This is a genomic window from Nocardiopsis sp. ATB16-24 (assembly GCF_030271535.1).
Taxonomy (GTDB): Bacteria; Actinomycetota; Actinomycetes; order Streptosporangiales; family Streptosporangiaceae; genus Nocardiopsis.
The window spans coordinates 115,344-171,045 of the sequence record NZ_JASCXJ010000004.1 but is presented as its reverse complement, the minus strand read 5'-3'; the positions used below and the strand labels follow the sequence as shown (position 1 = coordinate 171,045).

Here is a 55,702-nt window from a genome sequence, read left to right as displayed (position 1 = left end):
TTCCACCAACTGTTGACCCTGGAGGAACTCCAGGTCGGCGAGGTGGACATCGAGGAGTTACTGACCAAGGCCGAGAGGATCCTGGACGACTTCGACGGCAGCGTCGACGCCGTCGTCGGCTACTGGGACTTCCCTGTCACCCTGCTCGTACCCATCCTGTGCTCCCGCCGCGGACTCCCCTCCTCCTCCCTGGAGTCCTTCGTCAGGTGTGAGCACAAGTACTGGAGCAGGCTGCTGCAAAGCGAGGTCATCGACGAGTACCCGCCCTTCGCGCTCGTGGACCTGAACGAGGACCACCCCTCTCCCCCCAAGAACGTCGACTACCCCATGTGGCTCAAGCCGGTGAAGTCGGCCTCCTCCGAACTCGCCTACCGCGTCGACGACGACGAGACCTTCCACGCGGCCGTGGCACGCCTGCGCCAAGGCGTCGACCGCATCGGACGCCCCTTCGAGCAGATCCTGGCTCGCGTCGACCTGCCCGAGGAGGTCTCCTCCGTGGGCGGAAGCACGGCCCTGGCGGAGGCGGCCCTGCACGGGGTCCAGGTCGCGGTCGAAGGTTACGTGTACAAGGGCGAGGTCGTGGTCTACGGAGTCCTGGACTCGGTCGACTACCCCGGCAGCTCGGTGTTCCTGCGCCACCAGTACCCCTCGGAGCTTCCCGAGGAGGTGTGCCGGCGCATGCGTGAGGTGGCGGTCGAGACCATCGGGCACATGGGCATCGACAACGCCACCTTCAGCATCGAGTTCTTCCACGACCCGGTCGAGGACGGTCTCAACGTCCTGGAGATCAACACCCGCCACTCCCAGTCCCACGCCGAGCTCTTCGAGATGGTGGACGGCATCTCCAACCACGAACGCATGCTGCGGCTGGCCTTCGGGCAGGACCCGGCCCTGCCCTCCGACGCCCGCGGTGAGTTCCGGGTGGCGGCGGAGTGGTACTACCGGCGCTTCGACGACGGCGTGGTCCGACGCGTCCCCACTGCGGAGGAGGTGGCGGGACTGGAGGAGTCCCTGCCCGGCGTGAAGATCACGATCGTTCCCCGGGAGGGTGAGCGGCTCTCCCGGCTCCAGGCCCAGGACAGCTACAGCTACGAACTCGCCAAGATCGTCATCGGCGCCGAGGACGAGACCGAGATGAGGGCCAAGTACGAGCGCTGCGTGGAAGCACTCAAGTTCGAGTTCGAGGAGGTCGACGGCCCCTCCGACAAGCTCACCGAACACTAGAGGAGGAGCCGGTCCATGCACGTGGTCAAGAACCTGCCGCACACGGTCCACACCGAGGAACACGTGTGGATCCCCATGTCGGACGGCGTGCGCCTGGCCGCCCGGGTGTGGCGGGCGACCTCTTCCGACGTGACCCCGGTCCCCGCGGTCCTGGAGTACATCCCCTATCGCAGACGCGACCTGACCGCCGTACGCGACTCCATGCACCACCCCTACATCGCCGGTCACGGCTACGCCTGCGTCCGCGTGGACCTGCGCGGGACGGGCGACTCCGAGGGCGTGCTCACCGACGAGTACCTCGAACGCGAGCAGCTGGACGCCGAGGAGATCCTGGCCTGGCTGGCCGAGCAGCCCTGGTGCGACGGACAGACCAGCATGATGGGGTTGTCCTGGGGAGGGTTCGCCGCGCTCCAGGTGGCCGCGAGGCAGCCCCCCAGCCTCGGCACGATCATCATCAGCTCCTTCACCGACGACCGTTACGGCGACGACTTCCACTACATGGGCGGTTGCCTGCTCTCGGACAACCTCGCCGAGGCGGGAACGATGTTCTCGGCCGCGACCTGCCCGCCCGACCCCGCGACGGTCGGCGACGCCTGGCGCCAGATGTGGCGTGAACGGCTGGAGGCCACCGAACCCTGGGTGCTGGAGTGGCTGCGCCACCAACGGCGCGACGACTACTGGCGGCACGCGTCGGTGTCGGAGGACTACTCGAAGGTGCGCTGCCCCGTCCTGGCCTCCAGCGGCTGGGCGGACGGCTACTCCAACGCGGTCTTCCGTCTCCTGGAGAGCCTGGAGGCGCCCGCCCAGGGACTCATCGGCCCTTGGTCGCACCGCTATCCCCACATGGGCGCCCCGGGCCCGGCGATCGGCTACCTCCAGGAGGTCGTGCGCTGGCTCGACCACTGGCTCAAGGGCGTGGACAACGGCGTCGACGCCGGCCCGTCGTTGTGGGCGTGGATGCAGGACAGCGTTCCGCCCTCCACCGCCTACAAGGAGCGCCCGGGCCGGTGGGTACGCGAACAGGAGTGGCCCTCCCCCGGGGTGGAGTACACCGCCCACCCGCTGGCCAAGTACCGGATCGGCGGTCCGGGAGAGGACGTGCGCGCCGAGTCGCTGACCTTGCAGTCACCGCTGACGGTGGGTCAGTTCGCGGGCAAGTGGGCGTCCTACAACGCTCCCCCGGACCTGCCCTACGACCAGCGTGAGGAGGACGGCGGCTCCCTGGTCTTCGACAGCGACGTGCTGGCCGAGGACGTGGAGATCCTGGGCGCCCCGGAGGTGGAGCTGGACGTGTCGGTCACCGAACCGGTGGCCATGGTCGCGGCGCGTCTGGTCGACGTCGCGCCCGACGGCAGCGCCACCCGCGTGACCTACGGCCTGCTCAACCTCACCCACCGTGACGGGCACGAACACCCCCGGGAGGTGGAGCCGGGCGAACGGTGCAGGGTCAGGGTGACGCTGAACGGCGTCGCGCAGGTCTTCCCCGCCGGCCACCGGATCCGCCTGTCGTTGTCCACCTCCTACTGGCCACTGGCCTGGCCCCCGCCGCGTCCGGTCCTGATGACCGTGCACCCGGAGAACAGCAGGCTGCTGCTTCCGGTACGCCCGGTCCCCGAGGGCGAGGACCCCGATCCGCGCCCCTTCGAGGAACCGGAGGCCGCCCCGGAGATCTCCACCACGCGGAGGGAGAGCCCCGAGCACCGCTGGACCGTCCATCGCGACCTGGTGGACACCCACTCGTCCCTGGAGATCGTCAAGGACGGCGGGATCCTGCACTTCGACGACATCGACCTGGACGTGGGGCGGCGCGCCTACGAGCTCTACGAGTCCGTGGCCGGCGACTTCACGTCGGCGCGGGGTCGGTCCTCGTGGACGATGCGCTTCGCCCGGGACGGGTGGAGCACCCGGACCGAGACCCACACGGTGCTGGAGTGCTCCGAGACCGACTTCCGGGTGTACGCGACGCTCGACGCCTACGAGGGAGAGGAACGGATCTTCTCCCGGGAATGGAGCAGGACCCTGCCGCGCGACCACCTGTGACGGGCGGCCGAGGACCAGGCCGGGGCGGGTCGTGGGGAGACCCGCCCCGGCGCCAGGACTTTTCAGACATGTGGTGGAACGACCGAGGGAGAACGGTTCCGATGCCCGGACAACGGCGACAGACGCAGGCGCAGGCGGACCAGGCGCACGGAGCGCGCCGCCTGGACGCGTCGGAGACGGTGCGCGTATTGACCTCGGTCCTGTTGCCCCAGGTGGCGCGGGGGGCGATCGTACGCCGCCCCGCGATGAGCGGGCTGTTGGCCGCCCTGGACGCCGACCGCAAGGCGACGGAGGTCCTGCGAAAGATGCGCGAGCGTCACGGCGACGACCCGCTTCCACTGCGTCTGGCGGGGCGGCGGGCCGCGTTGGTGCTGTCCGAACAGGACGTGGGCCGGCTGCTGGAGCAGACCCCCGAACCGTTCTCCCCCGGGGGGCGGGAGAAGACCGGGGCGCTGGCGCACTTCCAACCCCACGGCGTCCTGATCTCCGACCACGAGAACCGACCGCGGCGGCGCGCGGCCAACGAGACCGCCCTGGTCCCCGGTCAGACGATCCACCCCGACGGGGACGTCCTCGCCGCACACGCCGACGAGGAGGCGCTCGCCCTGGCGCTGGCACTGCGTGGAGGAGAGGAGCTGGACTGGTCGCGGTTCTCCCGTTCCTTCCACGCGATGGCCCGACGCGTGGTCTTCGGCTCCTTCGCCGCGGACGACTACCGTATGACCGCTCTGCTGGGCACACTGCGTGCGCACGCGAACTGGTCGTACCTGGCCCCCGCCCGGCGTGCGACCGCGGACGAGTTCCTCGACCGGGTCCGTGCGGCCGTCGAACGCGCGGAACCGGGCACCCTCGCCGCACGCCTGACGGCGGGAACGTGCCCCCACACCGGACGGTCCGGGGACGGCTCCGGCCTACGTCCGGAGGACCAGGTGGCGCACTGGCTGTTCGCCTTCGACGCCGCCGCCATCGCCGCCTTCCGCTCCCTGGCGTTGTTGACCTCGCTCAGCCCAAAGGCGTACGCGGTACGCGAGGAGATCGAGGACCGTGAGGGACTCGACCTGCCGCTTCTGCGCGCGACGGTACGCGAGTCGGTGCGGCTGTGGCCGACCACCCTCATGGTGATCCGGGAGAGCACGCGTCGGACCTCCTGGCGGGAGGAGGTCTTCGAGGCGGGCACCGCCTTCCTGATCCTGAGCTCCTACTTCCACCGGGACCCCTCCCGGCTTCCGTACGCCGACACGTTCGAACCCGAGATCTGGCTCGATGGACGCGCCGAACGCGAACCGGGGCTGGTGCCCTTCAGCCATGGTCCCGCCGTATGCGCGGGGATCGACTCGGTACCGCTGATGATCTCCCTCTTCCTACGCACCCTGGTCCGGGGAGGCGAACCGACCCGTGTGGACGCGGGCGGTCCACTGCCCGCGTCGGGGCTGCCCAGGTCGCTGAACCACTTCACGCTGCGTTTCTCGCTTTGAACAGGGGTTGCGCGAATCGTCCGAGGAGGGCAGATGAGCATCGTCGAACAGATGCTGGAGACACACCCCGCCCGTCGGGGCCTGGCGGTCGACCAGAGACTGCGCGCCTGCATCGAGGCGTGCGGAACGTGCGCACAGGCCTGCACCCTGTGCGCGGACGCCTGTCTGGGCGAACCGGAGGTGGCCGACCTGGTCGGGTGCGTGCGGTCCAACCTGAACTGCGCGCAACTGTGCGAGGCCACCCAGCGGGTCCTCTCCCACCGGACCGAGGGGGACGAGGACCTGGTCAGGGCCTTGTTGAAGGCCTGCGCGGAGGCCTGCCGCATGTGCGGCGAGGAATGCGAGCGGCACGCCGAACGACATGAGCACTGCTGGGTGTGCGCCGAGGCGTGCCGCCGGTGCGAGAGCGCCTGCCGCGAACTGCTCGCGGCCCTGTGAGGAGCCGACACCGCCGAAGGAAAGGGGGCGGCCATGGAGTGGCCGACGCTCGGCTGGTTGATCGGGGTCCTGGCGGCCATCGCCATCCCGATCGCGGTGATCTTCATCGTGCTGTGGATCATCCGCCGGGAGACCATCCGCAAACAGGCGGCCGTACGCTCGCCGGAGTACTGGAAGGAACGGCCCGACGGCAGGCGCTACCCGACCGGGTGGGACAAGGCCCCCGGAACGGGCACCGTCCGCCCCGGTGAGGGCACCGCGGGCGACCCCTCCTCGGGCGGCGACCGGAAGCCACCGCCCGAAGGCGGGGATCCGCCTCCCTCCACGGGGAGTTCCCCGGGCGAGGATTGGAAGCCGCCACCGGAGGGCGGAGACCCGCCCCTACGCTGAACGTCCGGAAGGGGAGGCCCGTTCGGGGGACGGGCCTCCCCCTCTCGTCGCGGTGCTCGTGGAGAGCCTCGACGAGTACCGGTCACGTCATGACGAGAGCGCCGGACCGTGTCGGTCCGGCGCTCCCTCGGGCTGTGACTACTCCGGCCCGAAATCCTCTCGGCGCAGGTTCTCCCTCTTCATCGCGTCCTGCAACTCGGCCTCCAGCTCCTCCCGGGTGTCGGGTTCGCGCGCGTCGTCGCTGTGGTCGCTGGAGACGACCTGGTCGGTGTCAGTGGTCTTGGGCCTGGACTCCTCAGGAACACTCATTCTCGGTCTCCTCACTCTCGGATGCCTGGCCCACCCCCTACCCGGCGTCACCAGCGGGCACACGCCACAGGAGTCCCATCGGGAGTCCCGTCTGGAACAGTGCCACGCCGCCGTGGGAGAGGGGGTCGGGAAGGGACCATGGCCGCGCCGGACCGTCCGGCGAACACACGGTCGCGGGCGGGTTCGTCGGGGTTCGGTGACCGAAACGGACGCCCACTCCCGCTGTGACCTGACGACAGTGGCCCCGGCGTCACTGTCGACCGCCTGCGGTGACGCTGCGAGCAAGATCACCCCAGGTCAGACCCCTTGTGCAGCATCGGCAACATTTCCGGTCCCCTCCAGCGGCCGGCCGAAACCGGCCTGCCACTGAGGTGGCGGAGAAGGTGGGGCCGTCCCCGCGTGCGCGGGGAGCACGGTTCTCGGCACTTTCAGAACCGAGTGAAGATGGGACCATCCCCGCGTGCGCGGGGAGCACAGTCCACGACCTGCGACTTTACCAACGGGAAGCACCCGTTTTTCCAACTTCTTGAAAGTCAGACATCGACGCCACCGACGCCATAACACCCCAAACTCCTCAATCGATACGAACTCCCCTACTCCTCCCCCGGAAATCCGAGCTCGTCGAAGAATGTCACGGTCCGCCACATCGGACACCACCGTCAAGCCAGCGAACCCCTCCCCTTTCGTCCGTCGACTTCGAAGCCGCCCACATCCTTTCCACCCCCTTGGCACTCCCCTCCCATATCGGGGCAAGGGGAGTGATGGCCGCAGAGTTCCTGAAAGGGCGGGGAGGACATGCCGCAGCACACAGCCGAGGTCCGCACGTTGAAGGTGCCCGGTGCCCGGATCCACCACGAGGTGCGGGGGACGGGGCCGGTACTGCTGATGATCCCGGGGGGTCCGCAGGACGCGGGGGTCTTCGCCGGGGTCGTGGAGCATCTGGCCGACCGCTACACGACCGTGGCCTACGACCCCCGGGGTAATTCGCGCAGCACACTGGACGAAGAGCCACGGGACCAACGGGTGGACGTCCACGCCGACGACGCCGCACGCCTGATCGCCGCCTTGGACGCGGGTCCCGCCTACGTGTTCGGCAACAGCGCGGGCGCGCAGATCGGTCTCGACCTGGCGGCCCGCCACGCCGGTTCCGTGCGGACACTGGTGGCGCACGAGCCGCCCTGTCTGATGCTGCTGGACGACCCTTCCGAGGCGTTGGCCGGAGACCAGGACGTCCACGACACCTATCTGCGCGAGGGCGTGGGGGCGGCGATGGGCAAGTTCCTGGCCTTGAACGGTCTGGACGGTGATGGTCAGGAGGGCCTTGGTGGTGACGAGGACACCGAGACCCTCGAAAGGGTGAGCGGCAACTTCGCCTACTTCCTCGCCCACGGCCTGATGCCGCTGTCGCTGTACGAACCCGACGTGGAGGCCCTGCGCGGGGGCGGGGTCCCGGTGGTGGTCGGCCTGGGCGAGGAGTCGGCGGGCCATCCCATCCATGACATGGGGGTCGCGTTGTCCCGACGGTTGGGGACGGAGCCCGTTCCCTTCCCCGGTGACCACGTGGGCTTTGGAACGCACCCCCGCGCCTTCGCCGACACTCTGCATCGCGCGTTGGGCCCGCGCTGAGCGGGTCGCCTCGCCCCTACCCGCGTCGGGGCAGGATGGCGGGGAGTTCGAAGTGCCGGAAGAGGGAGGTGTCGAAGAACATCCCCACGTGGACGACCCCGCTTCCGTCCGGGGTGAGGTCCAGGACCTGGATTCCGAACGCCCGGTGCACGCCGTCCTCGGCGCGCATGTACACCGCGTAGGCGGGTTGCCCGTTGGCGGCGGTCGGGACCAGCGCCATGTCCCCCGGCCCATGGGCCGGGCACTGGGAGTCGATGAGGCGGCCGATGTGCTCGGCACCGCGCACCCAGGTGGCGAAGGGCGGCATCTCGAACACGGCGTCGGCGGTGAAGAGCGAGGTGATCGCCGGGATGTCGTAGGACTCGAAGGCCTCGACGTAGCGCGCGAGGGTCTCGCGCTCCTCCGGCCGGGGTTCGGCCACCTCCTCCTCACTGGGGGCGGCCCTGTTCAGTTGCGCGCGGGCCCGTTGGAGCAGACTGTTGACCGCCTGCACCGAGGTGTCCAGGGTGTCGGCGACCTCGGCCGCGCTGAACCGCAGCACGTCGCGCAGGATCAGTACCGCCCGCTGTCGGGGTTGGAGGTACTGGAGCGCCGCGACCAGTGCCAGGCGCACGCTGTCCCGCGTCGCCACGACGGTGCCCGGATCGTCGGTGCCCACCAGCGTGTCGGGGACCGGTTCCAGCCAGGGCAGCTCCGGCCGGTCGACCAGTTCGCCCTCGGGCTCGGAGGTGGGTCCGCCGAGCCCGGTGGGCAGGGGCCTGCGCCGCCTCTTCTCCAGTGCGGTCAGGCAGGCCGTGGTGGCGATCCGATGGAGCCAGGTGCGCAGACTGGAACGGCCCTCGAAGCGGTCGTAGGCCTTCCAGGCGCGCAGATAGGTCTCCTGTACCAGGTCCTCGGCGTCGTGCACCGAGCCCAGCATGCGGTAGCAGTGCGCGAACAGCTCCCGGCGATAGGGGTCGGCGAGCCTCGCGAAGTCCTGGTCGGATGTGTGTTCCACCACGACCGTCACGTTACGCCTCCTGTATGACAGAACACACGTTTCCGCACGGGTCGGTGAACCACGCGACGGTCGGCTCGCCGCGCGAGATCCCCTTCTCGTCCTGTGCGAACCCCTCGTAGCGCAGCGTCTCCACGCCACGGCGGCCGAGTTCGTCCACCGTGGCGTCGATGTCGTCCACGGGCAGGTTCAGCACGGTGAATCCGGCGGGCTCGTGGTCGGGCTTGGGGTAGATGAGGACGTTCCGCCCCTCCCCGAGGTCGATGCGGAGCAGGCCGTGCTCCTCCATCCCCTCGACCGGGCCGACCGCGAGTCCCAACGTCCCGCCGTAGAACGCGCGGGCCCGGTCGGTGTCGGTGACGGCGAAGGAGCCGAAGGCCCTGGTGGTGTCGAACATGGGATCCTCGCTCACTCCGTGCTCTTCATCTCGGCACGGTGCTTCTCACTGAGTTGGATGATCTGGACGTAGTTGCCGTCGGGGTCGATGGCCGTGCCGAACAGGCTGCCCTCGCGGTCCTCCAGCGGCGCCGGCCATGGTGTGTCGCGCTCGTCCATGCGGGCGGCGACGGCGCGGGCGTCCTCCACGTCGAAGTTGAGGATCATCCGAGCGGGGTCGCCCGCCTTGGGGCCGACGTCCTGGCGGCGGTCGATGAGCAGGTGGAAGGCGCCGAAGCGCAGGACCCGGTAGCCGTCCATCTCGCTGTGCTCCTGGGGTTCCAGGACGGCGACGTACCAGTCGCGCAGCCGGTCGGGGTCGGTCGTGGCGAGCAGCATGCTGTCGAGGTTGGGCAGGCTCATGATCCTCATCCTTCTTCCGGTTCGGCGGAGGCCGTGCGAACGGTTTCGGGACCGTTCACAGGGACAGACCCGTCGGTGGTCTCGGACTCATCGGGTGTGCGGGGTCGTTCTCCTTCCTCTTCGCGTGGTCCGGTCGGTGACACGGGGCGTAGCAGGGCCAGGGCGAGGACTCCGAACACGGTCATCGCCACCAGGCCGATTCCTCCGGCCAGGTTCAGTCCGGCGGTGAACGCCTCACGCGCCGAGTCCAGGAGTTCCCGGGCCGTCCCGGCGGGCAGCTCCTCGGCGACGGAGACGGCCGCGGGCAGGGTCTGTCCCGCCTCCTGGGGCACCCCCGGGGCGAGAACGACGCCGGCGCGGTAGACGACGGGCAGGAGGGCGCCCAGGGACAGCGCGACACTGAGCGGGTCCAGTCGCCCCGACCCGGAAGAGCGGTACTCGGGCAGGAGCAGGGGCCCGCACACCATCAGCAGCGCCATCACCGGCACGCCGAGCAGGAATACCGACCCCCACCAGAACCACTGTAGGAACAGCCCTCCCACGACCGGGCCGATGGTGGTACCGCCCATGAAGCAGCTCGTCCAGACCGAGATGGCCACGGCGCGCTGCCGGGGGTCGGTGAACATGTTGCTGATCAGGGCCAGGGTGGAGGGCATGAGGGTGGCCCCGGCCACTCCCATGAGGGCGCGGGTGGCGATGAGCGCCTCGGCGCTGGTGGAGAACGCCGCGGCGACCGAGGCCAGGCCGAAGACGGCGGCACCGATCATCAGCAGGCGTCTGCGGCCGACGCGGTCGCCCAGGGTGCCCATGGTGATGAGGAAGCCCGCGATCATGAAGCCGTAGACGTCCATGATCCACAGGAGTTGTCCGCCGGTGTGCCGCAGGTCCGCGGCCAGGTGGGGCAGGGCCAGGTAGAGCACGCTCATGTCCAGGGAGAGCAGCAGGGTGGGCAGGGCGAGCACCCCGAGTCCGAGCCACTCCCGTCTTCCCGCGCGGGTCGCCTGCTCGGTGTCCATCACGATCTCCTTCATCCGCCGGTTCCGCGCGAGGCGCTTCGTTCATATGTACGGACTCGCTCGGCGTCCGGAACTCATCGGGCGGAGCGGGAAGTACGGACGACCCCCGACGCTCGCGTCGGCTGACAGCGCCGCCCACCCCTGTCCTGGGGCAGGAGGCCGAGCTCTGGAAGGACATGTACGAGGCCATGGTGTTGCCGGTCGTCCGCCTGACCGACGCCGTGGTCGGCGGGATGCGCGAACGCGGCTGGGGGCGGACATCACGAGCAGCTCCTCCTGGCCGATCGCGCCGATCCCGAACCTGGGTGTTTCCAACACCCTGCGGGCCTCGCTGCACTCCTGGTCCAAGACGGTGTCCAACGAGGTCGCCGCGGACGGGGTCGCCTCGAACGTGATCGTGCCCGGTCGGATCTCCACTCCGCGCACGGACGTGCTGGATCTGGCCCGCTCCGAGCGGGAGGGCCGTCCGGTGCGGGAGGTCGAGGCCGACATCCTCGCCGGTATCCCCGCCCGGCGGTACGGCAGGCCGGAGGAGTACGGGGCGGTGGCCGCGTTCCTGGCCGGTCGGCAGGCCGCCTACGTCACCGGATCGGTGGTGCGGGTGGACGGCGGCCGGATTCCCACGGTCTGAGACCACGCCCGGCCGGCACTCCCCCGCCCCGGGCCTTCTCCGTGCCGACCCTCCGGTCGACGCGCGGTGGTCGACGTCACCGGCGGCACAGGATTCCACCGCGCGTCTTCATGGACATCCGCACCGGTCCGTTCCACTCTGAGGCAATGAGCCCGACACACCGTCTCCACAAGCTCGACAAGAGGATCTACGACTGGGCGACCAGGACGCGGTCCCCCCTTCTGGACCCCCACACGCCCAAGTTCGTCCAGGCCACCGACAACATGGCTCCCTGGTTCCTGGTGTCGGCCACCCTGGCCGCCACCGGAGGTCCCCGCCTGCGGCGTACGGCCTTGCGCGCCATCCTGGCGGCCGGGACCGCCAACGCCGTCTCGGCCGTGGTCAAGAAGCTCTCCGACCGGGGTCGGCCGGACTCGTCCGCCGTTCCCCTCGCCCGCCGCCCCTACCGCTCCTACCCCAGCACGTCCTTCCCCTCGGGCCACACCGCCGCCGCCGCGGCCTACGCGGGCGGGATCATGGCCGACGCGCCCAAGCCCCTGGCCGCGCTCGTGGCCACCTTGGCGGGAACGGTGGCGATCTCGCGGGTGCACAGCGGTGTGCACTACCCCGGGGACGTGCTCGCCGGGTTGGCCATCGGTGCCGGCACCGCGCTCGTGGCCAGGGCGATGGTGCCGCCCCGCCCCGAGCTGACCTTCGGCGCGCGTACCGTCCCCGACGGGGTGAGCGACGTCGACCGTGAGGGCGAGGGGGTGACGGTGGTGGTCAACCCGCAGTCCGCTGCGGGGACGGTGGCGCCCCTGCCCGCCGCCGACGTCACGAGTCGGGTGGCCCGCGCCCTGCCCAAGGCGCGGATCCTTCCGTTGTCGGCGCAGGACGACATCGCCGAGACGATGGACCGGGCGGCGCGCACCTGCCGGGTGTTGGCCGTGGCCGGCGGCGACGGCACCGTCAACGCCGGGGCGAAGGCGGCCCTGGCCCACGACCGGCCGTTACTGGTCCTGCCGGACGGCACTCTCAACAACTTCGCGCGCACGCTGGGGCTGACCTCGGTGGACGTCGCGCTGCGGGCGTTCGACAACGGCAGGTTGGCCCGGGTGGACGTGGGAGAGGTGGACGGCCGGGTCTTCCTCAACACCGCCTCGTTCGGTTCCTACCCGCGCATGGTGGAGCGGCGTGACCGGTGGGCGGAGCGGATCGGCAAGTGGCCCGCGTTCGCGTTGGCCCTGTGGCGGGACCTGTTGGAGGTGAGTCCGACCACGGCGTTGGTGGACGGCGAGCCGACCCGGGTGTGGTGGGCTTTCGTGGGCAACTGTCGGTACCGCACGCACGCGCGGGTCCCCGCGCTGCGTGAGCGGCTGGACGACGGTCGACTGGACGTACGGGTGCTCAGCGCCAGGGAGCCCTTCCCCCGCGTCCGCGCTCTGGGCGACGTGCTCCTGGGCAGGCTCTCGCCCGACAAAGGCTACACGGAGCGGTTGACCACCGAGATGTCGTTGACCATTCCGGAGGAGCCGAGGTTGCTCGCCGTGGACGGAGAGGTGGCGGAGGGGTCGGCGAGGGTCGTCTTCACCAAACGACCCGCGGCCCTGCGGGTGTTCGTGCCCGCTGTGGACCCCGAGTAGCGCCCCTCCTCACCGGCGGCACCTCGGGGAGTGGTGCTCGCCGTCGTGGCCCATCATCATGCTGATTCCGGCTCCCAGCAGCCAGACGTCCTTGGCCAGGCTCAGGCCCTGTTCGGAGGGGCGCACGCTGTTGGGAAGACGCATGCCGGGGGTGCGCAGGTACATGCCGAGCAGGCTGGAGGCGAACGCGGTCAGCCCGGCGCCCACGAGTCGGCTGGGGACGATGGGGAGCAGCAGGGCGGTGCCCAGCGCGATCTCGGCCCCCGACAGCATCTTGGTGAAGGTGACGGGATCGACGTCCTTGAGGAAGGGATAGGCCCCCACGGCCATACCGTGCATCCCCTGGGCGGCCTCCTCGTCGACACCGCGTTTGCCCAGGCCCGAGTTGAGGATGAAGGCTCCCATCGCGATACGCGCGGGCATGTCGCGCTTGCTGAGAGAAAGGTGCATGGTCACTCCCTGACGTGGTCGGGTCTGCGTCGTTCCCGAGGGTCGGCCCTGTCGGGTACCGCACGCGCCGTCACGGCCGACTTTCGGTCACCACGGGACACGGAAATGCTACAGACCGCAGCATGGGAAGGCGGGATGCGACCCGCCGGGGTCCGCGTTCGCCGGGTTCTCCGGCACGACGGTCGACCGCCCCCGCCGTGGTCTCACGGAACGCCCGACCGGGTGGCGAGCCGCTCGACGACGGCGACCAGCCCACGCCAGGCCTGTTCGTCGTCGGCGCCGCCGCCGTGGTGCGCGCCGAACCGGCCGACGAACTCCACGAGGTCCTGCAACTCCGCACGCAGCCGGTACAGGTCCATCAGGGCGGGGTCGGGGCGGTGGCCGCGGACCCGGGCGTAGTGGTCCAGCTCGGCGGGGTCGCCGGTGACCGACCACAGGTCGCGCTCGGGCGCGGCCATGCCCACGGTGTCCCAGTCGACCAGCAGCGGGCGGTCCCCGAGCCACAGCAGGTTGCCGGGATGGGGTTCTCCGTGGGTGGTGACCGTCGGCGCCTCCCGCAGGGCCTCGGTGTCGCGGTCGAACTCCGCGAGCCGCTCACGCAGGGGCGCGGCGTGCTCGGCCAGTAGTTCCGCGGTGGGGCCGGCGTGGGGTCCCGTGTCACCGATCTCGGTGGGGTGGTCGAGCAGTCGGGACAGACGGTCCCCTCCACGGAGGTGGACCGGGACGGCGGGCGCCCCCACCGCACCGCGCCGGTGGAGTCGGGCGAGGAGGTCCAGGACGCGAAGACGCCGGTCGGCGGTGAGTTCCACGCCGGAGACGCCCTCCACGAACGGGAAGACACTGAGCACGTGTCGGTCGTCGATCGACACGAGGGTGGCTCCGGTGGGGGTGCGCAAAGGGGCGACCACGAACCCCAGTCCCTCCACGTCGTGCAGCCGCGCGGCGGTGTCCATGGCCTGTTCCAGACGCCGCCGCGCCGAACCGGGATCCAGGCCGAGATGGGGTTTGTGCCCGAGGTCGGCCACGGTGGTGAACCACCGACGTCCCAAGGTGTCGATGGCACTCCAGTGGTGGTCACCGAAACCGAGGGGGACGTGGTCGAGCGCGACCACGTGGATGCCCCACGTGACCAGCGCGTCATGGAGTCGGTCTTCCAGGTGGGACGGCCGTTCTCGCATGCGGCGAAACTACCAGCGGTGACGACCCGGGACGTGGAGGTCTTCACCCGCACCGCGGCAGGGCGGGAGGGTGCCGCCCTGGTGGGGTTCCTCTTCACCGTCGGGTCCGACGAGCGGTACTGCCCTGGCTCCGGTGGGGGCATCGCGGGCGGAGGCCGACGCCGCGGCGATAGCCTGCTGCCCCGACACCCACGACCCCGAGGAGTCCCATGGCCCAGACCGAGCAGACCGGACCGGAGGCGGCGTCCCTGGTGGAGCTCGTCGACGGCGTGTACGCCTGGGTGCAACCGGACGGAACCTGGTGGGTCAACAACGCGGGTGCCGTCGCCGGGGAGGACGGACTCCTGGTCGTCGACACCTGCGCGACCCAGGCCCGCACCCGACGGTTCCTGGACGCGCTGGACCGCGCCGCCTGCGCCCCCGTGCGCTGGGCGGTCAACACCCACCAACACGGCGACCACACCTACGGCAACAGCCTGCTGCCCGACTCCGCCGTGCTCATCGGACAGGCCGCCATGCGCGAGGCCCTCCTGCACGACCCGATCATCGACGCCTGCCCTCCGTTCTGGTCTCCGGTACCGGACTGGGGAGAGGTCACCAGGCGTGTCCCCTCGGTGGTGCTGCATCGGGAGTTGACGGTGTACACCGGTCGGCGGCGCGTGGACCTGCTCCATCCCGGCCACGCCGCCCACACTCCCGGTGACGTGGTGGCCTGGCTGCCGGAGGAACGTGTGCTGTTCACCGGCGACCTGCTCTTCCACGGGCTGACCCCCCTGGTGTTCATGGGCTCGTTGGAGGGGGCGCTGCGTTCCCTGGAGTGGTTGCACGCCTTCGGTCCCGAACACGTGGTACCCGGACACGGCCCCCTGTTCGGCGCGGCCGAGTTGGACACCGTGCTCAGTGCCCACGAACGCTATTACCGGTTCGTCCTGGACACCGCCCGCGACGGTCTGGCCCGCGGGCTGACCCCGTTGGAGACCGCTCGGGACTGCGACCTCGGCGAGTTCTCCGGTTGGGACGACGCCGAGCGGATCGTGTTGAACCTGCACCGCGCCCACGCCGACCTGTCCGGTGCCACCATGGACCTGGCCGCGGCGCTGGCCGACGCGGTGGAGTGGAACGGCGGGCCGATGTCCACCGACCTGTGACCCGAGCGGTCCGCGAAGAGTGTCACGGGCGCGAGGTCGACCGGGGCGTCCCTCCCGCACGGCGACCGCCTCGTCCGACTGGTCGGCCCCCGTCCGGACCGCGGGTGTGGAGTGCTGGGCCTGGAGGACGTCCACGCCGAACCCGGTGCTCCCGGTGCCGAGGCCGCACCGGCCATCACGGCTGCCGTCGAGGGTCTAGCTGTGCTGTTCGGTGAGGTCGGTGACCCGTACGGTCCCCGTGCCCCGCGCCGGCGGAAGGAGTCGTCGCGGGTCGCCGTCCCCTCTTGATCGGGACCTCCCGCTCACATGCGGTGGAACCGCCCCTCAAGGGTGAAATTTCCGCAAACGTGCGCCAAGTCGTCTCCACCTCACCCTCCCTCCCGTCCTTGAGTGTTTCGCTTGCCGTACGGGGTCGTCGACGAGGGGGAGCCATGGCGCAGGCAGGCGAGGGGACGCGCGCACCGCGGAGTGCGTGGGCGCCGTTGGGCGTGGCCGTCGCGGCCGTCGCGGCGCTGGTGCTGCTCTGGCCGCTGGTGAACGCGCTGGTGCCGGGTTCGGAGTCGGTCGCCTCCGACGAACCCGTGTCCGTGGGGAGCGGGGGCGGCTACGAGGCCTCGTTGACCTTCCCCCAGGAGGGGTGGTCCTTGGACGTCGGCGCCAGCCACGACGGGCAGAGCTACCGTTTCCACCGTGGCCCCGTGGAGCTGAACCTGACCTCGGTCAGACCCGTGACCTCTCCACCTCCCGGCGTGGAGGAGTTGTGGGAGGGCATGCGACGCCTGGCCCGTGCGAGCGAGTCCTCGGCCCGGTTGGGGGAGCCGGAGGTCATCGCCGCTCATGACGGGCACAAGGGTCTGTCCGGCCCTTTGGAGAGCCGCACCCAGAGCGGCACCGCGGTCGTCTACCCCTCCCCCGACGGGCTCCTGGCCGTGGAGATGACCCTGGCGGGGCGCGACGCGACCACGGCCGACATCGCCGCGGTCTTCGACGTCGTCCGAACGGTCTCGTTCACCGAGGAGAAGTGATGGGTCGGGGACCGGAGGAGCCGCGCGCGGCGAACGCGGCCGAGCACGGTGCGGTGCCCCCGCCGCGCGGGGCACGCCAGGACGACGCCGCTCCTCGGCATGCCGTCGAGCGTCATGGGAGGGACGGACGTGCCCGGGGAGGGCTGCTGTCCTCGTCGGCCGCCCTCGTGCTCATCGTCGTGCCGTGCGTGGCGGGCCTGGTCTTCCTGGCATCGCAGTTCGCCGGTATGGCGCGTGTGTTCTTCGCCGAGACGGCGCTCGCGCTGTTCCTGGGGGCGTTGACCTTGGTCTTCGGGTTCTGGGTGCTGCGTCGGATCCGCCCGGTGCGCGACCCCTCCCTCCACGCCTGTCTGGCCGCGGTGTCCTGGGGGCTGACCGCCGCGACCGCCGCCGGGCTCCTGGCCAACGGCAATCTGTTGTCCTTGTGGTCCAAAGGGTTGGGACTGGCCTTCGCCGGCGTGTGGGGGGCCGCGCTGACCGCTCCGCTCAACGAGGAGGTCCTCAAGTTGGCCGGGGTCGTCCTGGTGGCGGTGGCCTTCCCCCGCGCGGTGCGCGGCCCGGTGGACGGATTCACGATCGGGTCCCTGTCGGGTTTGGGCTTCGAGGTGATGGAGAACTTCGTCTACACGATGAACGCGGTGGTCCAGTCCGGCGGCACCGGCGGCATGGTGCCGGTGGTGCAGACCACCATCGTGCGCGTGGGCCTGACCGGGTTGGGCTCGCACTGGGCGATGTCGGCGGTCGCCGGCACGGCGGTCGGTCTGTCGGCCGCCGCGGCCTGGCGGCCCGGACCACGGCGCGCGCTCGGCGCCGCGCTCCTGGTGCTGCTCGCGATGGCTCTGCACTGGCTGTTGGACTCGCCTCTGATGGGTTCTCTTCCGGGGGTGATGTTCAAGGTCGCCGTCGTCTTCCTGACCACGATGGCGGTCTACTTCACGGTTCGGCACACCTACCGGCGTCGGGTCCGCAGGGCGTTGGCCTCGGAGGGCGCGGCGTTGGGCATGGGGCGCTCGGCCTCGATGGCCTTGGCCGGCAGGCACGGCCGCCGCAGGGAACTGGGGCACGTGGCGCTTCCCGAGCGGGCCGCCGTGGAGCGGCGTCAGGAACAGATGCTGGCGGTCGCCGAGGACCGGGCCGCCCGGTACGTCTCCGCCCCCGGCTCCGATCGACGGCTTTCTTGAACCTCGCGGGCACAGAAGGTCCTCATCGGCTCGGGGTCGGACACGACGCGCCGTAGGGGCGAGCGGGCACGAAGGGGCGCGAGGACGGCACCGCCGAGAACGGCACGGGGACGCACACGCGGCCTCGGCGTCACAGCACGGGCGTCGGCCGCGTACGGCACGGCGGGATGGACGGCGTTCACACCGAGCGGCCTCGCCCACGGGTCAGGGGTGGGCGGAGCCGCCCCTGACCCGCGCCGGCCCACCCAGGAGCATCTGCCCACCGAAGCCCTCCCCGGGCACATCCCGCCATCGGCACGGGCCGGCACCGAGGTCCGCGCGGTGACGCCCGCGCACTCGCGGCGGCCCGCCCCGACGTTCAGCCGCCCGGGCGCAGCCAGCGCTGAAGCACGGTCCCCTCGGACTCGATGATCACGCCGGGCACCAGGGGCCGGTCGGCGGGCGTGCCGACCGCGATGCGCTGTTCGGTGCCTCCGGCCAGCAGTGGCACCAGGGTCAGGCACAGCTCGTCGAGCAGGCCGGCGGCGGCCACGTCGGCCAGCAGACGGGGGCCTCCCTCGCACAGGATCCGGGGCAGGCCCCGCTCGACCAGCGCGGCGACCGCCGCGGCCAGGTCCACGGTGTGCTCGCCGCACACCAGTACGCGGTCCTCCCCCAGCGTGCGACGTGCCCGTTCCAGGGCCGGGGCACCGGCGGCCTCACAGGTCACCAGGAGTACGCCGCCGCCGCTGTGGGACTCGCCGGCCAGCAGTGGCGGCACCCGGCCGGTCCCACTGACCACGGCGATCTCCGGTTGGGCGGCCCGGCCCTCGGCGACGGCGCGTCGCGCCCGGTCCCCGGTACGGGTGTCGGCGTGTCGGTACCCCTCGGCGCGGGCGGTGCCGGCGCCGACCAGGATCACGTCGGCCAGGTCGCGCAGGAGTGTGAACACCACCAGGTCGGAGGGGGTGTTGATGGTCCCGGTCCGGCCGTCGTTGCCCGCCGCGGCCCCGTCCAGGGTCGAGACCATGTTCGCGCGCAGCCAGGGTCGGTCGGGGTAGGCGTAGAGCCGTTCCAGCGCGGGGCCGTCGAGTGTCCGTCCCGGGGAGGCCGCGCCCGGGACGGCGTCGTTCATCAGCAGTCGCACGGCCACACCGCCACGAAGTACATGACCCCGAACGGGTCGTCGGCGTAGAGCACCCGCGGTCGCGTCGGGCCGCGTTCGGCGAGCGCGTGCGCCATGACGCCGAACGCGGCCCGACCCGTCACCATCAGGTCCGCGGCGAGGTCGGGATCCATACGCATGAGTCCCTCGCGGTCGCCCTCGGCCAGACAGCGCCGGGTCTCCTCGTCGAAGGCGAAGGAACGCCGGTCCAGGTGTCCGGGTGCGGTCGTGCCGCGTCGGGCGCTTCCGTCCCCGAGGACGAGCAGGGCGACGCGTTCGGGACGGTCGGCGATGCGACGTCCCCACGCCGCCACCTCGGCCTCGGAGGCGTCCCAGGCCACGGTGGCCATCTCCACGTGCCCGTGGTGGCCGACCGAGTCGAGCAACCGTCGGGCCACGCCCAGGCTCAGTGGCAGTGGCCGTTCCCGGAGTGTTCGCTCTCCGGTGCCGCCGTACTCGCGGACGGGGACGAGCGTCCCGGTGTGTCCCTCCGAGGTGTCGTGTCCTCCGATGACGACCAATGTGTCCGGGGAGGAGGCCAGGAGCGCCTCCAGCGCCGACTCGCAGGCCCGGCGCAGGTCGGCCGCCACGTCCTGCCCTCCGCTGAGTTCGCGCAGCAGCAGTGGCGGGTGCGGGCACAGCGCGGCCGCGACGATCACACCTGTCTCCTCACTCCAGGCCCCGCACGACCCGTGCGGGGGGACGGACTCCGCGGATGGAGGCGACCATGTCGAGCACCTGCCTGGTCTCCCTCACCTGGTGGACCCGGTAGATGTGCGCGCCGTGCCAGGCGCACACCGCGGTCGCCGCGAGCGTGCCGGTCAGACGCTCCCCCACCGGCAGGTCCAGGGTCTCACCGACGAAGTCCTTGTTGGACAGCGACACCAGTACCGGTCGACCGGTGCCGGTCATCTCGTCCAGGCGCCGCGTCAACTCCAGCGAGTGCCAGGTGTTCTTGCCGAAGTCGTGTGCCGGATCGATGATGGCCGAGGCCGGGTCCACGCCCAGGGACACCGCGCGTTCGGCCTGGGCGACCGTCGCCTCGACGGCATCGCGCACCACGTCCTGGTAGTGCGGCCGGTACGGGGGTGTGCGCGGGGCGAGTCCACCGGTGTGGGTGCACACCAGCGCGGCGTCGAACTCGGCGGCGACCTGGGCCAGACCGGGGTCGTATCCACCCCAGGCGTCGTTGAGCAGGTCGGCCCCGGCCTCGCACACCGCCCGCCCCACGGAGGCGCGCCAGGTGTCCACGCTGATGACCAGGTCGGGGAACTCGGCGCGGACCGCGGCCACGAAGTCCACGACCCGGCGTTTCTCCTCCTCGGCGTCGACCTCCTCGCCCGGGCCCGCCTTGACACCGCCGATGTCCACGATGTCGGCGCCCTGGGCCACGACCGTGCGCACTCTTTCCATGGCGCGTTCCTCGTCCCAGGTGGCGCCCCGGTCGTAGAAGGAGTCGCGGGTGCGGTTGACGATCGCCATGACCAGCATCGTGTCCGCGCCGTAGTGCCTGCCGCGCAGTTTCAGCACCGGCCGTCCATCCTCCTTCGCCTCCGCTGCGCCGGGCACGGGGGCGGGCCGGTCTTCGGCCTCCTGGTACCGGTGGGTGCGGCGCTCGCACCGCTCGTTGTTCACAGGGCCCTCCTCAGCGGCCAACACTAGGACACGTCGCCTACCGGGTGGGCGGCGACGGGGGGATCGGGACGCGGACCCACCCGGGTCACCCGAAGACCCTGGACCGGGGAGGCCCCGTCCCCGGCGTCACCGTCGGCCGTGGAGGGAAGGGGGCCGAAGCGCTACCGGGGCGCGGTGTCTGGGTACTGATCCACACATCGGCGGTGGAGGACCACCGTGACGTGGTCTTCGCCCGGACGACCGAAGCGCACCCTGGGAGTGCCCATGACCGAACGTACGACCTGCGCGATCATCGGCGGCGGCCCCGCCGGAATGGTGTTGGGCCTGCTGCTGGCCCGCGCCGGGGTGAAGGTCACCGTCCTGGAGAAGCACGCCGATTTCCTGAGGGACTTCCGGGGGGACACGGTGCACCCCTCCACCCTGGAACTGCTGGAGGACCTGGGCCTGTACGAGCGGTTCTCCCGGCTGCCCCAGAGCAGGCTGGACAGGGCCGTCTTCCCCTTGGACGCGGACCGCACCGTGACCGTCGCCGACTTCCGGCGGCTCCGCTCCCCCCACCCCTACATCGCGATGGTCCCGCAGTGGGATCTGTTGAACCTGTTCGCCGAGGCCGGGGAGTGGGAACCGACGTTCACCCTGCGGATGAGCACCGAGGCCATCGGGTTGCTACGCGGACCCGACGGGGTGACGGGGGTGCGTTACCGGGACCTGGAGGGCGAGGGAGAGATCCACGCCGAACTGACCGTGGCCTGCGACGGCCGCTGGTCGCTGGCCCGTGAGGAGGCCGCTCTGGTGACCAGGGAGTTCCCGGTGGGGATCGACGCCTGGTGGTTCCGGTTGCCTTCGGGGTCCGTGCACTGGACGGCGCTGACCCCCCGGGCCGGCCTGGGCCGCTTCACCGTCGTCATCCCACGCGAGGGTTACTTGCAGGTCGCCTACATCGGGCGCAAGGGGACCGACGCCGCGCTGCGCGCACGCGGCGTGGAGGCCTTCCGGCGCGACCTGGTCGAACTCATGCCCGAGCTGACCGACCAGATCGCCTCTTTGCGTTCCATGGACGAGGTCAAGCACCTGGACGTGCGGCTGAACCGGTTGCGTCGCTGGCACGTCGACGGTCTGCTGTGCATCGGCGACGCGGCCCACGCCATGTCCCCCGTCGGCGGTGTGGGGATCAACCTGGCCGTGCAGGACGCCGTGGCCACCGCGGCTCTGCTGGGGCCGGCCCTGCGCGACCGTTCACTGCGCCCCCGCGACCTGGCCGCGGTGCGCAGGCGACGGATCGTGCCGACCGTGGCGGTCCAGACACTGCAACGTCTCATGCACCGGCTGCTGGCCGAACCGATGGTGCGGGGCGAACGTCCGGGTCTTCCCGGTCCGGTGGTCACGTTGCTGGAGCGCGCGCCGTGGCTGTCGTTCGTGCCCGCCTATCTCATCGGCAAGGGCGTCCGGCCCGAGCGCGCTCCCGCCTTCGCCCGCCGTCGGAGCGGGCCGAGGGGACGGGGCGCGCCTTCGAGGTAGCGAGGTAGGGTCCCGCCCCGTCTCATCCCAGATCGGGAACCCGCTCGCCCGCCGGGACCGGGCCCGGGGCGGTTCCGGTCCCGAAAGGACTACCGCCCAACTCCTCCCGGTGGTGTGGGGTGAGCCACAGACGCGGGTCGGGGCCCGCGGCGACGATCCGTGTCGGGTTGATCGCCGAGTGGACCCAGTAGTAGTGGGTGCGGACGTGGTCGAGGTCGGTGGTGTCGCCGAACCCGGGGGTCTGGAACAGGTCGCGGGCGTAGGCCCACAGTGCCGGGTACTCGCTCAACTTGCGGATGTTGCACTTGAAGTGGCCGTGGTAGGCGGCGTCGAAACGCACCAGGGTCGGAAAGAGGCGGATGTCGGCCACGGTGATGGAGTCCCCGACCAGGTAGCGTCTCGTCCTCAGGTGCTCCTCCAACGCGTCGAGCCGGGCGAACACGTCGGCGACCGCGGCGTCGTAGTGTGCCTGGTCGGGAGCGAACCCGGCCCGGTAGACGCCGTTGTTGAGGTCGGTGTAGATCTCCTGGGACAGCTCCTCGATCCGCCCGCGCAGCTCCCGCGGATACAGGTCCGGTGCGCCGTCCCTGACCAGACCTCCCCATTCGGTGGCCATGTCCAGGACCAGCCGGTCGTAGTCGTTGGAGACCAGGTGGCCGTCGTCCACGTCGACCAGTCCCGGAACGCTGACCCCGCCGGTGTAGTGGGGGTCGCGTGCCAGGTAGGCCTCGCGCAGGGCGTGGATGCCCAAGACGGGGTCCTTGCCTCCGGGGCTGCCGGTCTCCTCGGTGAACACCCAGTGCGGGTCGCCCTCGATGATCTCCTGACGCGGGTCGGTCACGGCCAGGGAGATGGCGCCCTCCAGACCCATGAGCCTGCGCGTGATGACGACCCGGTGCGCCCAGGGGCAGGCGCGGCTGATGACCAGGCGGTAGCGTCCGGGCTCGGCGGTGCGCTCGAAGCGGCCGTCCGCGGTGATCCGGTCGGCGAAGGCCGCCGGTTCTCGTCTGAGTTCCTCGGTGGGCATCTCGTTGGCCCTCACACCTGACTCCCTTCGGACGCTGATGGATCGCGGTCGGCCATGCTATCCGAGCCCTACGCCGGTACCCGGACACGGCGGGCCCGGGTACCGCGGGCCTCCTCCGAAGCGGACGGGCGGTCCGGCGTGGTCGCCCTCCACACAAGGAGCGGGGCACCGCCCCGCGCGGGGCGGTGCCGGGCGTCGGCCGGCTCCTCACGGTCTGACCTCGTGGCCGGCCGGGTCCGACCATCGACGACGGGTTCGGCCGCCTTTCCCTTTCCGGGAGGGCGAGAGGGGCCGGTCCGAGAGTCTTCACGGCCTGTCCCGGGGTCCCGGCCCACGACACGGGCTTTCCGGTGCGCCCGGAGCCCTCCGCGTCGCCCTCAGGCGTTGAGCTGCCAGACGGCGAAGTTGAGCGCGGCGGCGAACAGCACCCAGGCCAGGTACGGCACCAGCAGGGCCGCCGCCCAGCGCGAGCGACGCGCGAACAGCACGATGGTGGCCACCAGCGCCACCACCAGCAGGCAGATGTCGACGAAGGCCAGACCCCGCAGCCCGGCCCCGAAGAACAACGGTGACCACACCGCGTTGAGCAGGAGCTGGACGGCGAACACCGTGAGCTCCACCCGCGCTCCCCGCCATCCGCCCAGACGCCAGACCAGCCACCCGGACACGGCGATCAGGGCGTACAGGATCGTCCAGACGGGCCCGAAGACCCACGACGGCGGGGCCCAGGACGGCTGTTGCAGAGCGGCGTACTCGGAGGAACTCCCCGTGTTGGCCAGGGCGCCGATGAGTGCGGCGGCGGTGACGGCCGCGACGAAGACGGCGAGACCCACCAGGGACGCCGGCGCCGAAGGCGCGTGCTGTGTGTCCGATCCGGCCATGTGCCCTTCCCCCTGCGCGGCATCGACGACGGGACGCGGGCGCCGCGAGACCCGCGCGTTGCCCGTGTCCTTCTGCTACCGCACGTTCATCTGGTCAAACGAGTACCGTGGAATCGGGGTTCGGCGGCGGAGGAGGACGTGTGGGGTCGGCTCGTCGCGGAAGGCGTCTCAGGGGACGGTTGAAGGCCGCCGGCGCCGCACTGGCGCTGGTGCTCGTCGTCGCGGTCGGCGGTTTCGTGGTCTGGGCGTCGACGCCTTACGAGGCGGAACCGGAGGCACTGCGCGAGGCGACGGCGTCGGGGGTGGAGGTCTCCGTCGACGGGGATGTCGTCATCGCTCCGGTCGAGGGCGGAGCCGAGGCGGGCGTGGTGTTCTACCCGGGGGCGAGGGTCGCCCCGGAGGCCTACGTGGCGTCGTGGGCGCCCATCGTGGCCGAGACTTCGGTGCTGGTCGTCATCCCGCGGATGCCGTTGAACCTGGCGGTGTTCGATCCCGACCTCGCCGCGTCGGTCATCGCCGAGGGAATCGGGGGCGTGGACGAGTGGTACGTGGGCGGACACTCGTTGGGGGGTGCGATGGCCGCCTCCTACGTGGGCGGGCGGACCCCGGACACGGTCCGCGGGCTCGTCCTGTGGGGCTCCTACGCCACAGAGGGAGCGCGCCTGTCCGGGCGCGATGACCTGGAGGTCGTCTCGGTCTCGGGCTCACGCGACGGCCTTTCGACCCCCACCGCCGTGCGCGAACGCCGTGACCTCCTGCCCGGTGACGCTCTCGTGCACGAGATCGAGGGGATGAACCACGCCCAGTTCGGGGCCTACGGCGACCAGTCGGGCGACGGCGTGCCCGAGATCGACGACGAGGAGGCCCGTCGTGCGCTGGTCGAGGTGATGAGCGCCTTCCTGTCCTGATCGGAGGACCACGGCGCGTCCGTCCGCGCCGTGGGGGCGCAACGGCGCTCCTCCCCGACGCACGAAGGCGGTCGTCGGGAAGGAGCGGGCTCTGCTCAGGACAGGGTGTCGCGCACGTCCTGGGACACCCCCGCGTCCCGAAGGAAGGAGACGTGACCGACACAGCCGACCCGGTGGTCGTCGGCCCCGGGAAGGGTCACGTTCGTCGAAGGCCGAACGACGAGGTCGCACAACGACCGGAAGGTCGTGTACGTGACGTCTCCCGGGGTGGGGTCCGCGGTGTTGAGCCGTTGGAGGAACGACGATCCCACGACCACCTCCTGGCAGGAGGGGGAGGTGTTCACGCACGGCAGTTCCACGGTGGAACCCTGGTTGGGCCCGGCGAGGGAGATCCAGTCGTCGACGTTCCGGTGCCCGTCGAGGAATTTCAGGTACCAGCGGGAGGACAGCCCGCCCATGGAGTGGGTGACCATGTCCACCTGGTCGTGGCCGGTCTCGTCGAGGATCCGGGAGACCTCCTGCGCGATCAGCTCCGCGGTCTCCACGTTGGAGGCGTCGGAGTCGTAGTCGAGAGCGTACAGTTCGTCCCGGTTCCATCCGTCGTCGGTGAAGTCGTCGATCATCGTCTCCCAGTTGTCCGCGCTTCCGCCGTATCCGTGTACGAAGAGGACCGGGTCGCGTTCCTGGGCGTGGGCGGTCGGCGCCAGGACCGTGGAGACCAGGGCCGCGATGACGAGGGGGAGGAAGAACCGCATGCCGGTTCCTTTCGGTCGGGGACCCCGATTGTCAGCGACATTCCCATGGTGCGCATCCGGTGAATCACGGACGGCGACGAAATCCGCTCTTCCCTCGTGTGCGTGAAGAAACGTGGACAGCCGTTCTCCCAAGGTCGACGGCGTGGAACATCGGCGCCGGAACACCAAAGAAGGCCCGACGTGGGCGGACTGCGGTGGCGACACCTCGCCGCCGGGCGCGAGGCTCCGAACGGGGTGCGGAGAACCCCTTTCGGCACGGACGCCAGGAGAAGAGGGCCGTCTTCGCTCTCTTCACGGGTGACAAAGGTCGATAGCGGGCGTCAGTGCGGCATGGGACGATCCGGTGATGCAGCTGAGAATCAACCCGGACCGTCAGGTCACCCCCTTCACGTGCGGTCACTGCGACTCCGAGCACCTGCGGATCCGCGGCCTCATCGACAACGAACACGGCGCGTTCGCGGTCTACCTCGCCTATCTCTACAACCACGGCGACGTGCACGAGGCCTATGTCGACGTCGTCATGGACGACAACTGGAACCCCGACAGTCCCTTGGATCCCAGCCCCAACCGGACGACCTTCGGTTGTCGGATCGGCCCGGTCGAAGGCTCCCCCGCACCCGCGTGCTCCCTCGTCCAGGCGGCCCCGTTCCACGAAGGAGATCCCTTCTACGGCGACCGGCTCGACCGGGACAGGGCCCTCCCGCACCCGTGGCTGCCACTGTTCTGGGCCACCATCGACCACCTCCTGGCACAGGAGCCCGATATGAACGCGCACGTGTACTGCGTCAACGCCGCCTCCGTGGAAGGCTGAGCCCCGAGGCCGACGCCGCCCCGGCACGCGCCGACGAGGCGACCAGTACCCTGGACGGCCCGGCGAGGGGGGACGCCTCTCATCGCCGGGTCCCTCCACCCCCAGAAGCTGGGAAACCCCTCCCGTGCTCCACCGCAGCATCACCTTCATCCACGCGGCCCTCCTCGCCCTATCTGCCGTCCTGGCCTTCCTCGTGGTCAAAGAGGTGCAGGAGATCACCCCCGACGACCGGACCTCCCTGGTGTGGATCCGCGAATCCGACGGCCGCGCCACCACCGAAAAGGTCGTGGACTCGGTCCAGGCCTTCGCCCAGACCCACCGGGTCAACGTCGCCCTGGAACTTCCCGACCTGGACGACCCCGCAGGACTGCGCCACCTCTACCTCGCGGTCGGCGACCCCACCACCCCCAGCGGCGCGTGGCTGGAGGAGGGCTACCCGGCCTTCTCCCCCGACTACCGCACCGAGGTCCACCCCTTCACCGACCTGGAACACCTGGACCCACGCGGCTTCTACTACGTCTTCGGCCCCCGCCAGAGCGCCTTTTCCTTCCTCGACGACCTGTCCGGCCTCGGCCTGGGCGGATTCGTCGCCGAAGAGGGAGACGTCCTGGGCTGGTTCCACGTCGCCACGGGCAGGACGCTGCTCGCCGCCCTGACCATCGCCGCCCTGTGCGCCTTCGTGGCGGTCGGCTCCGGGGTGCTGCTCAACGCCCGCTCCTACGCCGTGCTGCGACTGCAGGGCATGTCCCTGTCCCGCGTCCTGCTACGGGACCTGGGGCAGCTGTCGCGGTTCTGGGTGGTGGCCGCCGCGCTGATCGCCGCCACCACCACCGCCCTGCTCTTCTTCTACAACGGGTTGGCGCACTTCGCCCAGTTTTCGAAGGTGGCGCTGTTCTACGTCGGTGTGTTCACCATAGTCATGCTGGCCACCCACGTGGCGGTACTGGCGCTGCTGCACCGCACCGACATCCTGGCGGCGCTGAAGGGCCACCTGCCCGCGCGGTTGGCCATCGTCGGTGCCTACGCCGTTCGCGTTCCCGCCCTGGCGCTGGTGCTGGCCTTCACTTCCGGTCTGGTGTTGTCGTTGACCAATCTGGCCGAGCAGCACGCAGGAAGGGAGCTCTTCGCCGCGGCCGGTCAGACCTCCCGCATCTCCTTCACCGGCAGCGTCAGCGAACTCCAGGAAAAGGAGAAGTCGGCGGAACTGGGCGAGTGGCTTCGGGGACTGGACGCCCAGGGCCGGGTCATCCACGCCTCCTCCGAACACGGCTCGTCCCTGCTCCCGGGCAGAGCCGAAGGCGCGGACTTCGCTCTGTTCGTGGTCAACGACACCTACCTACAGGCCCAGCCCGTGCTGGCCCCGGACGGGGAACGCTACGGCCCCACAGAGGGGGAGAACCGGGTGCGCCTGCTGATACCCGACACCCTCGCCGAACACCAGGAGGACCTCGCCCAAGGCGCGGACGCCTGGATCCACGACTTCCAGGGCCGGGACGGCCCCGGTCTGGAGGTGGACATCGAGGTGCTGCCCCTGGCCTCGGACCAGCAGCTGTTCACCTACGGAGGGTACGGCTACGGTCCCAACGGCAACGCGCCCTTCCTGCGCGATCCGGTGGTGCTGACCATTCCCAACGGGTCCGACATCCTGCACCCGGCCACCTACTACGGCAGGGCGACCTCGGGGGCCATCGTCTTTCCCGACCCGCGGGACGTCCACGAGGCGATGGAGGGCTCCTCGCTGGCGGTCTACATCAACAGCGTGCAACCGGTCGCCCAGCAGGCCGCGGACGAGTACCGGCGCATCGTCCAGCAGGCCCGGGTGGAGGCCTTCAACCTGGTGGCGGGGGCGTTGGTGCTGTTCATCACCGGTATCGCGGTGTGTCTGATCCACGCCCGTAAGAACGCCCAGGCCGTCTTCGCCCGACACATCAGCGGATGGCGGTTCACGACCGCCCACCGCGGTGTGCTGGCGGTGGGTTTCGTCGGCTGGTCGGTCCACAAGACCCTGGACACCCTGGCTCATATCCGTGACCCCGAGACCGCGCCGATGCGCTACACCACCGTCGAGATCGCACTCCTTGAGCCGCTGTTCGCCGCGGGCATCGCCGTTGTGAGCCTGGCCCTGGTCGTGGCCGTGCTGGCCTTCTTCCACCGACGCATCGCTCGCGAGGGCGCCTCCCAGGCCTGACCGGGGTGAGGGGGCGACCACACACGGGGCCGTCCGTGTCGGCGCGGAACGCCCGGCACGGACGGCTGCGGAAGGGCACACGGGCCCCGAGGGGGGGACCCGCGACTCTCAGGCGCCCGCCGTACCGAGCAGGCGCACGTAGTCGGGTGAGGCGAGGGGGGCACGGATCTGTTCGAAGGGGACGTCCAGCGCGTCCACCAGGACCTCCGCGTCGATCTCCCCCAGCAGGGAACGGCGCAGGTCCCGCATGGCCGTGTACTCCTCCGGGGTGAGGCTTCCCGACGCCAGATGCTCCGCGGCCCTGTCGATGATCCCGTTCAACGCCCACAGACCGAACAGCGGCGCGAGGGTCGCGTGCGCCTCGGTCCCCCGTAGCTCTTCCAAGGCCTCGGCGAAGGCGTCGAAGGCCAGGCGGCGCGAATGCGCGGAGGCCAGGTCCAGCAGCAGCCACAGGTGTTCGTTCCACCGTTCCAGCGACCCGGCGGTGCCGATCGTGTCCCCGAGGGTGGAACGTGCGCGCGCGTGCAGTGTCCGTTCGCGCTCCCCGAACAGGTGGGACCACACGCGCGGGTCCGCCGGGTCACGCCCCTCTGGCGGCACCGTCTCGGGAGGGCTGTGGCCGGTGGTCGACACCAGGTCACGTCCGGTGTCCAGGAGGATGAGCCGGTTGTCCCCGCCCGCGCTGTTGTAGATGTGGGAGAGGGACTCATAGACGGGGATCCGGTTCACGGTCAGGGTCCCGTGCGCACCGCACCGGCGGCGGGACTCGGCGCAGACGCGTTCGGCGGAGGCGGTGGCCTCGACCTTGGCCAGGGACAGCTCCCGGCTCACCGCGGTCCAGGGCGCCCAGGTCGTGCGCCTGCCCGGGGTGGGCTCGGTGGACTCGCGTGCCCGACGGTGGAGGGCCCTGTGGACCAGGAAGGTGGTGGCGTAGGCCTCCGCCAGAGCCCCGTACACGGATTCCTGTTGGATCTTGTAGTCGATGACCGGGGCGTTCTCGCAGATCGCGCTGGTGGTCACGCGGTGCCGCGAATAGCGGTGGACCAGGCCCGCGGTCGCCCTGGTCACCGCGGCCAGGGCGGTGGCTCCCGCCGCGGAGGCCGCGGAGGAGACGGTGAGCGACCGTACGAGCCGGTCGTCGGCCCGGGTGGAGGGTTCCTCGAAGCGCCCCTGCGGGGAGATCTCGGCGGTGTCCCTCAGCCACCGACCGAACGGGACGGGGGCGGAGTGGAAGGAGACCAGGCTGTGGGGCAGGGGGGAGACCGTGCTGTGGGGCAGACGGGTCACCCGCACCCCCGGGGCGGGCCTCTTCCCGTCGTGGAGATCGACGAGGAAGGGGAAGACCCCGTGGTCGCCCTCGGTGGTGTGCAGGCGTGCGTAGACGACCCCCGCGTGCGCCGTCGCGTCCGGGCCCACGGGGGCCATGAACTTGGCGTCGTCGGGGGTGGGGGTGGTGATCCTGAACCCCGGTAGGGAGGGGTCGTACTCGGCGCGTGTGCGCACCGAGACGTGGCTGCCGCCTCGACCGACCTCGGTGATGAGCACGTTGCCGATCGTGGAGAGGGTGTCGAGGCGGGCGACGGCCTCGTCCAGTTCGGCGTTGCCGTCGCCGAGCAGGAGGGCGGCGTTGAGGCACACCTCGTAGTGCACCATCGCCCGAAGGAACAACGAGGGGTCGATCACCGCGGCGTGCCCGAGCACCGCGAAGAGCCGTTCGGGGGCCTTCAGCGCCTCCCGTCCTCCTCCCAGGCGGTCGTTGAGCACGCGCAGACGCTCGTGGTTGAGGTGGTGGTAGTCCTCGACGGAAGGACACTCCCGGGGGACGAACACCGGGTGGTCGAACAGTGGACGGATCCGTTCGGCGAGTCCCGCGTCCCCGGTCAGTGCTTCTCTGAGCCGGTCGGGTACCCCTGGCGCGCTGGGCGGCATGTGTTCTCCATAGGTCGTCAGGCGGCCCGGTAGGGCCGGAGGTGACTGATGTGCCTCTGCCTTGCGTGGTTCCTCAGCGCGCCGCCGTCCGGCCTCGGGTAAAGGCCTCGTCGATGAGCTTGCGGGACTGGTTCTGCTCGATGCCGTGGATGACGGGGGGATGGAAGGCGTGGAAGGAGAAACGTCCTGTGGCGGCGTCGCGCCCGTGCTGCGTGTAGACGACCTCGGCTCTCAGGGGTCGCCTGCCGGGAACGGCGGGACCGGTGGGTGCGAGGGTGACCCGTACCGTGACCGGGAGCCAGAACAGGAAGCGGGCGAAGGCGAAGGCGCATTCGTGCATCACCGGGTACGGGAGACGTCCGTCCTCGTCCGGACACGACCTCCTGGTCGCCCACGTCGTGGCCTGGATGCCCGCCTCGATGAGGAGCATGCCCGGCAGGTGTTGGCGTTCGGCGGTGTGGTCGCGCATGATCTCGTTGCCGTCGCAGACGACGAGGTCGTACTCGACCGTGTCCCCGTCCACGCGGGGGGCCGCGAGGACGACGTTCTCCTGGGCCTTCTTGAGCACCTCCGCGCGGGGCAGGGGTCGGGGTGGGGGTGGTGCGAGGGTGACCGTGTCCGTCAGGCCCCGGTCGGTCACCACCCGTTCCAGATGTTCCCAGTCCTGGGGGCCGACTCCCAGCGCCGGTTCCAGGTGCGCCCGGGCCAGGCCCCCGGTGTGGAGCGCGTGGAGCACCTCACGGTAGGTGCGGACCTCGGGGTGCAGGCCGGGGGTGGGGAAGCCGTCGCCCGCGACCCAGAGTCGTTCAGTCACGGGGGTCCTCCTCGGAGGGGCCGGACCGGGGCATGGCCGGGTAGGCCGTCATGCCCCCGTCGGGGGCCAGGTACTGGCCGGTGACGAAGGAGGCGGCGGGCGAGCACAGGAAGACACAGGGTCCGACGACGTCCTCGGGCACGCCCCAGCGTCGCATCGGTACGTTGGCCAGCGCGGCCTGGGCGACGGGTGCGTTGCCGTGGAGCGGTTGGGTCAGCCAGGTGCGCACCCAGCCCGGACACACGGCGTTGACACGGATGCCGTCCTCGGCCCAGGCCACGGCCAGGGAGCGCACGTAGGAGAGCAGCCCGTTCTTGACCGCTCCGTAGGACTCCATGCCGGGCACCGCCACCAGTGCCGCCACGGAGGACATCAGCAGCACGCTCGCCCGATCGGACTCACGCAGGTACGGGTGGGCGGCGCGGCACAGGCGCACGGCCGCCAGGAGGTTGAGGTCGATGACCTGCCGCCAGTCGTCGTCGGAGGTCTCCACGACGGGGCGCAGCACCATGTGGCCCTCGGCGTCGGTCTGGGGCCCGCCCGCGTTGTGCACGAGCAGGTCCAGCCCGCCCAGCGCCGAGGTCGCCGCGTCCACCACCCGCGCCGCCGCCTCCGGGTCCCTCAGGTCGTCGGGCAGGACGACCGCTTCGCGGCCCAGGGCGGTGATCTCCCGGGCCAGGCCGGTGAGGGCCTCTTCGTCACGTGCGGAAAGGCCCACGTGCGCCCCGGCCTCGGCCAGTGCCAGCGCGGTGGCCCGGCCGATGCCCCGGGAGGCTCCTGTGACCAGGGCTCGGGCTCCGTCGAGTCGAAAGGTTGCGAGGATGCTCATACCGCTGCCTTCCTGTGGTGGTCCTGTGTGCGTTCCTGTTCCGTTCCCGACCAGGTCAGGAGGGCGTGACCCCAGGTCATGCCGGCTCCGAAGGCCATGAGCAGCACGCGGTCGCCCCTGTTCAGCCGTCCGGTGTTCGCCGCGTGGGCGAGCCCGAAGGGCACGGAGCCCGCCCCGATGTTGCCCACACGGTCCCCGGTCAACAGGAGCCGTTCGGCGGGGATGCCCGCCCGCTCGGCGGCCTTGGTCAGGAGGACCGGGTTGGGCTGGTGGGCCACCACCAGGGCGATGTCGTCGCTACGCAGTCCGTTCTCGTCCAGGCACTCGCGCACCATCGTGGGGAGCATCCTCAGGGTGAAGTCCCTGATGGCCTTGCCGTCCATACGGATCGTGTGCTCCGATGCGGCGACCGTCTCCTGTGAGGCGGGGCGGCGTGTGCCTCCGGAGAACACGCCCACCAGGCCGGCGCCCCGCCCGTCCGATCCCAGGCGGGCCGGCCCCAGGCCCGGGCCGAGGGCGTCGGGGGTCAGGACCACCGCCCCGGCCCCGTCCGCGAAGAGCGCGGCCGTCGCCCGGTCCGCGGGGTCGACGAAGCGGGAGTAGACCTCCGCGCCGACCACGAGGGCGGGCCGGTCCCCGTGCCCCGAACCCAACCAGCACCGTGCCACTTCGAGGGCGTAGAGGAAGCCGGTGCACGCGGCCCCCACGTCCATGGCCACCGCGTTCCCCGCGCCGAGGAGCGCCTGGACCCGGCAGGCCACCGACGGCCCGAGTTCGTCGGGAAGGGAGGTGGCGCTGACGATGAGCCCGAGCTGTTCGGGTTCCAGTCGCGCGGAGGCCAGCGCACGCCGTGCCGCCTGCGCCGCCAGATCGGAGGTCGCCTGTTCGGCGGCGGCGCGCCTGCGCGTCAGGATTCCCGTACGTTCGTGTATCCATTCGGCGGAGACGCCGGCGGAGAGGGCGACCTGTCGATTCGAGATCTCATGTTCGGGAAGATAACCCCCGACTCCGGAAATGCGGAAATACAAAGAACCTCCACATGGGAATTTTCACGCACGACGAAGATACCCCTAGAGAACTTCTCGGCAAACCCTTTGTTCCCTCTGTTTCAAAACAGGATATTGTTGCCCCTGTTGCAACAGGTGAAATCCACTCTCCCCGCAAGGGGAAGGCATTCGTGTTCTCTCGTTCGTCGCACGGCCCCCAGGCGAGGAACCGACCGGGAACATTCTGTGACCACGCAGACGAAAAGGATCAGCGATCCGCCCATAAGGGACACAACGACTCGAGTGCCACCTCGCCCCCTCTGCTATCCACACTCCACCCCGCCCCGAATGCCCTGATCAGACCCTTTCGCGCCCCCTGTGAGCACATCGAGGCGCCCCGGTCGTCGCGCACACGCCATGACCCACGGAAATCCTCTGGCATGTCGTGACCTCCACGACCGAGCACAGAACGTGAGAAGCGAGGAACACGTGAAACGGATAGGGTGACACCTTTATTCGACTTCGGGCTCCTAACGAGAACACGGACCACTGCATGCCCTCGAGCGCACTAAAGAAACATTATGTGCACATCGCGAGAGATTCACTCACACCCCGCCAAAGGAAATTCCTTTCGACAGGAGAAGGTCTCATGCGCAAGGAGAAGGATTTCGATCTCCGGCGGATACAGGACGACACCCGGGCCGGAAGGCGGCAGTGGCGATACCGATCTTCGTTGTGCGGGCCGATGCCCATCTCCGGTGGTGCCGGCCTGAGACGATCACTCCTCATCTCCCGATGACAAGCAGGCCTCCCCACATCGCCGGGAGACACGGGGTGCGGGTGGTTCTCCTGGCGAAGTGCACGCCGGAGCGCGACTCGGAGAAGACGCTGTGGGCGCGTCTGGGCCGGGTACCGAGAAGCCGTTCACTCCGGATCCTGGAAGAATCCGGAGCGGGTGATCAACACGTGTCCGCCTCTGGCGCGCGAGCACCCCGACCCGCCGCTGAGTTCGTCGACCCGGTCGGCTTGGAACCCTCACACTTCTCGTCGACCGCACGCCCGAGGATCAGCGGAACAACGCGTGAGCCTCCGACGTGCGGGTCCTTCGTGGTCGAAAGACCGCCCAATAGGGACTTCTTGCTCCTCAGAAGGAGTTGCGGAAGGCCGGTACGAGGCTGCGCGCCCTGGACCTTCGGGACGAAGAGCTCGGTGAACCGGACACGGAGCAGTCGACACCGTGGAATCACGGACTCCGGTCCCGCATGGGCGGGACCGCCCCGAAGCGCGATCACACGGACCGCACCTTCACCCGACGCGACCGCCTCAGCTCTTCGCTTCGGCATCAAGAAGGCGGGTCAAGAGGGAACCGAGCTTGCGCGCGTCGGCTTCGCCGAGTCGGTCGACGATCCGCTGTTGTGCGATCTCCTCAAGACCGGGGGCCGCTGCCTCGATCATCTCCTCACCTGCGGTCGCCAGGGCGACCACCACTCCGGAGCGATCCTTGGTCCGGTCGATGTAGCCCCGCTTCTCCATACGCGTAAGGAGGTGTGAGAGGCGAGTCCTGTCCCACCTCAATCCTTTCGCGATTTCGCTCTGGCGCGAGCGGCCCTCGGACTGGTACAGCCAGGCGAGCACGCTCAACTCGGGTTCGGAGACGTCGGCCGGCACCGTGGTGTGGGAGACGACCGTGGTTCGCACGGCCTCATGGGCTCGCTTCCAGAGCAACCACAGCTGCGTGGCCTCTCCGACCCGACTTCGTGTTGACATATCAACATGCTCCTTTTAGCCTGAGCGCGCTCATACCGTGACCCGAAGGAGCTTCCATGCTCGACAGTGCCCGTCCCTATTTGAGTCTGCGTGCCGCGGCGGTACTGCCCCTGGTGTTGTTCTCCCCGGCGGTCGTCGCGTTCTTCGTCGATCCCGATGTTCGGTGGGGCGAGTACCTGGGGGTATTCTTCCACCTTTCCATCCTCTTCCTCGTCTCCCGTCTGGACGCGGCGACCTGGGCGAAGGCCGCCGGTTACAGCTGGGTGGCACTGGACGTACTGGCGGGCGTCCTCGTCATCAACGGCATCGACTACGACACCGCTTGGGCGGTCCGCCTCGGCGCGCACGTCATGGCCGGGACCTGGCTGATCGCGAGCTCTCTCACGAACCGCTCGCGGACCGTGGCGATCCTGGGAACAGTGGTCGGGCTCTGGCTCGGGGGGTACTCGTTCGTTGGGACCGTGTTGCCCGAGGAGGCCCTTCGCCCCGCGGGCATTCTGATCCTCATGTGGTTCGCGTCCATCGCGCTCTTCGATCGTTCCGAGAAAGCCGACAAGCCGGCAGTGCGAGCACAGCCGGCAGCCGCATGACCCGCCATACGGATCGTCCCCTTCCTCGACACCCGTTCCAGGGGTGCCCACGGCGTCTTCTCCGGGGTGAGCTCCGGCGCGCACTTCGGCGGGAGCGCCGCTCGCACCTCGCGCCTCCCTGCGATGCGAGAGGCCGCCTTCTCACCAGGGCGTGAGGAGCGACCTCCCCACATCAGCGCCACCGGATCTCGCAATGCCCGGTACGACCGGCCCGACAGTGCGGACAGCACGGCGGCGATACTCGAGGAGCGTCACACCGAGTGGGACGGCTCCACCTGCCCGACGCCGACCCCGGCGGACGGCCACCACCTGGGTACGCCCCCGCAGCCCCAGCGCGGCAAGACGGCGGATACCCTCCCATGTCTGGGGTACACCGACGGGCTATTTCTATCCAACTTAGATAGTCTTCTATGTGAGATAGAAAATCGTCGGTGGCATCGCTCGTGGGAGCGACAGGAAGAGGAGGCCCGAGGATGGGCTCGTGGACCTACAGACACTGGTCGGTCGCTGCGGCCGCGACCCTGATCACCCTGGTACTTCTGGGGGTGCCCACCGTGCTGCTGCCCAACGGGTTCTTCAGCCGGGAGATCGAACCCACGTGGTGGTCCTATCCCGTCTGGATCGTCAGTGCGGTGCTGTGCGGCCTGTTGGCGGCCACCTATGTCGGCGCGGGAGAGAGGGAGAGCCGTCCCAGTACGCGGGGCGGAGTGGGCGGGGTCGTCCTGACATGGTTCGCCATCGGCTGTCCCGTATGCAACAAGCTCGTCCTGCTGGCCTTGGGCGCGTCGGGGGCCCTGTCCTGGTTCGCACCCCTGCAACCGGTGTTGGCCGTACTGGGACTCGGCCTCCTCGCCGTCGCCCTGCGGGCCCGGCTGCGCACGGCCCGTTCCTGCCCCATCCCCCAGTCCTGAGGCCCTTGCGCTTTCCGGCGCCCACCGGGGAGAGCCCCGGTGGGCGCCGTGGCGTCTCAGTCCTTCGTGGGAGCAGGGGATCCCGGGTCAGGGGATCCGGCCCCACGGAAGTGGTCGGTCGACGTTTCCGGGACCGACTCCTCGGGGTCGGTCGCCGACCGCTCCGCGCCGCCCTTGCGCTGGCGATACCAGCTGAGGAATCCGGCCACGAGGAACACCAGCCCCACGCCCGCCAGGAGCACCATGTCGGTCTGCCCGCCTCCGATCCCGAAGATCCACTCCTGAAGACGGCCCGCCGTGTCGGTGAAGGGAGTGACTCCTCCGAAGAGGGTCGCCGTCCCGTCCGAGGTCAGGAAGAGGACCCCGATCCCGATGAACAACAGACCCGAGAGCAACGCGGTGGTGTGCAACTCCAGCCGACCCAGGCGGAGGACGCGGCCCCGCAGCCAGCGGCGGGAGCCGAGGTCATAGCGGTCCCAGAGCAGGGCCAACAGGAACAGCGGAGCGGCCATGCCCAGGGCGTAGACCGCCAGGAGCAGCGCACCGCGCACGGTCCCCCCGGTGGCGGCGACCGTCAGCACCGCGCCCAGAATGGGGCCGGAGCAGAAACCGGCGAATCCGTACACCGCTCCCAGGGCGAACACCGACACCGTGTCGGTCCTGCCGGCCAGTCGTCCCTGGAGTCGGCCCGCCAAGCGCGAGGAGAAGCCGAAACCCACGATCTGTGCGACACCGAAGGCGATGATGAGCCCTCCGGCGATGGCGATCAGAAGCTCTCGTTCCCCGTAGACCAGGCGGCTGACCAAGGCGGAGCCGGCCCCCAGTGGGACCAGGGTGGTGCACAGTCCGAGGTAGAAGATCGTCGTGCGCACGAGGAGACGACGCGGGTCGCGGAAGGCGTAACCGAAGAAGGAGGGGAGCAGGAGCGCGCTACAGGGGCTCACCAGCGCCAGGACTCCACCGGCCAGGGCGGCGACGAAACCGATGTCGGTCATCGACCCTCGCCCCCGGTGTTCCCGGTGGCGGCCTCAAGGGAGTCGTCGATGACCTCCTCGAACACCTCCAGGGGTTGTGCTCCCATGACCGGCTGCCCGTTGATCAGGAAGGACGGGGTCGAGGTGACGCCGATCCGCATGCCCTCCGCGAAGTCGTGGGACACCAGGGCCGCCACGGCCTCCCCGTGCCGGTCCTCGTCGAACCTGTCGGCGTCCAGCCCCAGATCGTCGACGATGCCGGCGAGGGTCTCCTCCGGGTCGCGCTCGCCGGGCTGCTCCGTGGCGGCGTAGTAGGCCTCGTGGAACTCCCAGAAGGCGCCCTGGGCCGCGGCGGCCCGGGACGCGTGGGCGATCGCCTCGGAGGTGTCGGTGATGATGGGGAAGTCCCTCCACTCGATGCGCAGATCGCCGGACTCGACGTAGTGCATCAGTTCCGGCTGGGTCTGGGCGACCCAACGCCCGCAGTAGGGGCAGTGGTAGTCGGAGTAGGCGACCATGACGACCGGCGCGTCGACATCACCCAGGGCGGTGGGGTCCTCAGGCTGCCTACGGGCCATCGGCGCCTCGGTACCGGTGGCCGCCTCCTCGGAATCCTCCGCCGTCTCGCCGGGCTCCTCCGCCGTGGACTCCACCGGCGCACTCGACTCGCCCGGCTCGGCGGGCCGGGACCGGTCCGCGGCACCGTCCGAGGCGGATCTTCCCCAGGTGACCGCGACGGCGACCAGGAGCAAGGACACACCCACCGCCAGCAGTACCTTCCAGGAGAGCCGGGTGCGAGCCGCACCGGTCTCCCTCGCTGAGCGGCCTGTGCTCTGGGCCCCTCGCTCGACATCCCTGGACATCGTGCACCTCGTCCTTCACCCGACAATGATTCGAAGATCCATAGTAGGCTTTCTATCAGTGATAGAAAACATCGTGCGGTGTGCCTCCGCCCGCGCCGCCCCGCGCATACCGACGTCGCGCGCCGAGCGGCGGTCGAGGGCACCCGAACAGGGAAGGCGGTGGCACGGCGATGGACCACAGGGGCCTGGGCCCGTTGGAGTCCACGGTGATGAACGCGGTCTGGGACGCGGACGCGCCGGTGACGGTGCGGGCGGTCACCCAGGCCCTGGAGAAGAACGGCCCGGCCTACACCACCGTGGCCACCGTTCTCGACAACCTGCACGGCAAGGGCTGGGTCGAACGCGAGCGGCGGGGACTGGTCTGGTTCTACCGGCCCTCGCTCGACCGGAGTGAGCGAGCGGCACGCCTCATGGGGGAGGCGTTGGCCCACAGTGACCTGCCCAAGGTCACCTTGTTGAGATTCGTGGACACGATGTCGCCGGAGGACCGCGACAGGCTCAGGCGTCTGGTGGAGGAGGCCGCCCAGAGGGCTCCGTTCGACGAGGATTGACGTGCGTTCGGTGGCCTCGTGGAAGGCCACCGAACGCGAAGGTCTCGCGGCGGACACGGTCGACCGAGTTCCGGCCGGCCCTCATCGGCACGTCCACGCTCGCGGATCGGTCAGCCGGCGCACTGACAATGAGGGATCAGCGCCGCGGCGAACGTCGAGGCGACCGTCAGGGCCAAAGGCGTCATCACGAGTGCGGCGGTGAGTCCGGTCCAGGTCCGTCTCCTCCGTGGCCGGTTCCTCGTGGGGCGTTCGATCTGTCGGCGCACTCGTTCGATCGGGCACGCTCCACCGATGGACAGGCTCTGCCGTGGGTCGGCCGACACCGCCTGGGCCAAGGAACCCAGCGCGTGGACCAACGGGTGCATCCCGACATCGCGCACGGCTCGGTCGTCCGCGGCCCATTCCACCAGGGTCGGGACGTCGCGCGCGGCGGCGCGGAACAGCGGGATTCCGGGGAAGGCGCGGTCCAGGAGCCGGACCCATCCCACGAGCAGGTGGTGTCTTCCCCGAAGGTGGGCCTGTTCGTGGGCCAGGACCGCTCGGGTCTGAGCGGCGGTGAGCGTCCCCAGGGCACCGCGCGTGATGACGACACCGCCCCGGGGGCCGGGGACGCAGTAGGCACCGCGTTCGTCGGTGTCGAGCAACCACACGGAGTGTCCGTGCAGGTGGTGGCGTTGGGCCGTCGCGAGCAGGTCACGGTGGTGTGCGCGTCTCCACGTGGAACCGGCCCGCCCCTGACGCATCGCGATCCACAGCAGGCGCAAAGACGCGGCCAGGATCAGGGCGGCCCCGCCCCCGATCCCCCATCCGGCGTGATTGCGTTCCAGGGCCTGAAGAAGACTGAGGCACGCCGCCAGGATCCCCTTGACCGAAGGCCCCAGGAGTTCCGCCGCGAGCACGGCGAGCAGGGCTCCGCACGAGAGCACCCAGGCCACGGTGGCCGAGGTCCACAGCGCCAGCATGGTACGCGGGTCCAGGTCGTGGGCGCGTTCGGCGTTGCGCAGGATGCGGGGACCTTCGAGACCGACCACGACCACGGCGCACAGGGCGGCGAAAGACCAGATCATCGCCCCTCCTCCTCCGGCAGGGCGGCGAGCATGGCACGCAGGGCGCGTACGTCCTCGGGCTGCATGGAGTCGACGAAGCGCAGCAACGTCGACTCCGAGTCCCGACTGCCGTTCAACGCCTCGTTCATCAGTTCGGCGGCGTGCGTGGAGCGGTCGCGCAGGGGACGGTAGAACCACAGACGCCCGATCCGCTCACGGTCGACCCATTCCTTGCGTCGCAGGTTCTCCAGCACGGTGGAGGTGGTGGTGTAGGCGACCTGGTGGTCGGTGAGCCCCTCCATGACGCTGCGCACCGGTAGGGGCTCCGGCGCACTCCACAACACCTCCATGACCGCGGCCTCCAGTGGACCAAGCCCAGCGATCATGGCACTCGCGCTCCCATGTCGGACGTCTGTTCTGCGGTCAGCATAGTCATCACGTTCCTTGCCGTTCTTGGTCGGCACCGTGTGCGGCGAACACGACGTAGGAGTCGTCAGCGTCACCGGACAGCGTCATCGTGACCGCCTCACCCGCCGTCCCCGCCACCGGGATCTCCCACCGTCCGCTCCCCAGGAGTTCGCCGTCACTCATGGAGCGGACGCGGTTCTCCTCTCCCAGGCTGGTGTACAGGTATCCCGAGACGATGCGCACCGGTCGTTCCCCCGGTGCGGCCTCCACCGACCACACCTCGTCTCCGGAGCCCCCGTCCCATCCCACCATCACGGACTCACCGGATCGGGCGGAGACTCCGGCGACCACCGCGCGACCGTGGTCGTCACCGATCGAAACGGGCTCGGTCTGCGCGGAGAACTCCCCCAGGGACCGGCCGTTGCGCAGGTCATGGACGGTGAACACCGTGGAACCGCCACGCTCCCAGGTCAACACGGTCAAAGGAGCGGAATCACTCACGGGGCGGGGGCCGTAGGCGAGGGTGGTCCCCTGCCCTCCCTCGTCCAAGGTATCGGGGAGGGGCAGGTCGGCGCCGCGCCAGAGCTCCTCATCCGAGAGGGAGTCGATCGCGCGCAGCCCTCCGTCACGGTGGAGGACCACGGTTCCGTGGTATTCGTGCAGGACCGTGTCCCCTTGCCGTTCATCGGCCACGACCGCCCCGGTGTCGGCGGACAGGGCCACCGCGGGCCCGGTGTCGGCGTTCATGACCGTGTGGGCGATCTGGGCGAACACCAGCCCCGGTCCCACCCAGGTGCCGGGCACGTCGGTGGGCCCCCAGACCTTGTGCCCGGTGTCGGGGTCGAAGGCGGCCGCCGTGGTCCGGGTCGCCAGGAGCCCGCGGTCGGGGGCGGCGTCACTGTCGAGCAGGACCACCAGGTCCTCCCCCCGCGTCGTGCGGGTCAGGGTGAACCCGGTGCAGCTCGGATTGCGTTCGGTGGACCAACGGGTACGACCATCGGCGCCCACGCCCACGAAGTGCAGTTCACCGCTCCCCTCCGGGGTCACGGGGCCGACGAATCCGGTGTCGGAACCTTTGGGATCGGAGGCGTAGGGCGTGGCCCATCCCGTCGATCCGTCGATGACCGGGGGAAGGTGCTCCCGCCCCACGGGCGGCGCGGGGGTGGGAGGTTCGTCCAGGGGCAGGGCGTCGATCGGGTCGGTGAGCTCGGGTCTTGCGCAGGCCGACAGGACCAGGAGCAGGACGAGGGCCGTGATGGCACGCGGACGTCGCCTGTACGCCTCAGGGGAGGGGGACCTCGTGGCCGTGGCACCGGACGGGACGCCGGCACCGTCACGGAGGAGGCTCATACCTACCGCCCCTCGTCGCGCAGGGCGAGCTCGATCGTTTCGGTGAAGGCCTCCAGTGGTTGGGCTCCCAGCACGGGGTCACCGTTGATCAGGAAGGCGGGCGTGCCACTGACCCCCATCGCCTGGCCTTCGCCGTAGTCCTCCTCCACGGCCCTTTCCGTGGCGTCGGACTCCATGTCCCGCATGAACCGCTCCGTGTCCAGGCCCAGTTCCTCCGCGACGGTCTCCATCCGCTCACGGACCCGTTCGTCCTCGCCGACGAAGTCCTCCGGACTTCCGTACACGCGCGCGTGGTACTCCCAGAACGCGTCCTGCTCGGCGGCGGCCACGGCGCCCAGGGCCAGAGTGCGCGAATTCTCTCCCAGGTAGGGGAACTCGCGCCACTCGATCCGCAGCAACCCTTCGAAGACGTAGTCCTCGACGATGTCGGGCTGGGTCCGACGCACCCATTCCCCACAGAACGGACACAGGTAGTCGGAGTAGACGACCATCACGACGGGCGCGTCGACCTCCCCCATCGCCCGGGGGTCGTCTTCCCGCCTGAGCGCGAGCTCCTCCCCCGCCTCTCTCATCTCCTGGCTCACGGTCTGCGTGAGTTCTTCGGTGGATCGCTCCTCCGAGGGGTTCTGGAGTCGCTCTGCGCGCACGAACAGGAACGTGAGCGCCAACAGCACGCAGGCCGCCCCCGTGAGCACCAGCGTCGGTGCGATCGGACGGCTGGACCGGTCGGACATGGTCGGGACCTCGCTCACAGGATTCTATAGACCTTCGTAGGTATTCTATCTCCCATAGAAAGTGATGGCCGTACCGGACGCGAGCACACGGTGTGCTCTCGGAGAACGGGACCGAGACCCCTCCCCTGCGCGGAACGACGGGCCCCGGGCCCTTCGTCGACCTCATGGGCGGAAGCGGCTCGGCCACGAGGCTCCCTCGGGAGGTCACGTGCCGCCCGCTCCCCCGACCACCGGTGTCCGGCCGGGGGACTCGCCTCCGTCGGGGACGATGACGGCCGACCCCTCCTCGTGTCACCCCCAGGCCGCGGTGGAACGCCCGGCAAGGCGTGGAATCCTCTTCGCACAGGGAACGCGCTACCGTAGCGCACCTGGCCGTGGACGACGCACAGGCGAACCCGACGTCGGAGTCGAGTGATTGAGAAGGGGTGCCGCGATGCCCGAACCGCGCCGCATGCAGATCGGCGAGGTCGCCGAGCGGACCGGTCTGTCCCTGCGGACCATCCGTTACTACGGCGAGATGGGTCTGGTGGAGCCCTCGGCCCGCTCCCGTGGAGGTTTCCGCCTCTACACCGAGGAGGACGTGGACCGGCTGAACCTCATCAAGCGGATGAAGCCGCTGGAGTTCAGTCTGGAGGAGACGCGTGAACTCCTGGAGAGCCTCGATCGGCTGAACTCCGGCGAGGCCTCCTCTGAGGAGCACAAGGCACTGAGCGAGAGACTCGACGCCTTCGAGGCCGCCATCGCCGCCCGCTGTCGAGCCCTGCGGGAACAGCTCGCGATGGCGGAGGAGTTCGCCGGACGCCTCCGGGAGCAGCGCAACCAGAACAACGCCACCACCTGAGCGAGCACACGTGTGAGGAACGCTCTCGACGGCGCCACGCCGAAGCCGCGCACCTCACCCGACGCCGGACGCCCCGGTTCCGAGACGACGATGGGCTCTGGAACCGGTTCGCCGCATGTGACGGTCGCGGGCGGTCGATCGAGGCGGCCCGGATCCACCATGGCCCCGGCGGCGGAACCGACAGGGAATATCCACTCTCCGCGATTCCTTGATTCTCAAGGGTCACCATGCCGCTCCGGGTCGAACCCCCGCCCGCGCCCCCGCCGTCCGTCGAGGAGTCATACTGTCCACCGCGCCGCCCACCGCCGCAACGTCCCGTCGTTCCGTCGCCAGGATCGTGGCGGCCTCCGCCCTGGTCCTGGCGTTGAGCGGACCGGGACAGACCGCCGGTATCGCCGTCTTCGTCGACCATGTCATCGCCGACCTGGGCGTGGGCCGTTCGGCCGTCTCCTTGGCCTACATGGTGGGGACCCTCTCCGGCGCGCTCGCGCTTCCCTGGATCGGCCGCGCCGTGGACCGTTTCGGGGTCCAACGGGTCCTGGTACTGGTGGCGATCGGCTTCGGGGGTTTCCTGGTCCTGTTGTCGGGCGCTCAAGAGTTGATCGGTCTGACGGCCGGGTTCATCGGGGTGCGCGCCCTGGGCCAGGGAGGCATGAGCATGATCGCGACCACCGCCGTCGCGATCGCCGTGACCCGCAACCGGGGCACCCTACTGGGGCTGACCGGATCCTTGGGAGCTGCGGGCATCTCCCTGTTCCCACTGCTGGCCGAGCGCGTGATCACCCTGCTCGGCTGGCGGTACACCTTCGTCGCCGAAGGCCTGCTGATCTGGATCGTGGTCCTTCCCCTGGCCTTCTGGGGCCTGCGCGGAGCCACGCGAACGCCCCAGGAGGAGCACTCCTCTTCCTCGGGAGAGGCCGAGGTCGCCGAGGTGTCGGCGTGGCCGCTCTCGGCGATCGCGCGCACCTCCATGTTCTGGGCGATGGCCGGAGCCATCGCGTGCAGTGGCCTGGTGTCCACCGCCGTGTTCTTCCACCAGATCTCCATCCTGGGAGAGCAGGGGCTCACCCCGGTCCAGGCCGCCGCCAACTTCCTGCCCCAGACCGTCGCGGGACTGGGATCGGCGCTGTTGTTCGGTTCGGCCGCCGACCGGATCTCCCCCAAGGTGCTGATGAGCGCCGCCATGGCCATGCACGCCCTCGCCCTGGTCACGTTGCCGATGGTCACCCCGGGGTGGGGCGCCCTGCTGTACGGGGCCGCCCTGGGTGCGGCGGCCTCCGGTGCCCGCGCGGTGGAGAGCGCGGCTCTGCCCTTCTACTTCGGCACGGCGAACCTGGGTACCCTGCGGGGGCTGACACAGTCCGTCGCGGTCGCCTCCACGGCGGTGGGCCCCATCCTGTTGTCCCTGGCCCAGGGTCAGGCCGGTTCCTACCGTCCGGGGGTCCTGGGGCTGGCGCTGCTGTGCTTCCTCGTGGCGGTCGCGGTGTGCTTCGCCCGCAGACCACGGCGACGCGTTTCCTGACCACGGCGCCGCCTCCGCGCCACCCGCGTGGACGGCGGGCCCGAACGTCCGCCACCCCACGTGGGAACGGTTCCGATCGCCGACGGACACCAGTGTGACGGTCGCCTCAGTCTCCCCGCGTGACTCTAACCCTAACGTAAGGGTAAGTTCGTTCCAGGTCCTCACGCCCCGCGCGTGAGCCGACCGCATGCTTCCGACCGGCCTCAGGGGCACGGTCGGGTCCACGGTGACGAAGCCACACCCGGGGTCGGGGCCGCCACGAGCGCCACACGATTCCGGACATCCGGGCGCAATCTGCTCGTCGAGTCACGAGACATGTCCGTTCGCGGCGTCGCCGTACACCTGGCCCGAACACCGCGGCCCGCTGTGGGCTGCCCGAAATCGATGGGTTCCATGAAACTTCCCGTGAAGACCTCTGCGCGGTCCCTCCTGCCCAAGGTGCCCGCACCCGCGCAGATCCGCGCCGACGTACTGGCCGGACTGGTCGTCGCCCTGGCCCTGATCCCCGAGGCCATCGCCTTCTCCCTCATCGCCGGGGTCGACCCCCGGGTGGGCCTGTACGCCTCCTTCGTCATGGCCGTGTCCATCGCCTTCCTGGGCGGACGTCCGGCGATGATCTCCGCCGCCACCGGCGCCATGGCCCTGGTCGCGGCACCCCTGTCCATCGAGCACGGCGTCGACCACCTCATCGCCGCCACCTTGCTGGCCGGACTGTTCCAGATCGTCCTGGGCCTGGCCGGCGTGGCCAAACTGATGCGGTTCGTCCCGCCCAGCGTGATGACCGGCTTCATCAACGCCCTGGCCATCCTCATCTTCCTGTCCCAGATGCCTTATCTGGTCCCCTTCGACGTGCCGGTGTACGTCATGGTCGCGATCGGTCTCGCCATCATCTTCGGCCTGCCCCGCCTGACCAAGGCCGTTCCCGCGCCCCTGGTCGCGATCGTGGTGCTCACCATCGCCACCCTCACCATGGGCCTGTCCACCCGCACCGTGGGAGACGAGGGCGAACTGCCCGACACCTTCCCCGTCCCCCTGATCCCGGACGTGCCCTACACCTGGGACACCCTGGCCCTGATCGCCCCCTACTCCCTGACCCTGGCCCTGGTCGGCCTGATGGAGTCGCTGATGACCGCCAAGGTCGTCGACGACCGCACCCGGACCACCTCCGACCACGCTCGCGAGGCCCGCGGCCAGGGCATCGCCAACATCCTGGTCGGCCTGTTCGGCGGCATGGCCGGTTGCGCGATGATCGGCCAGACCATGATCAACGTCTCCTCCGGCGCACGCACCCGCATCTCCACCTTCCTGGCCGGGGTGTTCCTGATCATCCTGTGCGTGGGGCTGGGCGACATCGTCGGGCTGATCCCGATGGCCGCGCTGGTGGCGGTGATGATCTTCGTGTCCATCGTCACCTTCGACTGGCACAGCATCGCCCCCTCCACCGTCCGGCGTCTGCCCTGGACCGAGACGCTGACCATGGTCGTCACCGTGGCCGTGGTGGTGGCCACCGGCAATCTGGCCCTGGGCGTCATCGCCGGCGTACTGGTGTCCATGGTGCTGTTCACCCGCAAGGCGGCGCTGCACGCCGACGTCACCAGCGTGCTGGACCCCGAGGGCGGCACCCGGGTGTACTCGGTGCACGGCGAGGTGTTCTTCGCCTCCACCTCGGCGTTGGTCGACCGGTTCGACTACACCGAACCCGGTCTGACCAAGGTGGTGGTGGACATGTCCGGTGCGCACGTGTGGGACTCCTCGGCCGTCGCCGCCCTGGACCAGGTCAGCGCGCACTTCCGCCGCCGTGGGGTACAGGTCCACATCACCGGCCTGAACGAGCCCAGCGCCCACCTGCACAAGGAACTGAGCGGCACCCTCACCGACGAACACTGAGCCTTCCGAGGCAGGCTCCGCGATGGGGCCGTTCGGTGTCCTCGGATCCCGGTGGCCGTCGCGGCGCCTCGCTTCGGGGGAGACGATGGACTTCCGGCCCCGGGGCCGCCCCTCGTCCAGGCCCCCGAGAAGCCGACCTTTGGACGAGCGGCGCCGCTGCGGCCCATACGACGGGGCCACAGCGGCGCCGAGGTCCGCGGTCGTCGGCGTCCATGAGCGCGACGGCGGGGTGGCGGGAGGGACGCGGGGCGGCGCCGCCCATCACCACGTTGGTACCGCCCGCCGGCCCGCCCCGTCGCCTGTGCGGGGCCGGTGACGTCCACATCGCCGACCTGCGATCCCGGGTTCCGTGGGCGTGCCGCGCACGGAACCCGGAACGGTCGCCCACCGCCCCACGAGACGGAATCCCGGGACAGCGGCCCCTCCCCGGATACGGCACGCGGGGGCGCCGTGACCCGGGAACGGGAGAAGGCCCCCACCACGACCCGAGCCGCGCCTGGTCCCACGTGTCGCGACGTTCCTCGCCCCTCCGTGGAGGGCCTCAGGCAAGGCACGACCACAGGAAAACCCCCAACGACACCGCGAAGGCCGTGGTGGTGAGGAGGATCGTCACGCGTTGGGCGTCTTTGAGCAGGGGAGCGGGCCGGGTAGAGATGAGCAACGCGTCCTCGCCCGAGGCGCGGATCACGGTTCCGTACGTTCCCCGCGCGACGGTGCCGTGGACCAGTAGTCGGGTTCCTGGGGCTATGGCCCATTCTCGAAACGTGCATTCGCTGTCCGTGGCCACCCGCTCGGTGTGGACGAGTTCCGTGCCGATCGGTTCTTCCTCCTCCTCCGTTTCGGAGACCTCATGGGTGAGGGGAAGCCTGTCCCCCGCGGTGTGGTCCGGATCGCAGAGCACCGAACCGGTCCGATCCCGCAGTACGAAGGGCGCACGGCTCTGTCTCATGTGGAGAAGGGTGTGCCGCATACGACCGCGGTGGGCGTCCGGGCCGGGACGGCGATCCCACACCTCGATCCGGTACCAGACACAGGCGACCCCCGAGTACGGTGCGGTCAGCAGTCCGTCCGGACCGGCGTCGGCGTTTCCGTCGACCACGACCTCCGTGCCGGGTTCGGGTATGTCGCGCAGGGGCGGGTTCTGTGCCTGCTCCAGGGTGCGCAGTCGGGTGTGTGCGCGGTGAGCGTATCGGAGCAGGGAACCGGTGATCACCGTGGCCAGAAGCGCGAGGAGCTGCATGGCGGTTCGGGCCTCGCCCACCAGCATGTCGTCCATGGATGTCACCTCCCTTCCGAGCGGCGCCTACTCGGCTTCGGCGAGGTCGTCGCGCCGGGTGTCCGGGGTCGCGGGGGTGGCGGACAGGTAGCCGGCGCGGGCCATGGCGTTGCCGCCGACCGCCGCGGTGGCCAGCTGCACGAGCAGGGCCAAACCGATCTTGAGGGCGTTCTCCACCGAGGGGAACCACAACAGCAGCCCGAGCAGGAGCAACGCCGTACCCAGACCAGAGGAGACGGACATCCCGTGCAGACGCGCATAGAAGTCGGGCAGCCGTACCAGGCCCCAGGCTCCGGCCACGAAGACGGCCGCGCCCACGAGGACACAGACGAGGGCGAGTCCTTCGAGGAGGGTCATCGTTTTCCTCCAGCGACGAGCCGGGCCAGGGACAGGGCGGCGAGGAACCCGACCAGGGTGCACACCAGAACGACGTCGACCATCGCGTCGGAGTCCAGACGCAGACCCAGGACGATGACGAGGCCGACGAATCCGAAGAAGACCATGTCGGATCCCACGCCTATGTCGGCCTTGTGCGGACCGACGAGAACCCGGTAGGCGGCGGCCACCATGGCGGCCCCGATGAGCAGTAGGGCGACGTCGAGGAGGTTCAACGGGGCTCCTTTTCCACCGCGCTGCGCGGGCGCGTGCGCTGGGGGCGGGTGATGGACAACAGGTAGTCCTCCATCTGACGGATGTCGTCGTGGAAGGCGTGTTCGTCGGCGGTGTAGAGACCGTGGACCCACAGGGTGGGCGGCTCCAGGCGCGTGGCCACGGTCACCGTTCCGGGGGTCAGGGAGATCATGTTGGCGATGGCGGTGATCTCCACCTCGGTGCGGCAGCGCAGCGGTACCTCGATGAACGCGGGCGTGGCCGCGTTGCCGGGTGTGAGGATGTCCCAGACGACCCGCAGCGTCGAGGTCACCACCCGGAGGCCGTAGAAGAAGGGGAACCAGGCGATGCGCCCGGCCCTGCGCAGCAGATCGCTCATCGGTTCGTCACCGCCTCGACGTAGGCGGAGGTGTCCAACAGGTGCGCTGCGGCCTGCGCGCTCAGGTCGAGTAGGAGCTGGCCTCCCAATCCGACGCACAGGGTCACGGCGGTCAGTGCCACGGCCGGAAGGACCAGTCCGGTCCGGATCCGGGTGACGGCGGAAGGCGCGGTGATCGTCGTGGTCCCGCCCTTGGATGGTCCGTCCGCCATTCGGAGTTCCCGCTCGGGCTCGGGTGGTCGGCCCCAGAAGACCGAGCTCCAGATCTTGAGCATCGACATCAGGGTGATGAGGCTGACGGCGATGGCGATGGCGGCGACGACCCACTGTCCGGCGTCGAAGGCCGCCGCGACCAGGGCGAGTTTGGCCACGAAACCGGAGAAGGGCGGCAACCCCGCCAGGGACAGGGCGGCGCCCAGGAAGGCCAGCGCCAGCAGCGGTTCCCTCTGCGCCAGACCGCGCAGACGCTCCAGCTCCCCCGTTCCGTGGACATGTTCGACCGCGCCGGTGGACAGGAACAGGGACGCCTTGACCACCATGTGGTGGACGAGATAGAAGATGCCGGCCATGAGACCGAGTTCGGTGAACAGGGCGACACCGAGAAGGATGTAGCCGATCTGGCTGACCATGTGGAACACCAGGATCGAACGGGTGGTGCCCTCCCCGACCGCGCCCATGACTCCGACTGCCATGGTCGCGGTGAACACGACCAGACCGATCCACAACAGCGAGGCGTCGCCGTCGAAGACGAGGGCGTACAGGCGGTAGATGACGTAGATGGCGACCTTGGTGTGCAGGCCGGAGAACAGGGCGGTGACGGCGGGCGAAGGTGCGGTGTAGGTGCGCACCAGCCATCCGTGCACCGGGATCACCGCGGCCTTGACCATCATCGCCAGGAGGACCAGGCCCATGGCCACCGCCACCAGGGGCGACTCCCGAGCCGCCCCGGCCAACTCCCCCAGTTGCACGGTTCCCGCGGTGCCGTACACCAGGGCGACACCGGCGAGGAAGATGGTGGAGGTGAGCAGGTTGGCCGTGACGTAGACGCGTCCGCCCCGTAGACCGCGCAGGGTGCCGGCGATGGCCATCAGCCCGTAGGAGGGCAGCAGCATCACCTCGACGAACACGAACAGGTTGAACAGGTCCGCGGTGAGCAGTGCTCCGTACACGCCCGCCGACAGCACCAGGATCAACGAGGGGAGATAGCGGCGGTCGGCCTCGCCGGTGGCGACGGCGAAGGCCGAGCACACGAGGACGAGCAGGGCGGTGGTGGTCACCATCAGAGCGCTGAAGGTGTCGATGACGAAGGGGATGGCCACTCCGGCGGGCCACAGGCCCACCTGGTGGACGTGGACCTCCCCGTCCCGCGTCGCCCAGAGCAGGAGGAACCCCGCGGCCAGGGCGCCCGTGCTGGTGCCCAGAAAGAGGAACCGGCAGAGCCGCCCTGTGGTGAACATGGTCAGCAGGGCGGCGCAGAAGAGGGGCACCGCGACCAGGAGCGGGAGGAGCACGGTGTTCATGAGGCGTCCTCGGTGTCGTCGCCCTTACCGGTGACGGCGAGGGTGAGCATGTAGATGGTGATGGAGAAGGCGATGACGATGGCGGTCAGGACGAACGCCTGCGGGAGCGGATCGGCCAAGGCTCCCGCCGTCTGCCGGCCGAGAAGGGGCTCTCCTCGCCGGAAGATCCCGCCCGCCGACATCAACAGGAGGTTGGCGCCGTGGCTGAGCAGGACGAAGCCCAGAACGATACGGACCATGCCGCGTTGCAGGAGGAGGTAGACGGCTCCGGCGATCAGGACGCCGATGGTGATGGCCAGGGTCATCGAGTACCTCCGGTGGCGGCATCACGGCGGGCGGGTGCGGGGGCGGGTGCGGGTGCGGAGTCGGGCCGTGGCAGGCCCAGCTGATTGAGCGCGGTCAGTATCACGCCGACCACGGCCAGGTAGACGCCGACGTCGAAGACGAGCGCGGTGGTGAAGTGGTAGTGACCGCCCCACGGCAGCGGGACGTCGGCGTGCAAAGGCCTGAGGAAGGAGCCGTCGACGAAACCGAGCAGACCGGTGAACACGGCGATGAGGACGCCTACGGCGATGATGGCCGGATAGGTCAGCCGGATCCGCGCCACCGAGGCGTTGGGAGCCACCAGGTAGGCCAGGGCGAAGGCCGCGCCTCCCACCAGCCCGGCGATGAATCCGCCACCGGAGGCGTTGTGACCACGTGCGAGCAGGTAGAAGGACCAGACCACGAGCAACGGAATGAGAACCCGGGCGACGGTGCGCATGATGACGGTGTTGGCGTCGGCGGCCCAGACCGGATTGTCGCGGCCCACTGTCGGCCGGAGCCGGCCGACCTCGCTGAGCCCCATCGAGCGCAGAACCGCGATGATGATGAGGCCCGCCACACCCAGGACGGTGAGTTCGCCCAGGGTGTCCAGTGCCCGATAGTCGACCAGGATGGTGTTGACCACGTTGGTGCCACCGGTGTCGGCGGGCGCGTTCTCCAACAGGTGGGCGCTCACCGCCGAGGGTTCCCTGCGGCCGGTGAGCAGATAGGCGCCCAGCCCCGCCGCGGTGCCACAGGCGATGGCGATCACCGCGGTGACGACCGTGCGTGAGGGACGGACCCGGTGGAACCCGGCCGGCAGGCGACGCAGGACCAGGACCGCCACGACGACCGTCAGGATCTCCACCAGGAGCTGGGTGAGGGCCACGTCGATGGCTCCCAGGAACATGAACCAGATCGCGACGGCGAATCCGGCGAGGCCGATCAGGACCAGGGCCGCCATGCGGGACCGGACCGCCACCGCGGTGACCACCGAGACCGTGACGAGGGCGACCACCAGCCAGTCCAGGGGACGCGAGGCGTCGCCCACGGGCGTCCCGTAGTCCAGTCCCCGCACAGCCACCGCGGCGGCGAACACGATGACCAGGATCAGGGGAACGGCCAGGTGACGCGTGGGTGCGTCACTGCGGGTCGGATCGCCGACGCGCCTCCCGAGGACGATCACGCCGGCGTGCAGGCGGTCGAAGATCGCCGTCCCCCGTACGGGGAGTCTCCACAGGGGAACGGCGACACTCGTGGTGGAGAGCCCCCAGGCCACGAGAGCGCCGATGAGCAGGGCTGCCGCCGACATCCCCAGGGCCGGGTTGAGTCCATGCCACAGGGCCAGGTGGGCTTCGGCCGTCTCATGGGTGGCGTCCCCCGCCGCGCGTTCGGCGATGGGGTTCAGCACCGGCACCGCCACCCCCAGGACGAGTCCGGCCAGAGCGGTGATGGCCGGTGCGGCGAGGAAGAACGCGTCCCCCTCCCGAGGTGTTCGCGTTCCGGGGTGGCGCAGCCGCCTCCCGCCGAAGGTTCCGTACACGAAGCGGAAGGCGTAGGCGACGGTCAGCGCCGCGGCCAGAACCGCCGCGACAGCGGGGACGGGGCCGGCCCAGGGAACGGTCGGCGTGTGCAGCAGGGCCTCGAAGACGTTCTCCTTGCTGACGAACCCCAGCAGCGGCGGCACCCCCGCCATGGACAGCGCCGCCAGGGCGCTCACCGTCGCCGTGATCGGCATGACCCGCCTCAACCCACCGAGTTCGCGCAGGTCCCGAGTGCCGCTCTGGTGGTCGACGACACCGACCACCATGAACAGCGTCGCCTTGAACAGGGCATGGGCCAGGGTGTGGACGGCGGCGGCGATGAGCGCCTGTGGTGTGCCCACACCGATGACGGCGATGAGGAACCCCAACTGGCTGACCGTGGAGTAGGCCGTCAACTCCTTCAGATCGTGGGACCGCAGGGCGCACACCGCCCCCAGGAGGGCGGTGATCAGTCCGGCCACGAGCAGGCTGGTGCCCCACACGGCGGTGTCGGCGAAGGCCGGCGAGAACCGCATCGCCAGGTAGACACCGGCCTTGACCATGGCCGCGGCGTGCAGATACGCGCTGACCGGAGTACTGGCGGCCATGGCATCGGGCAGCCAGTAGTGGAAGGGGAACTGCGCCGACTTGGTGAAGACCGCGATGATCACCAGCACCGCGACGGTGGCGGTGAAGGCGGTGTCCCGGGTCCAGGACAGGTCGTCCAGGACGGCACTGAGGCGCGTGGTACCGGTATGCGTCCACAGCAGTACGACGGCGGCGAGCAGGGCGAGCCCGCCCAGGGCGGTGAGCAGGAAGGTGCGTACGGCCGGCCTCGCCGCCGTCGGGCCGGACAACCCGATCAGGTAGAAGGAGCAGATCGTGGTCAGCTCCCAGAAGACGAACAGCAGAACAAGGTCGTCGGCCAGTACCAAGCCCGTCATCGCCAGGGCGAAGGAACTCATGAGCAAGTAGAACCCGGTACGACGCCCCGGCGGAAAGTACCGCGCGGAGTAGGCCATGATGAGCGCGCCCACGCCCAGCACCAGAACGCAGAACAGCCAGGACAGACCGTCCATGCGAAGGGTCAGCCCCACGCCCAGGGCCGGCATCCAGGAGACGGAGGCCTCCAGCGCCGGAGCCCCGTTCCAGAGGCGGGGGCCCTGGGCGAGGACCGGAACCGTGAGCAAGGCCAAGACCACGGCCAGAGGCCACCCCGTGGCACGTCCCAGCACCCGATCCAGCACGGGAACGCACAAAGTGGCCACGGTGAGCACGACAAGGAGGAGGAGCAGCGGCACGCCGCGTCCTTTCACGATCTTCCACCGGTTTCCGGGCATGCGAAGGCACGCCAGGAGAGGTCGCGCCCATGGGCACGACATCGGCGGTCAGAGAACGAAACTGTGGGAGAGCACCCCTGGGGTACCGAGCACGCGACGAAGACGGGACGGGCCCGTCGTCTCCCTTAGCGCTGCGAGACCGTTGGCAACGGCGAAGCGCCCCCGACGCACACGCGTGGAAGGAGAGTCGTACGCGGAGAAAGAGCCCTCAACGGAGGGAAGGGGATCAGCGACGCCCAGGGGGGCAGGCGCTGAGTTCACCATGGGCGTTGGTACCCCACGAGGTGGAGTAACCGTTGGTGCCCAGAGGGAGGGGATTGCGCACCAGGATCCTGTGACGTTCCTCGAAGCGCGATCGACCGATGGCGGTGAGAGACTGCCGGCCGCGGAAGAGCGGGCGGCCCTGGAGAACAGAGAAACGGCGTTGCGCCGGAGGCGTCGCGGTCGAGGGAAGCGGTGAGGACATGGTCACTACCCCTCTCCCTCCACACGACGCGTGATGATCGCAGGTCACCTTACCAGAGTCCGCACCCCGCGACCAGGGCGAGTGTCCTGAAACACCCCCATCGGTGGGTGCCGAAAAGCTACGAAGACGTCCTCTTCCTCGGCGCTCGTTCTCTCGGGGACTCCTCGGACGCCGAGAACCGATGCGTTCCACCCGGTGGCTTTCGCACCGACACGGCGCGGGGCGGCGCCGCGCACCCCCGACGAAGCGGCCGACCGGAGAGGATGGTGTGCGATCGCACGAGCGAGGAGACACGTGGCGGTGCACAACCGGGCGGGCCCTGTGCGCACCCGATGCCCCCACGAGGCTCCCGAGGCTGCTTTCCGGAATACCGGTCAGCGGAACCGAAGACATCGGACCCCACCCGCGGAATCCGGAAGCGAGTCGACACACGACCGTCAAGAGGAGCGGTTCGCTTCTCGTGCGCCGTGGGAGGACGGCTCAACGGCCTCACCGTCCCGATCGTCCTCCACCGGAGACGAAGAAAGAGGCTCGCCGACCGGCGAACCTCTCTCTGAACCGCTACTGCTCTGTCGGGACGGCGGGATTTGAACCCACGACCCCTTGACCCCCAGGCACCCCCGGCGTAGTCGCCGGGGGTCGCGGACGGTCATCCCACAACACGAACCCGCAGGCCAGGGTCACCCGCCCCGGCCAGCAAGCAACGGGACCGGTCACCGAGGGGCGCCCACGGGCGCCCCTCCCCCAACCCCACCTCCACCCCACCCAGATTGTCAGCACCCAGAGCTACCGTGTTGTCACACCAACCCTCCGCTACAGAGAGATGCGCCATGGTGAACACCCCCTCTTCACCGAAATCCGCCACGGGGCCCCGCCCCCAAGGGTCAGGCCAAGCAAACAAGCGCACACAGAATCAGAAGGCGCGCAACTATGCATCCGGTGTCAGCAAGGCTCTTTTCCTGCTCAGCAGAGGACGCTGCTACGAGCCTTCTTGCCCCCGCCCAGTAATCCGAGAAATTGACGGAGAGCCGATTGCAGACGTCGAAATTGCACACATACGCGCACACAGCCCCGACGGCCCTCGCTTCGACCCAAAAATGGGGAACGATGAAAGAAAATCCTTCGCAAACCTCATCCTACTCTGCAACCCCCACCATACGGTCATAGACAATAATCCAAATAAATACCCAACCAAGCTCCTGCTTCAGTGGAAGAAAAATCGAGAAGGGGAGCTATTCGAGCAACTATCAGGGCTTGAAAACCTCACACCAAACAAGCTCCAAGAAATGATGTCTTCAGCAGTCACGCAGAGCAAAGAAGAAATAATGCATGCAATTGGAGAATTATCAGAGATCAGCGAAGAGTCCGCGGCAATACTCAAGAAACTCGCCAAAGAAAACTTCAGCCGACCTTACATCGACATAGACGCAGTAGAATCCCTCGCCGACTCGACCCGCAGACTCACCCATCTCGAAGAAACCACCGTCTCATTGCGCGAGGCAGCCCACCACCTAGGACACCTGCAAGACACAACACCCGAACTCTCCAAAGCCGCCGAAGACCTCGAGCACTACGTCTCAGCAATCTCAAGCCTTCAATCAATGAATGTCGAAATAGATAAGTCGACGGAAAAAATTAACCATGTCCTACGTAGCACACTCCACGAACGCCCCTGGGAAGCGGCAGAGCAGGGGATATTCGAGACCGCCGAGGCGATCGAACGAACAGTTGACTCCATCAACAATTTAGATTCCGAGATCATCATCAGGGACAAAGGGCGCTGGACATACTTCCTCCGAGGGATCATCTTCGGAATATGCATAGGGCTGGCTATTTTTTACTATGTATCCACCCAATTAGGATAGACGA

General features: G+C 69.6%; 52 protein-coding genes and 2 pseudogenes (1 of these 54 running past the window's edge). 22 read left to right on the top strand and 32 right to left on the bottom strand.

Going from position 1 to position 55,702, the window contains the following annotated elements; translation table 11 throughout:
- The 5 genes from PFX91_RS07015 to PFX91_RS06995 form a co-directional block, all read left to right on the top strand.
- A protein-coding gene (locus PFX91_RS07015; protein ID WP_285730315.1) for an ATP-grasp domain-containing protein crosses the window boundary here: on the top strand, positions 1-1,224 show its 3' portion. Its footprint begins 81 nt before the window's first position; the window shows 1,224 of its 1,305 coding nt (coding positions 82-1,305); its start codon lies off the left edge, out of view; the stop codon is at positions 1,222-1,224.
- Between the two features lie 15 nt (positions 1,225-1,239).
- Positions 1,240-3,264: a CocE/NonD family hydrolase gene (locus PFX91_RS07010; protein ID WP_285730314.1), complete on the top strand. Its 2,025-nt coding sequence runs from the start codon at positions 1,240-1,242 to the stop codon at positions 3,262-3,264.
- Between the two features lie 101 nt (positions 3,265-3,365).
- Positions 3,366-4,739, top strand: coding sequence for a cytochrome P450 (locus PFX91_RS07005; protein WP_285730313.1), 1,374 nt, complete (start codon positions 3,366-3,368; stop codon positions 4,737-4,739).
- A gap of 33 nt (positions 4,740-4,772) precedes the next feature.
- Positions 4,773-5,177: a four-helix bundle copper-binding protein gene (locus tag PFX91_RS07000; RefSeq protein ID WP_285730311.1), complete on the top strand. Its 405-nt coding sequence runs from the start codon at positions 4,773-4,775 to the stop codon at positions 5,175-5,177.
- Positions 5,178-5,210: 33 nt separating this feature from the next.
- Positions 5,211-5,567 carry a hypothetical protein gene (locus PFX91_RS06995; protein WP_285730309.1) on the top strand — a complete coding sequence of 119 codons (357 nt, stop codon included), beginning with the start codon at positions 5,211-5,213 and terminating at the stop codon, positions 5,565-5,567.
- Positions 5,568-5,705: 138 nt separating this feature from the next.
- On the opposite strand, the gene PFX91_RS06990 is transcribed toward PFX91_RS06995, so the two are convergent.
- The gene (locus PFX91_RS06990; RefSeq protein ID WP_285730307.1) at positions 5,706-5,876 is read right to left on the bottom strand and encodes a hypothetical protein; all 171 of its coding nucleotides are present in this window, start codon (positions 5,874-5,876) and stop codon (positions 5,706-5,708) included.
- 795 nt (positions 5,877-6,671) lie between these two features.
- On the opposite strand from PFX91_RS06990, the gene PFX91_RS06985 reads away from it, so the two are divergent.
- A complete protein-coding gene (locus PFX91_RS06985; RefSeq protein ID WP_285730305.1) occupies positions 6,672-7,502 on the top strand; it encodes an alpha/beta fold hydrolase in 831 nt (276 codons plus the stop codon).
- Between the two features lie 16 nt (positions 7,503-7,518).
- On the opposite strand, the gene PFX91_RS06980 is transcribed toward PFX91_RS06985, so the two are convergent.
- The 4 genes and pseudogenes from PFX91_RS06980 to PFX91_RS06965 all read right to left on the bottom strand — a co-directional run.
- Positions 7,519-8,511 carry a sigma-70 family RNA polymerase sigma factor gene (locus PFX91_RS06980; protein WP_285730303.1) on the bottom strand — a complete coding sequence of 331 codons (993 nt, stop codon included), beginning with the start codon at positions 8,509-8,511 and terminating at the stop codon, positions 7,519-7,521.
- A 1-nt stretch (position 8,512) separates the two neighbouring features.
- Entirely contained in the window at positions 8,513-8,896 is a 384-nt protein-coding gene (locus PFX91_RS06975; RefSeq protein WP_285730469.1) for a VOC family protein, read from the bottom strand.
- 11 nt (positions 8,897-8,907) lie between these two features.
- Complete coding sequence (locus PFX91_RS06970) at positions 8,908-9,297, bottom strand: VOC family protein (protein ID WP_285730302.1); 390 nt, start codon at positions 9,295-9,297, stop codon at positions 8,908-8,910.
- A gap of 134 nt (positions 9,298-9,431) precedes the next feature.
- Positions 9,432-10,313 (bottom strand): annotated as a pseudogene (locus tag PFX91_RS06965) (MFS transporter); the annotation flags it as partial.
- 131 nt (positions 10,314-10,444) lie between these two features.
- Here PFX91_RS06965 and PFX91_RS06960 point away from each other — a divergent pair.
- Both PFX91_RS06960 and PFX91_RS06955 read left to right on the top strand, forming a co-directional pair.
- Positions 10,445-10,944, top strand: a pseudogene (locus PFX91_RS06960) (SDR family oxidoreductase); the annotation flags it as partial.
- A 146-nt stretch (positions 10,945-11,090) separates the two neighbouring features.
- On the top strand, positions 11,091-12,566 hold the full coding sequence (locus PFX91_RS06955; RefSeq protein ID WP_285730300.1) for a bifunctional phosphatase PAP2/diacylglycerol kinase family protein: 1,476 nt from the start codon (positions 11,091-11,093) through the stop codon (positions 12,564-12,566).
- Positions 12,567-12,575: 9 nt separating this feature from the next.
- Here the strand turns inward: PFX91_RS06955 and PFX91_RS06950 are convergent, their stop codons facing one another.
- Together PFX91_RS06950 and PFX91_RS06945 are read right to left on the bottom strand one after the other, a co-directional pair.
- On the bottom strand, positions 12,576-13,016 hold the full coding sequence (locus PFX91_RS06950; protein WP_285730299.1) for a hypothetical protein: 441 nt from the start codon (positions 13,014-13,016) through the stop codon (positions 12,576-12,578).
- Between the two features lie 203 nt (positions 13,017-13,219).
- Positions 13,220-14,194: a phosphotransferase enzyme family protein gene (locus PFX91_RS06945; RefSeq protein WP_285730298.1), complete on the bottom strand. Its 975-nt coding sequence runs from the start codon at positions 14,192-14,194 to the stop codon at positions 13,220-13,222.
- A 209-nt stretch (positions 14,195-14,403) separates the two neighbouring features.
- On the opposite strand from PFX91_RS06945, the gene PFX91_RS06940 reads away from it, so the two are divergent.
- The 3 genes from PFX91_RS06940 (at position 14,404) to PFX91_RS06930 (ending at position 17,548) form a co-directional block, all read left to right on the top strand.
- Positions 14,404-15,342 (top strand): MBL fold metallo-hydrolase, encoded by a 939-nt coding sequence (locus PFX91_RS06940; protein ID WP_285730297.1) that lies wholly within the window; start codon positions 14,404-14,406, stop codon positions 15,340-15,342.
- A gap of 431 nt (positions 15,343-15,773) precedes the next feature.
- Positions 15,774-16,367: a hypothetical protein gene (locus tag PFX91_RS06935; RefSeq protein ID WP_285730295.1), complete on the top strand. Its 594-nt coding sequence runs from the start codon at positions 15,774-15,776 to the stop codon at positions 16,365-16,367.
- On the top strand, positions 16,367-17,548 hold the full coding sequence (locus tag PFX91_RS06930) for a PrsW family glutamic-type intramembrane protease (RefSeq protein ID WP_285730294.1): 1,182 nt from the start codon (positions 16,367-16,369) through the stop codon (positions 17,546-17,548). Before PFX91_RS06935 ends, PFX91_RS06930 begins: the two co-directional genes overlap by 1 nt.
- A gap of 358 nt (positions 17,549-17,906) precedes the next feature.
- On the opposite strand, the gene PFX91_RS06925 is transcribed toward PFX91_RS06930, so the two are convergent.
- From PFX91_RS06925 to folP, 3 genes are read right to left on the bottom strand one after another with little or no spacing between them, the layout of a single operon-like run.
- Positions 17,907-18,680, bottom strand: coding sequence for a pyrimidine reductase family protein (locus tag PFX91_RS06925; RefSeq protein WP_285730293.1), 774 nt, complete (start codon positions 18,678-18,680; stop codon positions 17,907-17,909).
- The gene (locus PFX91_RS06920) at positions 18,662-19,351 is read right to left on the bottom strand and encodes a class III extradiol ring-cleavage dioxygenase family protein (RefSeq protein ID WP_285730292.1); all 690 of its coding nucleotides are present in this window, start codon (positions 19,349-19,351) and stop codon (positions 18,662-18,664) included. Before PFX91_RS06920 ends, PFX91_RS06925 begins: the two co-directional genes overlap by 19 nt.
- Positions 19,352-19,361: 10 nt before the next feature.
- Positions 19,362-20,222, bottom strand: a complete 861-nt coding sequence (folP, locus tag PFX91_RS06915; RefSeq protein ID WP_285730468.1) for a dihydropteroate synthase — start codon at positions 20,220-20,222, stop codon at positions 19,362-19,364.
- Between the two features lie 369 nt (positions 20,223-20,591).
- Here folP and PFX91_RS06910 point away from each other — a divergent pair, with 369 nt between their 5' ends.
- Positions 20,592-21,845: an FAD-dependent oxidoreductase gene (locus tag PFX91_RS06910; RefSeq protein ID WP_285730291.1), complete on the top strand. Its 1,254-nt coding sequence runs from the start codon at positions 20,592-20,594 to the stop codon at positions 21,843-21,845.
- A gap of 22 nt (positions 21,846-21,867) precedes the next feature.
- Here the strand turns inward: PFX91_RS06910 and PFX91_RS06905 are convergent, their stop codons facing one another.
- Together PFX91_RS06905 and PFX91_RS06900 are read right to left on the bottom strand one after the other, a co-directional pair.
- A complete protein-coding gene (locus tag PFX91_RS06905) occupies positions 21,868-22,887 on the bottom strand; it encodes a glutathione S-transferase family protein (protein ID WP_285730290.1) in 1,020 nt (339 codons plus the stop codon).
- A 362-nt stretch (positions 22,888-23,249) separates the two neighbouring features.
- The gene (locus PFX91_RS06900) at positions 23,250-23,753 is read right to left on the bottom strand and encodes a TspO/MBR family protein (protein WP_285730289.1); all 504 of its coding nucleotides are present in this window, start codon (positions 23,751-23,753) and stop codon (positions 23,250-23,252) included.
- Between the two features lie 140 nt (positions 23,754-23,893).
- Between PFX91_RS06900 and PFX91_RS06895 the strand changes: the two genes are divergently transcribed.
- Positions 23,894-24,661, top strand: a complete 768-nt coding sequence (locus tag PFX91_RS06895) for an alpha/beta hydrolase (protein ID WP_285730288.1) — start codon at positions 23,894-23,896, stop codon at positions 24,659-24,661.
- 95 nt (positions 24,662-24,756) lie between these two features.
- Here the strand turns inward: PFX91_RS06895 and PFX91_RS06890 are convergent, their stop codons facing one another.
- Complete coding sequence (locus tag PFX91_RS06890) at positions 24,757-25,416, bottom strand: esterase/lipase family protein (protein WP_285730287.1); 660 nt, start codon at positions 25,414-25,416, stop codon at positions 24,757-24,759.
- A 346-nt stretch (positions 25,417-25,762) separates the two neighbouring features.
- Here PFX91_RS06890 and PFX91_RS06885 point away from each other — a divergent pair, with 346 nt between their 5' ends.
- Both PFX91_RS06885 and PFX91_RS06880 read left to right on the top strand, forming a co-directional pair.
- Positions 25,763-26,227 carry a hypothetical protein gene (locus PFX91_RS06885; RefSeq protein ID WP_285730286.1) on the top strand — a complete coding sequence of 155 codons (465 nt, stop codon included), beginning with the start codon at positions 25,763-25,765 and terminating at the stop codon, positions 26,225-26,227.
- Positions 26,228-26,351: 124 nt separating this feature from the next.
- The gene (locus tag PFX91_RS06880; RefSeq protein WP_285730285.1) at positions 26,352-28,415 is read left to right on the top strand and encodes a bacteriocin-associated integral membrane family protein; all 2,064 of its coding nucleotides are present in this window, start codon (positions 26,352-26,354) and stop codon (positions 28,413-28,415) included.
- Positions 28,416-28,523: 108 nt separating this feature from the next.
- Here PFX91_RS06880 and PFX91_RS06875 read toward each other — a convergent pair whose 3' ends face one another.
- From PFX91_RS06875 to PFX91_RS06855, 5 genes are all read right to left on the bottom strand, one after another.
- Positions 28,524-30,344: an acyl-CoA dehydrogenase family protein gene (locus PFX91_RS06875; protein ID WP_285730283.1), complete on the bottom strand. Its 1,821-nt coding sequence runs from the start codon at positions 30,342-30,344 to the stop codon at positions 28,524-28,526.
- Between the two features lie 73 nt (positions 30,345-30,417).
- On the bottom strand, positions 30,418-31,158 hold the full coding sequence (locus PFX91_RS06870; protein ID WP_285730282.1) for an AfsA-related hotdog domain-containing protein: 741 nt from the start codon (positions 31,156-31,158) through the stop codon (positions 30,418-30,420).
- A complete protein-coding gene (locus PFX91_RS06865) occupies positions 31,151-31,987 on the bottom strand; it encodes an SDR family NAD(P)-dependent oxidoreductase (RefSeq protein WP_285730280.1) in 837 nt (278 codons plus the stop codon). Before PFX91_RS06865 ends, PFX91_RS06870 begins: the two co-directional genes overlap by 8 nt.
- A complete protein-coding gene (locus PFX91_RS06860; RefSeq protein WP_285730278.1) occupies positions 31,984-33,015 on the bottom strand; it encodes a 3-oxoacyl-ACP synthase III family protein in 1,032 nt (343 codons plus the stop codon). Before PFX91_RS06860 ends, PFX91_RS06865 begins: the two co-directional genes overlap by 4 nt.
- 1,281 nt (positions 33,016-34,296) lie before the next feature.
- On the bottom strand, positions 34,297-34,740 hold the full coding sequence (locus PFX91_RS06855; protein ID WP_285730276.1) for a MarR family winged helix-turn-helix transcriptional regulator: 444 nt from the start codon (positions 34,738-34,740) through the stop codon (positions 34,297-34,299).
- 56 nt (positions 34,741-34,796) lie between these two features.
- Here PFX91_RS06855 and PFX91_RS06850 point away from each other — a divergent pair, with 56 nt between their 5' ends.
- Together PFX91_RS06850 and PFX91_RS06845 are read left to right on the top strand one after the other, a co-directional pair.
- On the top strand, positions 34,797-35,330 hold the full coding sequence (locus PFX91_RS06850) for a hypothetical protein (protein ID WP_285730275.1): 534 nt from the start codon (positions 34,797-34,799) through the stop codon (positions 35,328-35,330).
- 473 nt (positions 35,331-35,803) lie between these two features.
- Positions 35,804-36,241 (top strand): hypothetical protein, encoded by a 438-nt coding sequence (locus PFX91_RS06845; protein ID WP_285730274.1) that lies wholly within the window; start codon positions 35,804-35,806, stop codon positions 36,239-36,241.
- A 56-nt stretch (positions 36,242-36,297) separates the two neighbouring features.
- Here PFX91_RS06845 and PFX91_RS06840 read toward each other — a convergent pair whose 3' ends face one another.
- Both PFX91_RS06840 and PFX91_RS06835 read right to left on the bottom strand, forming a co-directional pair.
- Positions 36,298-37,236, bottom strand: a complete 939-nt coding sequence (locus PFX91_RS06840) for a cytochrome c biogenesis CcdA family protein (RefSeq protein ID WP_285730272.1) — start codon at positions 37,234-37,236, stop codon at positions 36,298-36,300.
- Complete coding sequence (locus PFX91_RS06835; RefSeq protein WP_285730271.1) at positions 37,233-38,078, bottom strand: DsbA family protein; 846 nt, start codon at positions 38,076-38,078, stop codon at positions 37,233-37,235. The genes PFX91_RS06840 and PFX91_RS06835 overlap by 4 nt, the downstream gene beginning before the upstream one ends.
- A 170-nt stretch (positions 38,079-38,248) precedes the next feature.
- Between PFX91_RS06835 and PFX91_RS06830 the strand changes: the two genes are divergently transcribed.
- Positions 38,249-38,629: a BlaI/MecI/CopY family transcriptional regulator gene (locus PFX91_RS06830; RefSeq protein WP_285730269.1), complete on the top strand. Its 381-nt coding sequence runs from the start codon at positions 38,249-38,251 to the stop codon at positions 38,627-38,629.
- A 110-nt stretch (positions 38,630-38,739) separates the two neighbouring features.
- On the opposite strand, the gene PFX91_RS06825 is transcribed toward PFX91_RS06830, so the two are convergent.
- From PFX91_RS06825 to PFX91_RS06810, 4 genes are read right to left on the bottom strand one after another with little or no spacing between them, the layout of a single operon-like run.
- Positions 38,740-39,696, bottom strand: coding sequence for a M56 family metallopeptidase (locus tag PFX91_RS06825; protein ID WP_285730267.1), 957 nt, complete (start codon positions 39,694-39,696; stop codon positions 38,740-38,742).
- Complete coding sequence (locus PFX91_RS06820; protein ID WP_285730266.1) at positions 39,693-40,061, bottom strand: BlaI/MecI/CopY family transcriptional regulator; 369 nt, start codon at positions 40,059-40,061, stop codon at positions 39,693-39,695. The genes PFX91_RS06825 and PFX91_RS06820 overlap by 4 nt, the downstream gene beginning before the upstream one ends.
- 49 nt (positions 40,062-40,110) lie before the next feature.
- Complete coding sequence (locus PFX91_RS06815; RefSeq protein ID WP_285730264.1) at positions 40,111-41,433, bottom strand: PQQ-binding-like beta-propeller repeat protein; 1,323 nt, start codon at positions 41,431-41,433, stop codon at positions 40,111-40,113.
- Positions 41,434-41,435: 2 nt separating this feature from the next.
- Positions 41,436-42,185: a DsbA family protein gene (locus PFX91_RS06810; protein ID WP_285730262.1), complete on the bottom strand. Its 750-nt coding sequence runs from the start codon at positions 42,183-42,185 to the stop codon at positions 41,436-41,438.
- Positions 42,186-42,600: 415 nt separating this feature from the next.
- Between PFX91_RS06810 and PFX91_RS06805 the strand changes: the two genes are divergently transcribed.
- The 3 genes from PFX91_RS06805 to PFX91_RS06795 all read left to right on the top strand — a co-directional run bounded on the left by PFX91_RS06805 (position 42,601) and on the right by PFX91_RS06795 (position 46,417).
- The gene (locus PFX91_RS06805; RefSeq protein WP_285730261.1) at positions 42,601-43,008 is read left to right on the top strand and encodes a MerR family transcriptional regulator; all 408 of its coding nucleotides are present in this window, start codon (positions 42,601-42,603) and stop codon (positions 43,006-43,008) included.
- 337 nt (positions 43,009-43,345) lie between these two features.
- Entirely contained in the window at positions 43,346-44,530 is a 1,185-nt protein-coding gene (locus PFX91_RS06800; protein ID WP_285730259.1) for an MFS transporter, read from the top strand.
- A gap of 384 nt (positions 44,531-44,914) precedes the next feature.
- Positions 44,915-46,417: a SulP family inorganic anion transporter gene (locus PFX91_RS06795; protein ID WP_285730256.1), complete on the top strand. Its 1,503-nt coding sequence runs from the start codon at positions 44,915-44,917 to the stop codon at positions 46,415-46,417.
- Positions 46,418-46,958: 541 nt separating this feature from the next.
- On the opposite strand, the gene PFX91_RS06790 is transcribed toward PFX91_RS06795, so the two are convergent.
- The 8 genes from PFX91_RS06790 to PFX91_RS06755 form a co-directional block, all read right to left on the bottom strand.
- Positions 46,959-47,693 carry a GIDE domain-containing protein gene (locus PFX91_RS06790; RefSeq protein ID WP_285730254.1) on the bottom strand — a complete coding sequence of 245 codons (735 nt, stop codon included), beginning with the start codon at positions 47,691-47,693 and terminating at the stop codon, positions 46,959-46,961.
- Positions 47,694-47,720: 27 nt separating this feature from the next.
- A complete protein-coding gene (mnhG, locus tag PFX91_RS06785) occupies positions 47,721-48,050 on the bottom strand; it encodes a monovalent cation/H(+) antiporter subunit G (RefSeq protein WP_285730252.1) in 330 nt (109 codons plus the stop codon).
- The gene (locus PFX91_RS06780) at positions 48,047-48,304 is read right to left on the bottom strand and encodes an MrpF/PhaF family protein (RefSeq protein WP_285730250.1); all 258 of its coding nucleotides are present in this window, start codon (positions 48,302-48,304) and stop codon (positions 48,047-48,049) included. The genes mnhG and PFX91_RS06780 overlap by 4 nt, the downstream gene beginning before the upstream one ends.
- Positions 48,301-48,681, bottom strand: coding sequence for a Na+/H+ antiporter subunit E (locus PFX91_RS06775; RefSeq protein WP_285730249.1), 381 nt, complete (start codon positions 48,679-48,681; stop codon positions 48,301-48,303). Before PFX91_RS06775 ends, PFX91_RS06780 begins: the two co-directional genes overlap by 4 nt.
- Complete coding sequence (locus PFX91_RS06770; RefSeq protein WP_285730248.1) at positions 48,678-50,201, bottom strand: monovalent cation/H+ antiporter subunit D family protein; 1,524 nt, start codon at positions 50,199-50,201, stop codon at positions 48,678-48,680. Before PFX91_RS06770 ends, PFX91_RS06775 begins: the two co-directional genes overlap by 4 nt.
- Complete coding sequence (locus PFX91_RS06765; protein ID WP_285730246.1) at positions 50,198-50,506, bottom strand: sodium:proton antiporter; 309 nt, start codon at positions 50,504-50,506, stop codon at positions 50,198-50,200. The genes PFX91_RS06770 and PFX91_RS06765 overlap by 4 nt, the downstream gene beginning before the upstream one ends.
- A complete protein-coding gene (locus PFX91_RS06760; RefSeq protein ID WP_285730244.1) occupies positions 50,503-53,328 on the bottom strand; it encodes a DUF4040 family protein in 2,826 nt (941 codons plus the stop codon). The genes PFX91_RS06765 and PFX91_RS06760 overlap by 4 nt, the downstream gene beginning before the upstream one ends.
- Before the next feature lie 265 nt (positions 53,329-53,593).
- Positions 53,594-53,833: a hypothetical protein gene (locus PFX91_RS06755; protein WP_285730467.1), complete on the bottom strand. Its 240-nt coding sequence runs from the start codon at positions 53,831-53,833 to the stop codon at positions 53,594-53,596.
- Positions 53,834-54,663: 830 nt separating this feature from the next.
- Here PFX91_RS06755 and PFX91_RS06750 point away from each other — a divergent pair.
- Entirely contained in the window at positions 54,664-55,698 is a 1,035-nt protein-coding gene (locus PFX91_RS06750; protein ID WP_285730242.1) for an MlaD/PqiB family protein, read from the top strand.
- The last annotated feature ends 4 nt before the right edge of the window (positions 55,699-55,702 follow it).

Excerpts from the sequence above, each read along its gene's own strand:
- PFX91_RS07010 (WP_285730314.1), top strand. The coding sequence starts at position 1,240 with ATGCACGTGGTCAAGAACCTGCCGCACACGGTCCACACCGAGGAACAC.
- PFX91_RS07005 (WP_285730313.1), top strand. The coding sequence starts at position 3,366 with ATGCCCGGACAACGGCGACAGACGCAGGCGCAGGCGGACCAGGCGCAC.
- PFX91_RS07000 (WP_285730311.1), top strand. The coding sequence starts at position 4,773 with ATGAGCATCGTCGAACAGATGCTGGAGACACACCCCGCCCGTCGGGGC.
- PFX91_RS06995 (WP_285730309.1), top strand. The coding sequence starts at position 5,211 with ATGGAGTGGCCGACGCTCGGCTGGTTGATCGGGGTCCTGGCGGCCATC.
- PFX91_RS06990 (WP_285730307.1), bottom strand. The coding sequence starts at position 5,876 with ATGAGTGTTCCTGAGGAGTCCAGGCCCAAGACCACTGACACCGACCAG.
- PFX91_RS06985 (WP_285730305.1), top strand. The coding sequence starts at position 6,672 with ATGCCGCAGCACACAGCCGAGGTCCGCACGTTGAAGGTGCCCGGTGCC.
- PFX91_RS06975 (WP_285730469.1), bottom strand. The coding sequence starts at position 8,896 with ATGTTCGACACCACCAGGGCCTTCGGCTCCTTCGCCGTCACCGACACC.
- PFX91_RS06970 (WP_285730302.1), bottom strand. The coding sequence starts at position 9,297 with ATGAGCCTGCCCAACCTCGACAGCATGCTGCTCGCCACGACCGACCCC.
- PFX91_RS06955 (WP_285730300.1), top strand. The coding sequence starts at position 11,091 with ATGAGCCCGACACACCGTCTCCACAAGCTCGACAAGAGGATCTACGAC.
- PFX91_RS06950 (WP_285730299.1), bottom strand. The coding sequence starts at position 13,016 with ATGCACCTTTCTCTCAGCAAGCGCGACATGCCCGCGCGTATCGCGATG.
- PFX91_RS06945 (WP_285730298.1), bottom strand. The coding sequence starts at position 14,194 with ATGCGAGAACGGCCGTCCCACCTGGAAGACCGACTCCATGACGCGCTG.
- PFX91_RS06940 (WP_285730297.1), top strand. The coding sequence starts at position 14,404 with ATGGCCCAGACCGAGCAGACCGGACCGGAGGCGGCGTCCCTGGTGGAG.
- PFX91_RS06935 (WP_285730295.1), top strand. The coding sequence starts at position 15,774 with ATGGCGCAGGCAGGCGAGGGGACGCGCGCACCGCGGAGTGCGTGGGCG.
- PFX91_RS06930 (WP_285730294.1), top strand. The coding sequence starts at position 16,367 with ATGGGTCGGGGACCGGAGGAGCCGCGCGCGGCGAACGCGGCCGAGCAC.
- PFX91_RS06910 (WP_285730291.1), top strand. The coding sequence starts at position 20,592 with ATGACCGAACGTACGACCTGCGCGATCATCGGCGGCGGCCCCGCCGGA.
- PFX91_RS06900 (WP_285730289.1), bottom strand. The coding sequence starts at position 23,753 with ATGGCCGGATCGGACACACAGCACGCGCCTTCGGCGCCGGCGTCCCTG.
- PFX91_RS06890 (WP_285730287.1), bottom strand. The coding sequence starts at position 25,416 with ATGCGGTTCTTCCTCCCCCTCGTCATCGCGGCCCTGGTCTCCACGGTC.
- PFX91_RS06885 (WP_285730286.1), top strand. The coding sequence starts at position 25,763 with ATGCAGCTGAGAATCAACCCGGACCGTCAGGTCACCCCCTTCACGTGC.
- PFX91_RS06875 (WP_285730283.1), bottom strand. The coding sequence starts at position 30,344 with ATGCCGCCCAGCGCGCCAGGGGTACCCGACCGGCTCAGAGAAGCACTG.
- PFX91_RS06865 (WP_285730280.1), bottom strand. The coding sequence starts at position 31,987 with ATGAGCATCCTCGCAACCTTTCGACTCGACGGAGCCCGAGCCCTGGTC.
- PFX91_RS06855 (WP_285730276.1), bottom strand. The coding sequence starts at position 34,740 with ATGTCAACACGAAGTCGGGTCGGAGAGGCCACGCAGCTGTGGTTGCTC.
- PFX91_RS06850 (WP_285730275.1), top strand. The coding sequence starts at position 34,797 with ATGCTCGACAGTGCCCGTCCCTATTTGAGTCTGCGTGCCGCGGCGGTA.
- PFX91_RS06845 (WP_285730274.1), top strand. The coding sequence starts at position 35,804 with ATGGGCTCGTGGACCTACAGACACTGGTCGGTCGCTGCGGCCGCGACC.
- PFX91_RS06840 (WP_285730272.1), bottom strand. The coding sequence starts at position 37,236 with ATGACCGACATCGGTTTCGTCGCCGCCCTGGCCGGTGGAGTCCTGGCG.
- PFX91_RS06835 (WP_285730271.1), bottom strand. The coding sequence starts at position 38,078 with ATGTCCAGGGATGTCGAGCGAGGGGCCCAGAGCACAGGCCGCTCAGCG.
- PFX91_RS06830 (WP_285730269.1), top strand. The coding sequence starts at position 38,249 with ATGGACCACAGGGGCCTGGGCCCGTTGGAGTCCACGGTGATGAACGCG.
- PFX91_RS06825 (WP_285730267.1), bottom strand. The coding sequence starts at position 39,696 with ATGATCTGGTCTTTCGCCGCCCTGTGCGCCGTGGTCGTGGTCGGTCTC.
- PFX91_RS06820 (WP_285730266.1), bottom strand. The coding sequence starts at position 40,061 with ATGATCGCTGGGCTTGGTCCACTGGAGGCCGCGGTCATGGAGGTGTTG.
- PFX91_RS06815 (WP_285730264.1), bottom strand. The coding sequence starts at position 41,433 with ATGAGCCTCCTCCGTGACGGTGCCGGCGTCCCGTCCGGTGCCACGGCC.
- PFX91_RS06805 (WP_285730261.1), top strand. The coding sequence starts at position 42,601 with ATGCCCGAACCGCGCCGCATGCAGATCGGCGAGGTCGCCGAGCGGACC.
- PFX91_RS06795 (WP_285730256.1), top strand. The coding sequence starts at position 44,915 with ATGGGTTCCATGAAACTTCCCGTGAAGACCTCTGCGCGGTCCCTCCTG.
- PFX91_RS06790 (WP_285730254.1), bottom strand. The coding sequence starts at position 47,693 with ATGGACGACATGCTGGTGGGCGAGGCCCGAACCGCCATGCAGCTCCTC.
- mnhG (WP_285730252.1), bottom strand. The coding sequence starts at position 48,050 with ATGACCCTCCTCGAAGGACTCGCCCTCGTCTGTGTCCTCGTGGGCGCG.
- PFX91_RS06775 (WP_285730249.1), bottom strand. The coding sequence starts at position 48,681 with ATGAGCGATCTGCTGCGCAGGGCCGGGCGCATCGCCTGGTTCCCCTTC.
- PFX91_RS06770 (WP_285730248.1), bottom strand. The coding sequence starts at position 50,201 with ATGAACACCGTGCTCCTCCCGCTCCTGGTCGCGGTGCCCCTCTTCTGC.
- PFX91_RS06765 (WP_285730246.1), bottom strand. The coding sequence starts at position 50,506 with ATGACCCTGGCCATCACCATCGGCGTCCTGATCGCCGGAGCCGTCTAC.
- PFX91_RS06755 (WP_285730467.1), bottom strand. The coding sequence starts at position 53,833 with ATGTCCTCACCGCTTCCCTCGACCGCGACGCCTCCGGCGCAACGCCGT.
- PFX91_RS06750 (WP_285730242.1), top strand. The coding sequence starts at position 54,664 with ATGGTGAACACCCCCTCTTCACCGAAATCCGCCACGGGGCCCCGCCCC.